We start from the raw sequence: 57671 nt of genomic DNA, 5'->3' as shown, positions 1-57671 counted from the left end.
GGCGCGACGAAGCGTTGTGAGCCGGCGGTCACGCAAAATTCGCCTGCTGCGCCGTCGATGCGATCCACCTGCATCCCGCCGTAAAATCGCGCCCCCTTGGCCTGGGCCGAGGTGTGCAGCGCGCGCAGCAGTTTCAGCGGATTGACATGACCGTCCTGGGGCGTGTAGCTGGCGCCCACCACGGACGGGCCGATCAGCGGCAGGCGTGCCTTGACGTCGGCGGCGTCGAGCATCTGAAAGGGATAGTCGCCGAGGGCGTCCTGCAGGGTTTGCAGGCGCGATTGCCGCTCGATGAGCTCTTCGTCGCTGAAACACATATGGAAGCCACCGGGCTGACGGAGCTGCACGTCCACCCCGCTGTCGGCCATCAGCGCCCGGGCGAAGTCCGGCCAGCGGGTCGCTGACGACTGCGTCCAGCGTGAATAGTCCGGGAGGTCGTGGCCCTTGCCCTGGACCCAGACCAGCCCGAAATTGCCCCGTGAGGCGCGAAACGCATCGTCGCCCTGGTCCAGTACCACGGTGTCGGCACCGCTGCGGGCCAGGCCGTAAGCAACCGCCGTCCCCACCAGCCCGCCGCCGATGACGATCACCTCCGCCTGAATGACGCTCTGTGTGCCTTGGCTCATTTGCCTTCTCCAATCAACACCCGGTCCAGTCCGACCATTCGGTCCAATATCAGCATCAGCAGCAACGTGCCGACGATCAGCACCGTCGACACCGCCGTGATCAGGGGATCGATGGTCTGGGAAATCTGGTTGTACATCGCCACCGGCAGCGTTGTGGTGCCCGGCGTTGCGACGAATACGGTCATGGTCAGCTCGTCGAAGCTCTGGATGAACGCGAGCATCCAGCCGCCGACCACGCCGGTGCGAATCCGCGGCAGCACGACCCGGTAGAACGCTGTCCAGCGACTGGCGCCCAGGGACAGTGCGGCGTGCTCTATGTCTCGCTCAAGGCCGATGGTCGAGGCCAGGGTCAGGCGCAATGCGTAGGGCAATACGACGATCACGTGGGTCAGGGTCAGCGCCCAGAACGAGCCGCCGATCTGCGCCAGGGAAAAGAAACGCAGGAAGGCGATGCCGAGCACCACCGACGGAATCATCAGCGGGGACAGCAGAAACCCGGTCACCGCGCCCCGGCCGGGAAAGTCATAGCGACTGATGGCCAGTGCCGCCGGTATCGCCAGCAGCGCGGCGATGGTCGCCGACGCCAGTCCGAGCTTGATCGACAATGTGAAGGCATCGAGCATTTCCTGGTTGTCCGCCAGTGCCCGGAACCAGCGCAGTGACAGGCCTTCGGTGGGCAGCGACAGGTAGCCCTTGCTGGTGAACGCCATGGCCATCACCACCACCAGCGGCGCGACGATGAACGTGACAAACAGGGCATGGAACAGCATCGAGAAAAATCCGTTCTTGTGCATGGTCGGCTACTCGAAGACTTGCTTGAACCGGCGCTCGGCCAGTTTGCTGCAACCCAGAATGATGATCAGATTGGCCAGCAGCAGAAGCATCGCGATGGCCGCGCCGAGGGGCCAGTTGAGGGTGCCCAGGAACTCGTCGTACGCCGCCGTCGCCACCACTTTCAGGCGTCGGCCGCCGATGATCGCCGGGGTGGCGAAGGCCGACGCGGCCAGGGCGAAGACGATGATCGAGCCGGACAGCACGCCGGGCATGATCTGCGGCAGGATGATCCGGCGGAACACCGTCAGGCGGGACGCGCCCAGGGACAGGCCCGCCCACTCGACCTGCAGGTCCAGCCGTTGCAGGGTCGCCCAGACCGCAATGACCATGAACGGCACCAGCACATGGGTCAGCGCAATGACCACGCCGAGCTGGGTAAACAGCATTTTTACCGGTTGATCGGTGATGCCCAGCGCTTGCAGGGCATCGTTGATCAGGCCGTTGTTGCCCAGCAGAATCGCCCAGCCCAGGGTCCGCACCACCACGGAAATCAGCAGCGGCCCCAACACCACCAGCAGGAACAGCGAACGCCAGCGTGGTGCCATGCGCGCAATGATGATGGTTTCCGGAATGCCCAGCAGCACGCACAACACCGTGACCGCGAGGGCCATGCCGCCGGTGCGCAGGAAAATCTCGTGGAAGTAATCGTCCTTGAACACCTCCAGGTAGTTGCCAAGGCTGTAGCTCGGCACCACGCCGTCAGTGTCGCTGAACAGGTTCAATGACAGCACGGCGGTCAACAGCAAGGGCGCCAGCAACAGCGCGATGAACACCAGCAACGCCGGCCCGCTCAGCAGCCACGGCGCCACGCCTACCCGCTCGGCGTCATACCTGGCCATGGGTGACCTCCCGATCCAGCAAGCGCAGGTCGTCATCCGACCAGTCCAGCCCGACTTCACTGCCCTCCTCCGGCGGCGGCGTGCCGAGATTGGGCAAGGTCATGTGCACCAGCCCCAGGCGGCTTTCCACCGCCATCAACCACAGATTGCCGAGGAACACCCGCAGCCTGACGCGCCCGGGAAACCGCCCGCTGCCCAGGGCCACCAGACGGATTTTTTCCGGGCGGATGTAGACGTTGACGTCATTGCCCAGCGCGCGGTCTTCGTGGGGCACATGCATCAGCGTGTCGTGGACCTGCACGTGGCAGCAGCGATCGTTGCGCAATTGCACGGCGCCGGCGAAAGCATTGGTCTTGCCGAGGAATGCCGAAGCGAACGGTGAATGCGGCCGCTCGTAGGCTTCGAAGGGCGTGTCGATCTGTACGATGCGGCCCTTCTGCATCACCGCAATGCGGTCGCTCATGGTCATCGCTTCGACCTGATCGTGGGTCACCAGAATGGTGGTGATGCCCAGCTCGCGCTGAATGGCCCGCAATTCGATGTGCATCTCTTCGCGCAGCTTGGCGTCAAGGTTGGACATCGGCTCGTCGAGGAGCAGCAGGTTCGGACGGATCGCCAGGGCGCGGGCAATCGCCACCCGCTGGCGCTGACCGCCCGACAGGGCTTTCGGGTAACGCTCACCGAGGCCGGCGAGGCGCACCAGATCCAGCGCTTCATCGACGCGCTTGCCGCGCTCGGCTTTGGGCACGCCGCGCATTTCCAGGCCGAAACTGATGTTCTGCGCCACGGTCATGTGTGGAAACAGCGCATAGCTCTGAAAGACGATGCCCAGCCCGCGCTGCTCGGGTCGCACGTGGGTGATGTCGCGGCCGTCGAGGACGATGCGGCCTTCGGTGGGCTGCACGAAGCCTGCGATGGATTGCAGTGTGGTGGTCTTGCCGCACCCGGACGGGCCGAGCAAGGCGATGAACTCGCCGTGCCTGACCTCCAGGTTCAAACCGTCAATGGCCCTGAACGTGCCGTAAGTCTTGACGATGCCTTCGAGGGTGAGAAATGCCATGGGCGTGCCACGCAGGCGGACCTGCGTCTCCAGAAGGGTGCTCGGGAAGATCGGCGCGTGCGTCGATCAGCGACTGTCGATCAGCGAAAAGAATCGGTGACGCTAGCGCTCGACGGTGCGGTTCCAGCGCGTGGTCCACTCGCTGCGCTGCTGGTTGATGGTTTCCCAATCGACCTTGATCAGCGCGTTGACCTTCTCCGGCCCGTACGGCATGCGCGCGGCGACGTCGTCCGGCAGCTTGACGGTCTGGTTCACCGGCGCGAAGCCGTTCTCCCGCGCCTGGATTTCCTGCACTTCAGGTGACAGCACGTACTGAATGAACGCCTGGGCCAGTTCGGATTGCGCGTTCGGGGTCACGCTGCACGCGGCGACCTGCAAGGCTATGCCGCCTTCCTTCGGGTAGATGAACTTGAGCGGAAAGCCGGTGCCCTGCAACGCCACGGCCCGACCGCTGCCGTACACCGCCATGACGATGTCGCCGTTCTGCATCATGCCGTCCATCTCGCCCGGCGCCGAGACCCACGCCAGCACGTTGGGGCCGATTTCGTCCTTCAGCGCCTTGAAGCCGGGGTCGATGTTTTTCTCGCCGCCGCCCCTCAGTCGGGCCATTTCCACCAGCGTGTGCAGCCCGTAGGTATTGGTGACCGGCGGCATGCCGAGCAATTGCTTGAAGCGAGGGTCAGTGAGGTTTTCCCAGGAATCCGGCGCCGCCCAGCCGCGCTTCTTGAAGGCCTCTTCGTTGTAGCCGATGCCGGTGGCCACCACGCCGATCCCCGTGGCTTCAGGGCTCAGTCGCGCCAGCGGATAGAGGTCCTTGTAGATCGGCGCGTCGCTGAGCTTTTCGCACAAACCCATCTGCAGCGCCTGATACATCGGGCCGTCGTCCATCATCGCCACGTTGATCTGCTGACGGCCCTTCTGCGCCTGCAGCTTGGCCAGGGTCTCGGTGGAGTTGCCGGCGACGTAGACGACTTTGACGTTGTGTTGTTTTTCGAAGGCGGGAATGACGCGGTTCTTGTACATCTGCTCGGTGGAGCCGCCGACGCCGGCGACGTACAGCGTGGTCTCGGCGAAGACGGGTGTGCTGCCAACGGCGGCAAGCGTCAGGGCCATGGCCACAGCGCTGCGATGGAGGGGACGAAACGGTCGTGCGGCTGAGGGAAGGTCAAGGCTATTCACAGACTATCTCCGAAGTGCGTGGGGCAGATCGAACAATGCGTCAGTTGCTTCGGGCTGAACCGAAGCCGTGCATGCAGCGTGCATGCTCCCGGCGACTCCAGCGCGGGGTGGCGCATCTTCATGTGCGCTATGGGTGGCTGGTTCGAGTATTGCGACGGGGTGTCCATATGGTCAAATACGGATATACGCCTTAGTTATTCATATTTGATATGGAGTGCGCCATGAATTTGAGACAGATCGAAGCCTTCAGAAGCGTCATGCGTCTGGGTTCCATGACGGCGGCGGCAGAGGTGCTGTTTACCTCGCAGCCGAACATCAGCCGGTTGATTGCCCAACTGGAACTCAGCACCGGGCTGACCCTGTTCAAGCGCGCTGGCGTCAGGTTGATTCCGACTCAGGAGGGTCAGGCGTTTTTCCAGGAGGTCGAGCGCGCCTACGTCGGGCTGGACAGCCTCAAACTGTCGGCCAAGAACATCCGCAATCTGGGCACGGGCCGCTTGCGGGTGGCGGCAGTGCCTTCCACTGGGCTGAGCATGATTCCCCGGGTGCTGAAGGCGTTCACCGAGACGCGACCGGAGCTGACCGTGTCCCTGCACGTGAACTCCTCGCCCACCGTTGAGCAGTGGGTGAAGTCGCAGTTCTGTGATGTCGGCATTGTGGTGCACCCTGGCGATGTCGACAGTCAGCAGATCGAGCTGCTCAGTGAAGTGGCGGCGGTGTGCGTGCTGCCGGCGGCCCATCCCCTGACAAGCCGTCCGGAGATCACCTTCACTGACCTGGAAGGCGAAACCTTTGTTTCCCTGTGCCACGGCGACGGCACCCGGGCGTTGGTGGACGGCCTGTTCGAGCAGGCGGGCGTGGAACGGGTCATGACCGTGGAGGCGCAGTACAGCGCGATCAATTGCGAGATGGTTGCACTGGGCATGGGCATCACCCTCGCCCACCCGCTGGTGGCCCGGGATTATCGCCACCGGGACATCGTCATCCGCCCGTTTGTGCCGCAGATCCTCTTCCCCACCTACGTCATGTGGGCACCGGCCCAGGTGCGAACGAAATTGTCCGAAGAGTTCGTTGAAACGCTGAAAGCGTTCTACCGGAGCATCGTTTTTTAGGAGCGCGCCGCGGCAGCGCCCCCCTTCAGACACCGATCGACTGCAGGAGCGTGGCTTGTCCCGCGATCTGGCGCGCAGCGACAGCATTCCAGGCGCCGCATTCCGTCAGGCGAAGCGGGTGCAAAGGTTTCACGACCGGTCCCCGGCCGATCGCCGGACAAGCCACGCTCCTACAATGGTTTGGGGTGTGTCAGATAGCCATTCAGGTTTGAGACATCGCGTTCGTCGGCAAGCCAGCGCCTGCACGTATGGGTACGCTGATCGCTCCAGGTAGTGCGACGATCCCCTGTAGGAGCGCGCTTGCCCGCGAACGCGGTGTGTCAGGCGACATCTTCATAGCTGGTCCACCGCATTCGCGGGCAAGCGCGCTCCTACAGTGTTTGGCGGTGTGTCAGATAGCCATTCAGGTTTGAGACATCGCGTTCGTCGGCAAGCCAGCGGCTACAGAGTTTGGCGGTGTGCCAGTTAACAAATCCATCGTCGGTCCAGTGGATTCCCGCGCAATCGCGCCCCTGCATCCGTACAAAAAAGGCCGTGACGCACGACGGCGTCACGGCCTTTTTCACACGTCAGCCCATCAATCCAGACGGAACGCGATCACGCTGTCACCCAATGTGGTGCCGAGCGAGCCATGCCCGCCAGCGGAGATGACGACGTACTGCTTGCCGTCGCTGCCCAGGTAGGTCGAAGGCGTCGCCTGGCCGCCCGCCGGCAGTTCCTTCTCCCAGAGCACGTCACCGGTGTTGATGTCGTACGCGCGGATGAAGTTGTCTGCCGTGGCGCCATGGAACACCACGCCGCCCGCCGTCACCAATGGACCGCCGTGGGCAACCATGCCCATCGGGAAGCCGATCGGAAAGCGTCCCGGCAGGAAGCTGGTCTTGAGGTTTTGGGTGGTGCCGGTGCGGCGCATCCACTCGGTCTTGCCCGTGGTCAGGTCGACGCCGACCATGCGGCCCCACGGTGGCGCAATGCACGGCACGCCCAGCGCCGAGGCGAACTGCTTGATGCGAATCGCGTAGTCGCCCTTGAAGTTCTCGTTCCAGTACGGCGTGCCGTCCTGGGTGAACAGCCGCTTCTCGGCGGTTTCCGGGGTGCGCTTGATCAGGTGGTAGGTGTAAGCGAGACGTACCGGCGCGGCGATAAGGATCTGTCGGTCCGGATCAACCGCCACCGAGCCCCAGTTGAACGCCCCGATGTTGCCCGGGAAGATCAACGAGCCCTGCTCGGTGCTCGGCGTCCACGGATTACCGTCGTAGCGCAGCGTGTTGTAGGTCGTGCGGCAGGACATCTGGTCGAACGGCGTCAGGCCCCACATCGACTTTTCGCTCAGGGGTTCCGGGATGAAGTTGATCTTCGACACCGGTTGAGTCGGCGCGAAATGCTCGCCCGGCACGCCACCCTGGGTCGACACCTTGACCTGATCGGCCGGGACAATCGGCTCGCCGGTCAGCCGGTTCAGCACAAAAATGTTGCCCACTTTGGTCGGCAGGATCAGCGCCGGTTGCGTGTTGCCCTCTTTGCCCACCTCCATCAGGGTCGGCTGCGACGGGTTATCCCGATCCCAGAGGTCGTTGTTCGAGGACTGGAACTTCCATTTGAACGCGCCAGTGTTCAGGTCCAGCGCCACCAGCGTGTCACGGAATTTTTCCGTGTTGCTGTTCGGGTCGCGGTTGATGCCGAGCTCGTCTGGCGAGGCGTTGCCGAACGGCACAAACACCAGGCCGTTCTTCATGTCGGCGCTCAGGGTGCCCCACGCCACGGGTGTGTCCTGCGGATAGGTCTGATCGGGCGCGATGGGCTGGGTCATGTCCGGGTTGGCGGGGTCGAAATTCCACACCAGCGTGCCGGTCACGACGTTGTAGGCGCGGATCACACCCGATGGGTTGCCGTCGTTGTAGCCGTTGTCCATCACCGAACCGCCCACGATGACCAGATCACCGGCAATCAGCGGTGCGGCCGTCTGCATCAACGCGTGGGGACGGATCTCACCCATGTTGGGGCTGAGATCGACCACCCCGTTGTTGCCGAAATCGCTGCACAGCTTGCCGGTGTCGGCGTCCAGGGCCACCAGCTTTGCGTCCGTCGTGGCGGTGATGATGCGCTTGGCGCACTGGATCGGCGATGCAGCGGCGGCAGCGGTGGCGGCGGTGGCGGCGGTGGCGGCCGGCGCGTAGTAGCTGACGCCACGGCAGGTCTGATGCTGCTGCAGGTAAGAGCGGTTTTTCTCCGGTTCCCACTTCCAGTCCAGCTTGCCGGTTTCAGGGTTCAGCGCATGCACTTCGTTGTGCGCGGTGCAGACATACACCCGGTTGTTGACCTTCAGCGGCGTCGCTTCGAAGGTGTATTCGCCGGCGTCTTTTGCGGCATCGCGCAGATCGCCGGTGTGGTATTCCCACGCCACGGTCAGCTTCTTCACGTTACCGGCGTTGATCTGGTCGAGGCTGGAGAAACGCTGACCGTTGTTCGTGCCGCCGTAGGCCACCCAGTCATTGCCGGCTTCACCTGTGCTGCGCGTCGCAACCGGGTTGTCGATCTTGCCCGCCACCGGGTACGGGTCGTAGAACATCACCGCCAGCACGATCAGGATCATCACGCCCACGGTGCCACCCAGAAACGGGTGGAAGCGGCGCGTGTCGCTCGGGTTCTGCGCCTTGTAAAGCGGACGCACCACCCACGGCAGCGCCAGCCAGAGACCCAGCAGCGCGAACAGGTCGCCGCGCGGGATCCACTGCCATTTGTCGAAGCCGACCTCGTAGACGATCCAGATCAGAATCCCCCACATCAGCAGCGCATACAGCGTCAGCGCCGACTGCTTTTTCAGGATCAGCAGCACCGCCGAGGCCAATACCCCGAGGGCGACAATCGAGTACGCCGCCGAGCCGCCGACGGCCACCAGTTGCGCACCCATATACAACAGGGCAATGGCAAAAATCGCCATCACCGCCCCAGTCACTCTCAAGATCATCGTTGGTTTTCCGTGTTGGGGCCGGTGATGGCTCCGTGTGGGAAGTGGGCGAAAGCGGGAGGTCCGAGCCGCCCGTTCGCAAGCGTCCCCGCCATATTAGCGCCCACACCCCGCGCCCCGGAAAACTTTGTTACCGCTGCGCAGGGGTCTAGCGCAGGGCTTGTGGCGTGCTGGCGCCGTTCAACAACTGCATCTGTTGACGATAATCGTCGGTGACCTGGCGTGCCTGACTGCTGCTGTTGATGACCCGCGGCGTGATCAGCACCAGCAACTCGGTGCGATCCTTTGACTTGCTGCGATTGCCGAACAGCCAGCCCAGTCCGGGCACCCGGCCCAGATACGGGACGGCGCTGACGCTCTCGCTGTTGTCCTGCTTGATCAGCCCGCCGAGCAACACGGTCTGCCCGCTTTGCGCAGCCACCTGGGTCGACACCGAGCGCGTCGAGATGCGCGGGTTGCCGTTCACCGTCACGGTGTCGTCGGCATCGCTGACCTGCTGCTGAATGTCCATGTACACCAGACCGCCCGGGTTGATGCGCGGCACGACGTTGAGGATCACACCGGTCTGCAAGTACTCGACGCTGCTGAGGGTGGTGTCCGAGGTGCCGGTGTTGACCGTGGTCTGGCTGATGGGGATGTTGTCGCCGACCTGAATCTGCGCGTTTTCGTTGTTCATCACCACCAGCGACGGCGCCGACAGCACCTGGGTGCGGCCGTTGGTTTCCAGCGCGTGAATCGCCACTTGCAGGTTGGTGCTGACGAAGGAATAGAACAGCGAATCGGTCGCGCCCAGCCCGGCACCGCCTCCCCCCAGCGCACCCTGACTGCCGGCGGTGTTGGCAACGGTGGTGCTGGTGGAATTGCCGGCCAGGCGTCCGAGGTACCACTGGACCCCCTGATCCAGCTCGCCGGTCAGCTTGACCTCGAGAATCCGCGTCTCGATCTGCACTTGCAGCGGCGCGTTGTCCAGACGTTTGATCGCCGCCTCGATCTCTTTCCACTGCGCAGGACGGGTGCGCACCAGCAACTGGTTGCTGCTTTTCTGCGCCGAGATGCGGGTGGTCGAGTCCAGGCCCTTCTGCCCACTGCCCGAGGCGGCAGTGCCCGAGGTCGAGCTGTCGTCGGAACCGCTGTCGCTGCCGGTGTCCGCGTCTTGCTCCTGTTCGTCGTCCGAGGTCGCCGTGTTCTGAGTACCGCTTTGGGACATGCCGCCTTGGCCGCTACTGTTCAGACCCGTAGCGGAACTCATCCCCGTGCCCGAGCCGAGACCGCTCGATGTGCCGCCAGACGTGCCCCCGGTCAACGACGACATCGAGCGCGTGCGCAAACCCGGCGCCACCTTCGCAGCGCTTTCTTCCTTTACCGCGCCCGTGCCGTAGATCTGCTTGAGGTATTTCGCCAGGTCAGTGGCCTTCATGTTGCGCACGTCGTACACGTACAGCTGCGGCTCGTTGCCGCCGCCCTCGTCGATGGTGCGAATCCAGGTGCCCACTTCGTTGAGGTACTCGGGCTGGGACGAGAACGCCACCACTGAGTTGGTCCGCTCGATCGGCAGAAAACGCACCATCCCGGCCAACGGCATGCCGCTGTCCGGCCCGAACAGCTTTTGCAGCTCCGGCATCAACTCGCTCACCGAGGCCCGCTGCAGGCCGAACACGCCCACCGACATGCCCTTGAGCCAGTCGACATCGAAAGTGTCGATGGTCTGCTGATAGTTCGCCAGCTCTTCAGTGGTCCCCGCCAGGCTCAACACGTTGCGCGCCGGGTCCACCAGCAGGAACGCGTTCTCCCGGGCAAACGGCTTGAGCAGCTTCTGCATCTCGGTGGCCGAGATATAGCGCAGCGGGAACAAACGCGCGGACAGCCCGGCAGACGGCTGGGCCACGGCCATTTCCGGCACCAGCTTGCCGGCAATGGCCTGGCTGGCCGGGAGGATGACGTAGCGATTGCCCTGACGGATCATCGCGTTGTCGGTCCACGACAGCAGGGTCTCCAGAATCGACAGCGCCTGCTGCGGGTTGACCGGCCGGGACGTGGAGAAACTGACTTCGCCCTTCACCCCTTGGGCGATGGTGTAGCTCTCGTGAAGCATGTCGCCGAGGATGCTGTTGACCACCGCTTCGATGGGCTGGTTGGCAAAGTTGAAGACGATGTCGCCTTCCGCCGCCCGGGGCGTGGCGGCGCCTGAGGGCTGTGGATTCACAAAACGCTGGGTGCCCCTGATGATCTGCCGGGTACCGGTAGTCACCGTCGAGCTTTCCGCAGGATTGGCTTGAGCCTGAACCGGCATCTGCTCGCTGCGTGGGTCGATCGGCCGACGTTGGCTTCCGGTTCCGTCCAGTGCCTCCCGCAACATGCCATTGTCCGGTTCAAGGGTCGTCGGCGCGGTCGCGCAGCCACTCAAGGCCACGGCGGCGGCCAGACACAGCAAAGGCGAGCGCAGCGTCGCGACTGGTTTGGTGCTGCGGGCACGGCGCAGGGAAGGATTACGGGGCAGGTTCATGAAGGTCTTCACGGGAAAGAGAAAGCGGTGGTGGGGTCGACGGCGCAGGCAGTCGCAGGCGCCGGACAGTCAGTATTTCGTTGCGCTCGCCGAGGCCAAACGTGGCACTGGTCGGGCTGATCGCGCGCAGGTTCCAGCCATTGGGCAACTGCCCGTTGAGGCGAACTTTCAGCGCCGGGCCGGTGGCGGGTTTGATCAATGCCAGCTGCACCGTGCCGTCGAGCAGCACCCCGGTCAGGGTCAGCCCGCTCAGGCTGGACGCTGCCTGAGTGGCGGACGGTTGCAGATCCGGGCGGCGGTCGACGCTGAACAGCGGGGTCTGCCAGGCGTTGGCGAGGCTAGGCAATTCCACGCGCGACAACGCCGGCGTTTTTGCCGCGACGGCCGGGCGATGATTCGGTGCGGCAGGCAGCCAGTCCGGCGACTGCCAAGTGCCGTTGAGCACCAGAGCAATCAGCACCAGCAGGACAAGGGCGACGGCCATCAGCGCGCGCTCGACCGTGATCGGGGAACGCATCATGGGGCGGCCTGGGCTGAGTCGGGTTGATCGGCAGCTGCCTTGGCCGCAACCGGCTGCAAATAGCCGCGAATCAGCAGTTGCACCGCCAGCCGCCCTGCCCCGCCTTTAGCCGGCGCACTGCTGACGCGGCGCACGCTCAAGTGGTCGATGAACAGCAAGGGACGCTGATATTCCAGCCCCTGCAACACCGCCATCAGTGGCTCGACGGCGCATTCCAGGGTGACGCTGACCTTGACCTGCCGGAACGGCTCGCTGCCCTCCTGCTCCGGGGTGATCGGCATGCGTTGGGTCAGCGTGCAGCCGGCGCCATTCGCGCCTTGGGCAGTGATGACGTCAGCGACGTGCTGCATGAGATCGGCAGCCACTGCGCTCGGGTCTTCGCCGGTCAACAGGCTGCCGCTGCTGGCCGGGTCCTGCCCGGCGGTTTCCAGCGCTGCGTTCAGGCTGTCACGCTGTTGCAGCAGGCCGGCGTAGCGCTGCTGTCGGGACCTGAGCTGCTCGGTCTCTTCGCCCATCTCCCGCAGCGGGCCGGCGAACCAGCTGTCGATAAACAGCCAGTAGCCCGCGCCCATCAGCAACGCGAGGACGATCAATGCAGCGCCGCGACGTTCACGGGGTGTCAGCGCTCGGGTCGTCCGCTCACCGGCCTTCAGCTCACGGGCCCTCCGTTCACAGGGCATGGGCATCCGGCTCATCGGCGGTCTCCTGATGCAGGCGGGCGTGCAGGGAAAATCGCTCTTTGCCGCTGCCGGCGTCGGGCTGGATGACGCCCTGAAACTGCGGGTTTTCCAGGCTGCGGCAGTCTTTCAAACGGTTGATCAGGGCACTGGCGCGCACGCTCTGCCCGGAGAACGACACCTCGCCAGCGTCGATTTCCAGCTGCTCCAGCCAGGTGTCGTCGGGCAAACAAGCGGTCAACTCACTCATCAGCGCAGCCATGGTCAGATGCGCGGCCTTGTGCCGGGTCAGGTAATCGGCGGCGCCCAAAGTGTTGGTCAATTGCTGACGCAGCTGTTGAACCTGCGCAACCTCACCTTTCTGCGACTGCACCGTGGCGCGCATGTCTTCGAGCCGCTGCCGGCGATCGTGCAGCCACAGGCCCATCAGCGTGACGAGCAGCACGACGCATGACCCGACAAGCACCCGACGTCGGTCAACGCCCGCGCGCGACTTCAATGGACGCGCGGGTTCGGGCAGCAGATCGATCCCCAACGGCGTGCCGTCCTCCGCGCAGACGTCCACGGATTGCGGCGTCAGGCCATGGGCGGCGCACTCCCCCAGAATCGCATTTATGCGCTCGCGGAGTATGGCGATCAGGGTGATCTGCAATCCGCCCGCGCTGCGTCCGTCCTGGCGCACGACATAGAGCAATTGATCGCGGGGATACGGCGTGTACTTGTCCAGCTCATAGCCGACCACGGCGGTGAGGTCCCGGGCTGCCGCTGTCGGCAATTGCAGTCGATGGATCATCACCACAGGGGTCGGCAGCATCAGCACATGGCGGGCGCCGGCCTGCACGTCGGGGCCGGGCATCGCGATCGGCCAACGATGGGTCTGCTGCGGTACCTGGGCCCTGAAGCGATGACGCAAACGCGCCGGCACGCAACCGCACAATTCCGCCCGCCAGAGCTGCCAGAACCCTTGCGCCGTGCTGCCCCGCCAGCGCCGTTGCACGGTCCCCAGATACGCCTGAAGCGGCGCAAGGACTGAAAGGAGTGACTTCATTCTTGCCAACGCAGCACCCGATACGGTTGAGCGTTACCCTCCGACGGAGACAGTAGAACGGTGGTCTGAAGCCGGGCGACAACGCCATCCGGCAGTTGCGCCTGACTGTCGATGCTCAGCACGGAGCCAGGGTCGGTGCCCGTGGCTGTCTGTTGCGGCAGGTTCAAGGCGCTGCGCAGCAACGGCGAGGCGAATGCCGCGTCCGGCCGCGACAGCCCGCTCCACAGCGTCACTTCCGGCGCCATGTGCTGGTAAAGGCGTTGCGTCATGCCTGACACCTGGCGCAGTTCTTCGATGACCCGCAACGGCGCCGCGCTGCCGTCTCGGCGCGCCTGCAAGGCCTGCCCCAGACGCGTCGCCTCGTCACGATCGGCGCCACAGGCCTGGGCCACGCGGGTGATGTCCTCGTGGCTGGCCGCATTCAAATCCAGCTTGCCGCGCTCGCTGCTGACGCTGACCACCATTCGTGCGTCGTCGAAGGCCAGCGGCACGGCGCGACCGTCGGCGACCCAGCGCGGGCGGTGATTCACGTCCAGCAATGCCTGCAACGCCAGGTTCATCCCGGCCTGGGCCGCCAGCAGCGCCTGGGTGTGCTGCCGCTGCCATAACGCCTGGCGGGTTTCCAACTGCACCCAGCCGGCCAGGCCGCCCAGTAACAGGCTCAGCGTCGCCACTGCCCAGAGCACCAGCAACAAGGCCACGCCGCGCTGCCGATTCATTGCGTGCCTCCCGACGACGCAGCACCGGCAGACCCGCCCGACAGATCAAGGCGCAAGGCGATGATTTCGCTCGGCCAGGTCACCGGGCCTTCCATCTGCACTTCGACGCGCACGGCGCGGGGCAAACGGTTGGGCCACGGCCACTCAGCCAGCCAGCCGGTCGCCTCACCTGTTGGCGTCACGCCGCGATAGCTCAAGGACACGCCCTTCACGTCGTGAAGCAAGACCTGCGGCTCACCCCACGCGCGCAATACGTTGTCTTGGACCTGGGCGAAAGCGATCTGCAAGCGACGGTCCGCTGCCGGGCCGGAGACTTCCAGGGTGTGCAACTGAATGCCGCCACCCAGGTTGCCCGGCAAGGTCGCCGCAAACTGCACGCGCTGCGCCGAGCCGACGAACAGCCCGGCGCCGGAATGGTCGTTTTCCGCCATATCCAGCGGCAGCGCCTGGCTGATGGCCTGGTGCAAAAATCCCTGGGCCGCCCGCCGTTCGTCCAGGCGCGAGGTGTAGCGATCGGCCTTGACCACCGCGCGGTTGGCACCGACCAGTGCGCCGCCGACCAAGGTCAGCAGTACGGCCAGCAGGCTCAGCACAATCATGATTTCCAGCAGGGTGAAGCCACGTTGGGGTCTGTTCACTGGGCGCCCGCCTTCGCCGGACTGACCAGTCGCAGCGTGCTGAAACGTGCCTGACGCCGCCCTTCGCTGACGGTCAGGTCCACCCGCAACAGGCGCGGCTGTCCGGCGCGGGTGGGCAATGCCGAGACGCCCATCGCCCACTGAATGCCGTCGTCCATGACGCCGCTGCTTTGGCCCGGCTGCAACACGCCAACAGCCTGATCGTCGAAAACCGAACGCGCCGCCTGGCTGAGCCGGTCCGCGCGATCGACCTGCTGCAACGACCGCGCGCTCTGTCCGAACGCCATCAGCAATACGCCACTGCACAGGGCCATGACCACCAGCGCGGCGAGCATTTCCAGCAGCGTGAAACCGGCTTGAACGTTGCGGGCCTTCATGGCAAAGCACGGCTCTTGACGCTGCCGGTCAGCCAGCCAACGTCAATGCGCCAACGCCGATCGCCCTGGAACACCAGCAGATTGCCGCCGCTGGAACTGCCATCCGGGTAGAACGCGAACGCTGCGCCCCCGCCCTCCCCTAGATCCGCGGCCGTGTTCAGCTGCACGCCGACCTCGGCGGGCCATTGTTGCGGCCGTTTGCCGGGGGCCTTGAAGGTGCGGCGGTCGAGAGTAAATGAAGTCTCGCGGGTCTGGCCGCTGATGATCGCCGCGCTGCGGGTCGTTCGAAGGGCCTGAACCATTTGCCCAAGCAACTGGCGATCCGCGGCCTGCTGCAAACCCTTGTGCAAGCCGAAGCCGACCATGCCGATGCCGATGCTCATCAAGACGATGACCACCAGCATCTCCAGCAGGGTAAAACCACGGCTTGGCCCAGGCGCGTTCATGCTCGCCGGTTACTCCCAGTTGCCCAGGTCAGCGTTGTAGCCTTCGCCGCCGGGCTGGCCGTCCTGGCCGTAAAAAATCAGGTCGAACGCGCCGTGCTGACCCGGGAAGCGATAGCCGAAGGCGTGACCGAACGGGTCCTTGAGGTCCGACGGCTTGGCGTACGGCCCGGCCCAACCTGAAGCGTTGGCCGGCCTTTCGACCAGTTGCTGCAGGGTCTTGGGCGGCGAACCCAGGTCCAGGCCGTAGCTTTCGATCTTCATGCTCAGGCTCGCCAACTGCGCCTTGCCAGCGCCGTACTTGCCCTTGTCGACGTTGCCGCCGACCTGGCGCACGACAATGGTCGCAACGATGCCCAGCAGCACGATGACCGCAAGCATCTCCAGCAGGGTGAAGCCGCGCTGGCGGCGGGTTGCAGCGGTGAACGGCGTGCGGCGCATCGGTCTGGTTCTCTGATTGAAAGGATTCGGGTTTCAAATATTGCTGGTCAGGCTCATCAGCGGCAGCATGATGGCCAGCATGATCACCGCCACCAGCACCGCCATGACCACGGTCAGGGTCGGCACCAGCGCCGCGAGCATGCGGTCGATGCCGCGTTTGGCCTCGACGTCGAACACGTCGGCCACCTTCAGCAACATGGTGTCCAGTTCGCCGGCCTGTTCGCCGACTTCGATCATTTGCAGGGCCAGGTCCGGCAGCAACGGTTGCTCGCCGAAGGCGCTGGCCAGCGTGCCGCCGCCTTTTACGGATTCACTGGCCTGCTCGACCTGCTGCTGCAACGCCCGGTTGCTGCACACTTGCCGGGCGATCACCAGCGCCTGCAACAGCGCCACACCGTTGCTCAGCAATGTGCCGAGGGTGCGCGCCAGCCGTGCGGCTTCGATGCGCTGAAGCAAGGGGCCAATCACCCCCATGCGCAACAGGCGCCGGTCACGTCGCAAGCGCCGTTGTGGGTCGCGGGAGCGCAGGGCGATGACCCAGACCAGCGCAATGCTGCCGGCCAGTAGCATCAGCCCGTCGTCACTGAGGAACTGCCCGAGCCAGAGAATCGCCTGGGTGATAAAAGGAATCGGCACGCCGAGGTCGCGGAAGATCGGCACGAATTGCGGCACGACATAAGCCAGCAGCAGCGCCAGTGAACCGAGCACACCGACCACCAGAAACGCCGGGTAGATCAGCGCGTTGATCACCTCGCCGCGCAGCAGCTGGCTGCGTTCCAGGTATTCGCTGAGCTGACGCAGGGTGTTTTCCAGGGCGCCGCCGGCTTCGCCTGCGCGGACCATGCTGATGTACAGCGGCGAAAACTGCCGGCCCTCTTCTTCCAGCGCCACGGACAGCGGCTTGCCGGCCTTGACCTGTTCGCGAATGCGCTCGATCAGCGCGCGGGTCTGAATCTGGTTCCGGGACCGGCCGGGTTGGCGCAGCAGAATGGTCAACGCGCGTTCGAGGGGCTGGCCGGCACCGAGCAGCGTCGCTAGTTGCTGGGTAAAGCTCATCAACGCGGCGCCGCTCAAGGTCCCGCGACCCAGAGCCTGACGCAGGCCACCCAGGCTCGACGGGTCGACCTGCAAGACCATCAAGCCGCGCTTGTGCAACAGAGCGATGGCCGTGTCGCGGTCGGCGGCGTCCAGCAGGCCATTGTGCTCAGCGCCCTGGGCGTCCAGCGCGCGGTATTTGAACGGGCTCATGTCATTCGCCTCGGGTCACGCGCAGGACTTCTTCCAGCGAAGTAATCCCCGCCACCGCCTGTCGCAGGCCTTCTTCATGCAGGGTGCGCAATCCGGCGCGCCGCGCGGCGTGCTCCAGCGTCGAGGCATCGGCGCGGCTCATCAGCAGGCTGCGCAGTTCTTCGTTCATCACCAGCAGTTCAGTGATTGCACTGCGACCGCGATAACCGCCGCCTGGCGCATCGCTGCGCGGCCTGTAAAGAAGAATCGGACGCTCGTCGGTGAAGCGCTCCAGCTCATGTTCGTCGATCAGCGCCTGGGGTGCTTCAAAGGCTTCGCGTGTGAGCGGATCCAGGCGGCGCACCAGGCGCTGGGCGAGAATGCCGTTGACCGTCGAGGCGATGAGGTAGCTCTCGACCCCCATGTCCAGCAAGCGCGTGATACTCGCCGCCGCGCTGTTGGTGTGCAGCGTCGACAGCACGAGGTGCCCGGTGAGCGAAGACTGAATGGCGATGCGGCAGGTTTCCAGATCGCGCATTTCACCGATCATGATCACGTCCGGGTCCTGTCGCACGATCGACCGCAGCGCCCCGGCGAAATCCAGGCCGATGGCCGGCTTGACCTGAATCTGGTTGATCCCTTCGAGCTGATATTCCACCGGGTCTTCGACGGTGATTATCTTGCGCTCGGCCGTGTTGAGCCGCGACAGCGCGGTGTACAGCGTGGTGGTTTTGCCGGAGCCGGTCGGCCCGGTCACCAGCAGAATGCCGTGGGGCCGCTCGAGCACCGCCAAAAAGGCATCGAGGCGTTCGCCGTCGAAACCCAGGCTGGGGAAATCGAAGTTGATGGTCTGTCGGTCGAGCAGGCGCATCACCACCGATTCGCCAAAACTCGTGGGGACGGTGCTCACCCGCAGGTCCAGCTCCTTGCCCTGAATACGCAGCATGATCCGGCCATCCTGGGGCAGGCGCCGTTCAGCGATGTCGAGGCGCGCCATGATTTTCAGCCGGGAGATCACCGCGGCTGACGAGCTGGACGGCGGCGCTTCGGCTTCGTGCAGCACGCCGTCGATGCGATAACGCACTTTCAACTGGCTCTCGAAGGGCTCGATGTGAATGTCCGAGGCCCGTTGCTCGACGGCGCGCTGCAGGATCAGGTTGACCAGCCGAATCACTGGCGCTTCCGAAGCCAGGTCCTTCAAATGCTCAATGTCTTCGGGCGAGCCGTTGTTGTCGTCAAGAGATTCGATCAGCGTGCCGATGGCGCTGCGGCCCTGGCCGTAATAGCGCTCGATCAGGGTGTCGACGTCATTGCGCGAACCGATCGACAGCCACACCGGCGCCTGACAGCAATAGGCAATGGCTTCGAAGGCGTAGCGCTCGCAGGGGTTGGCCGAGGCCACGTGTAAACCGTCCTCGCGCCACGCCAGCGGTACGACCTGGAAATGCCGCATGAAGCGCTCGGTCAGTGCCGGCAAGGGATCAAGCATGTCGGCCGCCGCGTCGAGCGTCAGGAGTGGCGTCTGCAGCAGCGCCGCCCAGGCCCGGGCCATCTCGGTTTCCGAGACCAGCCCCAGCCGGGTCAGTAACCCCAGCAACCCGGCGCCCTCGGATTCGGCCATCAAGCGCCGTGCCCGCTCCAGATCAGCAGCCTTCAACCCGGCGTTCGCGGACAGCCATGCGCAGACCTGCTCGGCGTCCGGAATGTGCAACTGTCTGGCGTCAAGCGGGTTCAAGGGCATGGTGATCAAAGGTCTGGTTGGATAACAGCGTGTGGCGTGCTGATTAACTGACAAATAACCAGGACTGCTTATTTGCGGCCACGCGTTATAAGCCGCGGACCATTTATCCAGCGGCTGTCATTGAGTGAAGATTTGCTGTGGGTGCTATCAGGGAGTTATCAACTCCCCCGTCGAATGCTATTAACCGCCAAAGTTGCCGAATAGAGAGATCGACAACTAAGGCGGCTATGCAGTCGTCTGATTGTTCGAGGATTACTCAGCGCGGACAGAGCTTACCAGCAAGCTAAACCTAATAGCAATTAGGTTTTCGACATCGCAATAATAGAGTCGTATAACAGCCTTTACGAGCAATAGTTGATCGTATAAGTCATATTTACTGGTCATAAATTGCGATTAAGACTGATTTTTCGTTTGGCTTCTAGCGGTGCTCTGTCTTTCAGAACCCTGACGAAGGGGCCTTTCTCAGCACCGCTCGTCTAATTAAAAAATAGTCTTGCAAACGCTGAACTAATCAGTAGATTCCCCGGACTTAACGTTCGTCCTGTTCCCATCCGGACGGGTTTGCGCGTTCACTTATTTTCCACACCCCATCAATCGAGAAACAATCGATGAATAGACCCATGCTGTCTGTTTGCAGCGTCGTGCTTTTCGGCGCCTGCAGTTTTGCTGCTGTTGCGGCGGACTCTACGAACAATCAAACAACGAACTCGGCAGAAACACTTCGCGTGCAGGTTGAAAAACAGCGCGACCAGTTGTCCGGTGTCGACAAGATTGCCGTGCCGACCGCCCAGACCTCTTCCGCCATGCTCGACGCGCCGGTCGATACCGGTGATGCGCCTGTTCTGGTGCAGAAGCCATGACCGACCCACGCACCCCGCCGTCCGGCCACCGTCAGCGACCAGTGAGCGCATTCCCGATGTCAGCCTTCAAACACACCCTGGCCTTGAGCCTGTTGTCCCTTGGCGTGCTGCAAGCCAACCTGGCACTGGCGGCGGTCACGCCTGCCACCGGCGACGCCGTCGAAGCCCGTGTCAGTTCGATCCTCGACAACATGAATCAGTCCGAGAAGATCAACTTCACCCGCGTCAACGACGGCCACATGATCCCCTCGCTGCTCAAGTGGGGCATCAAGGGCACCACCGCTTATGACTCGTCCATGGGCGTGCACGTCAACAACGCCACATTCGGTGCGCAGTACCCATCCCAATCGGCACTCGCCGCGACCTGGAGCATCAACCGCGCCAAGGAATTCGGCCTGGCGATCGCCTACGAGACGCGGATTTCGGGCGGCCAGCAAATGCTCTCGCCTGGCGTCAACCTGTACCGCACGCCGTACAACGGGCGCTCGGCGGAATACGCCAGCGGCGAAGATCCGTTCATCGGCGCCGTGCTGGCTCCGGCTGTGGTCAACGCCATTCAGGCCCAAGGCATTCAGGCGAGCGGCAAGCACTACCTGGCCAATGAACAGGAAGCCAACCGTCAGGCAGTCAACGTGGTGGTCGACGAGCGCACCCTGCGCGAGCTGTACCTGCCGGGCTTCGAGTCGATGGTGAAGAACGCCAACGTCGCGTCGATCATGTGCGGCTTCAACAAAGTCAACGGCGATTACGCCTGTGAAAACCATCACTTGATCACTGACGTGCTCAAGGGTGAATGGGGCTATCAGGGCATCGTGATCAGTGACTTCAACGCGATCCACAACGCGTTCAAAGGGGCGTGGGCCGGCACCGACATCGACATGCCGTCGGGCCTGCAATTTACCGAAGCCAACCTGATGCCGTATGTGTGGAGCGGCCAATTGAGCCAGAACGTCATTGACGACAAGGTCAAGCGTAACCTGCGCGCGATCGTCAGCTATGACTTCCAGGAAAACCTCAACACCGCCAAAACCCTGGACCACCCCGAGTACGGCCAGCGTGCTTCGCTGAACACGGCGCGTGAGTCGATCGTGCTTCTGCGCAACGAAAACACGGCAGCCGGCAAACCGCTGCTGCCTCTGGCACGCGACGCGAAGATCGCGGTCATCGGTGACTGGGCCTATCAGGCACCGGGTTCGCCGTTCGGCACCGCGAACTCGCCGCCCAACAGCTACGTCACCGAGCTGAGCGGTCTGCAGCAACTGGCGTCCAGCAGCACCAACGTCACGTACCTGCCCGAACTGAGCCTGAACCCAAAGGCCTCGGCCTGGTATCAGCCTGCCGTCGGCAGCAATAACGTGAACAACGCCGGCGTGAAGGCAGAGTACTTCTCCAACACCAGCTTCTCCGGAAGCCCGGTCGTGACCCGCGTTGAACCCGGCGTGAACCTCAACTGGACCACCGGCACCAACGAAACCAATGCCGGCACCACCTCGGTCTCCGGCTTCAGCCCGACCGTCGGCGCGTTCTCGGCGCGGTACACGGCGACCATCAAACCAACCGTCTCCGGCGCGCAGGTGTTCAAGGTCCGTGCGGATGGCCCTTACAAACTCTGGGTCAACGACGAACTGGTCCTGCAGAGCGACGGCAAGCCGTATGCCGCAGACGTGGTCAACGCGTTGACCACGTCGGGCAAAACCGCGGCACTGGTGGCCGGCAAGTCCTACAGCGTCAAGCTTGAGTATCAGCGCGTTCAGGGCAACTTCATCCCGGCACTGGGTGGCATCACCGGCGTGCAGATGAGCTGGGCAGCCTTGCGTCCACCGAAGGACCTGTCCAAATACGATGCGGTCGTCATCGCGACAGGCTCCAACTATGAGCACGAAGGTGAAGGTGCGGACCACGGCTTCGAGCTGCCTGACCAACAAGCGGAGTTGATCAGCTACGTCACCAAAGCCAACCCCAACACCATCGTGGTCATGCACGGCGGCGGTTCGGCGGACATGCAGCCGTGGGCGAACAAGGTCGGCGCATCGCTGCAAGCCTGGTTCCCGGGTCAGCAAGGCGGCCAGGCCCTGGCCGAGATTCTGTTCGGCAAGGTCAACCCGTCGGGCAAGCTGCCGATCACCATCGACAAGAAGATCGAGGACAACCCGAGCTACGTGTCGTACCCGGATCCGGCTGCCTACCGTGGCGACAACGCGCTGACCGAAATGACCTACAGCGAAGGCCTGTACATGGGTTATCGCGGTTATGACAAGAAGCACGCCAAGCCGCTGTATCCGTTCGGTTACGGCCTGTCGTACACCACGTTCGATTACAGCGACCTGAAGCTGTCGACCAACGTCATGGCGCCGGGCAGCACCGTCGATGTCACCTTCAAAGTGACCAACACCGGTGACAAGGCCGGTTTCGAAGTGGCTCAGCTGTACGTTCACCCGAACAACCCGGCGGTTGATCGTCCCGAGAAAGAGCTGAAGGGCTTCACCAAGGTTTACCTGCAACCGGGTGAAAGCAAGACGGTGAGCATCCCGATCGACTCGCGCTCCCTGGCGTACTACGTCGAGAAGACCGACAGCTGGGACGTGGACGCCGGCAAGTTCAAGATCCTCGTAGGGCCTGATTCCGAAGACCTGCCGCTGGATCGCACCTTGATCACGCTGTTCCCGGAACACCTGACCACCCGCGACAGCAACCCGCTGCCGCTGCCACTGCGCAAGGCAGTGCAGGTCAGCGCTTCGCAAACCTACTGAGTGGGTAACCCGGTCGGGTTCTGATCGGGGTTTACACAGTCACTTCAAGCTCAGGGACGAGCTTGAAGGTCGGCTTTCAAACGGCGCAAATAGCCCTCGAACACGGCCATCACGTCCACATCTTCCGGGGCCCTGAGCCACTGAATCTGCAGACCATCCATGACCGAAAAGATCTCCTGAGCGAGTGCCTTCACGTCGATGTCCGGCCGCACCTCCCCCGCTTCGATCAATGCCTGCAGATGCCCCCGTGCATGTTCGTGGGTGATATGAAAGCGCGTCTTGTACCAGTCGAAGGCCGGATGGGCCTCGGACAGACTTTCCGTATTGAGGACCATTGCCGCCTGGCACTCGGCAGCGTCCTGCACGCTGAAGCTCATGCTCATCCGCACGAACTTGATGAACCCCTCCAGCGTCATCTCCATGGTCAGTTCACTGAACCGCGACACCACCCGCTGATCGCGCCGCTCCAGCAGCGCATTGAGCAGCGCTTCCTTGTTCGGAAAGTGATGCAGCAGGCCAACCGTGGTGATGCCGGCCAGTTGCGCGACATCCTTCATCGACGCACTGGAGTAACCGTTGCGGGCAAAGATCAGCGTCGCTGCATCAAGCAAGGCAGCACGACGCATTTCTCCCTTGGGCGCACGGCGCCTTTTTGGCGGGGCCACCTCGGGCGAGTCATTCCCTGATTCGTCGTCTGTCATAACACCTTGTCTCGTTGATTCGCATAAAGCCTGACCGTGCGCGGCAGTGGCCTGCTCATGCCACAGCCTGGACGTCGCCCCGGCGCCGGAAAAACCGCCTCGCCGTCAGGGACGCGATTGTAATCGATGTCACGGCAATCAATGCGTTACCGGTGAGCATGGCCGGGAACGCACCGGCCGCACCGAACAGATGAATTCCGCCGAGCACGAACGGCACGGTCCCCAGCGTTGCCCGTAGCCAGGCGAACAGCGCCACCAGCCAGGGCCGGCCCAGGGTGACGAACATCGAGATGGCCACGAAATCCAGCCCGATCAGCGCCCACAGCCCGCCGCCGACATGGCAGAACGCAAGAAAGATCGCGCGCCCGGTGCCTTCAAGCTCATAAGTGTCGGCCAGCGGAGTGGCCACCAACAGCAGCACCGCCCAGACCAGCAGGCCATAGACGATTACCAGCTTGCGGCTGAAAACGATGGCCGATGCGACGCGGGCGTGGCGATGGGCGCCGATGTTTTGCCCCAGCACCGGCGCGAGGGCGCTGGGCAGGGAGAAGAACACGCAGTAAGCGAACTGCATGACGCGATCCATCACGGACATGGCCGCCAGCGCCGACGTGCCGTAGGCGCCGATCGACGAGACCAGATAGGTCAGGCCCACCGGCGTCGCCAGATTGCCGACCATGGCGGGCAAGCCGACCTGCATGACCTTGCGTGTGTGCAGGCGCAGCAATCGCCAGCGGACGGAAAACGGCATCGCCAGCCGCGCCCGCAGCCAGTAAATGCCCAGGCCCAGGGACACCAGCGCCGACAGCGCATAGGAAATCCCCGCACCCTCAAGGCCCAGGCCAAAGCCGAAAATGAACAGCGGATCGGCCAGCGCCAGGGTGGCCGCGCCCGACAGTACGACCCACAGGGCGCGGCGACTGTCGCCGGCGGTTCGCAGGATCTGCGCCGACATCTGCATGGCCGACTGCAGCACGCTGAATGGCAACGTTAGCCAGATGAATATCCGCGCGGCTTCGTAGGTGCTGGCGTCCGCGCCGAGCCAACGGGTCAGCGGCACCAGCAGCCCCAGTTGCAACGCCGCCGCAGCGCCTGACGCGATCACCACCATTAACATCAAGTGCGTGACCAGCCGCGAAGATGCCTTCGAGGCGCGATGGCCGATCCGCTCGGACAGCACCGTTGCGGCGGCAATGATCAGCCCGCTGGAGACGGCACTGTTGAGGAAGATCAGCACTTTCGCCACCCCCGTCGCAGCGAGCAGCAACGGATCGTGAAGCATCGAGACGTAGAGCAGCGTGAAGATGTCCACCAGAAACACCGCCAGCAGGCTCAACGCACTGGTGCTCGACATCACCAACACGTGCCGGGCCACCGAGCCTTCGGTGAAAACAGCGCGCGGGTGAGTCATGATCACTCCAGAAATAAACAGTGGCCGGGTGCGGCAGCGGGTGTGATGGATGGAAGCGGCGCTGCCGTGACAGCGCGCGCACTTTATACGGTTGTGTCCGCCGCCGCCGTCTTTCTCGCGGCCAGTAGCGCGTGGAAGTCCGAGGTGGTCAGCGGGTGACTGAGGAAATAGCCCTGCCCCTCCTCGCACTGCACTGATTTGAGCAACTGCAGATGCTCGGCGGTTTCGATGCCCTCGGCCGTGACCGTGAGTGACAGCGCCCGCCCCAGCCCGACGATGGCCTGCACGATGGAGCGATCGCCTTCGCTTTCGCTGAGGCGTGTCAGGAAGCTGCGGTCGATCTTCAATCCGTCGAAAGGGAAGGTGCGCAGGTAACTCAACGACGAATACCCGGTGCCGAAGTCGTCCATAGCGATGCGCACCCCCAGTTGTTTCAGCGTCAGCATGATATCCAGCGCGCCTACGGCATCTTCGATCACCACGCCTTCGGTGATCTCCAGTTCCACCCGCGACGGCTCGATCCCGGTGGCCTTGAGGGCGGACTGAATGCGCGCCGGCAGGTTGCCGCGCTTGAATTCGGCAGGCGACAGGTTGATGGAAATGAACAGCTGTTTCGGCCAGCGTGCGGCTTCACTGCACGCCTGGTTCATGACCCAGTCGCTGAGGGGGATGATCAGCCCGCTTTCTTCGGCGATGGGAATGAAGGTGTCCGGGGGAATCAGGCCGCGCTGGGGATGCTGCCAACGCACCAGCGCCTCGGCGCCGACCATTTGGCCGTCGGACAAACGAAAGCGCGGCTGGAAATGCAGGCGCAGTTCGTTGTGTTTGATCGCATAGCGCAGGTCGCTCTCCAGCCGCCGGCGCTCGATGATTTTGGCGTTCATGTCGCCTGCGTAAAACCGCCAGGTGCCGCGGCCGCTGGCCTTGGCCTCGTACAGCGCAATGTCCGCGTAGCGCAGCAGTTCGGCGGCCTCGCGCGCATCGGTGGGCGCCATGGCGATGCCGATGCTGGCGCTGACGAATATTTCCTGATCGTCAATCTGCACCGGGCGCTCGATGGACTCGATCAGGCGCCGGCACAACGCCTCGACTTCGTCCTGGTTGCGGGTGTCGCTGAGGATCAGCACGAATTCGTCGCCGCCGACCCGCGCGACCAGGTCGCCATGGCGCACGCAATCGGACAGACGACTGGATACGTCATTGAGTACGCGGTCGCCGGCGGCGTGGCCCAGCAGGTCATTCACCGGCTTGAAGCGGTCCAGATCGATGCTCAGCATCACCAGCGGCTGGTCGAGGGTGGGCAGCGCTTTCAGTTTGCCATCCAGAAACTCCTGCAACCGCACCCGGTTGGGCAGCCCGGTCAGGGCGTCGTGCTGGGAGAGAAACTCGATGCGCCGACGGGCTTCCACTTCTTCGGTGACATCGGTGGCCGTGCCACGGAATCCGCCCGCCGCCATCGACCGCGCCGAGAGGCGACTGATGCGCTCGCGACCGCAGGTTTCCAGGTAACGGCACTGAATGGTGATGTCGGGGCGACGGTTGGGGATCGCCAGCCACTGGGACACCTGGCCGAGCTCGGTCTGCAGCAGATCGTCCATCAAGGCGCCGATCCACTGCCCGCGGTCCAGACCGGTGACGATTTCGAAGCGGTCAGAGAGGTAGGTAAAACGCCCTTCGCTGTCGATTTCCCAGACCCAGTCCGAACTGGCTTCCACCACATCACGAAAGCGCGCCTCGCTGATGGCCAATGCACTTTCGCTGTTCTGCAGGGACGCGTAACTGTCATCGAGTGAGCGCGCGGCGGCGGTGGCGCGACGCAGGATGGCCCAGGTCATCAGGCACACCAGCACGGCGGCCAGACCAATCAGCGGCAGGCCGAGGGTCAGCAAGCGCAGGCCGGGTTTGGGTGGCGTCCAGTGCAAGGCCCCGGCAGCACCGCCTTCGCCCAACGGAAAGATCGATACCTGATGGCGCTCGTCGGGCGTGGCGACGTGCAGACCATCGACGCCGTACTCCTTGCCCAGCAAGGCCAGTTTGGCGTCGTCGAGCACGTCGACGAAGATCAGCACCGAGGGCACGCGGCCATCCGGGGTGACACTTGGATCGGTGCCTGGGGTGATGGCGGCGGCGGCAACCAACGCGGGTGTGCCGTTCAAGTCAATGAATGCGGTGACCGGGGTTTCGGTCTCGGCGCCGTCCCGAGCCTTGGCCAGCAGCAGGTCCCTGGCCTGTCCTAGCCAAGGTGTGGCATCGACCTTTTCCAGTTGCCCTTCGATGACGGCGTACACCGTGCGGCCGGTGTCATCGATGACAAACACGCCTTGAAACCCGAAATCGGTGAACAACGTCGATCCGATGTTCTGGCGGACGAACGCCCAGTCCGGGTCGACTTCCAAATGGAGGTAGCGGTAGGCATCGCCCCAGAACGCGTAGTCCCTGGCCGTGACGGTCAGGGTTTTCTGCAAGGAGGTCAGCGCTTTCTCGGTGTAGAACGCGCTTTCGATCTCTTCGTTGCGGTCCAGGTCATGGGCGAGGAACGCCAGCAAGTAAGCGGCCAGGAGAAACACGCCTGCCAGCAGGAACACGAACTTGAACAGCGAGCCCCGGGCCAGGGCGACCGTCGAGGAGCTGGCGGGTGTGATGACGTCGGGGATGGGCTGATTTGACATGGCTTTCCGCAAGCTGAAGACCGGTGGGTCGCTTACGTCTCTATCGGCGGCGCTGTTGCAATGTTGAGCTGCACCTGAGCACGCAGGCTGTCGTTGTCTTCGTTCAACACAGCCACGCGCTGATTGGCTTGCGTCAGTTGCTCATGGGCCAGTGCCACCGCTTTCGCCAGGGACTTGCTTTCCGCTTTTACAGCCGCCAGCTGCTCTTGCAGTTGCTCGCGGGCGCCATCGGCTTTCGCGGTGTACATCTGGGCGGTGCGAAGTTCCGAGGCGAGGCGCTGCGCCTGGTCTTGCTGATCTGCCAACGCCCGGGCCTGTTGACGCATCTCGCCGAGCAGGCGCTCGTTGTCGCGGTTTAGCCGTGTTGATTCATCCTGCTTGATCACCAGCGTCTCTTGAAGTTTTCGCTGCTCGAGCTGGATCTGCTGAAGCTGGGCTTCGTGGCGACGCTGATCCTGCTCGCGCTGCTCCTTGATGGCCTCACGGTAATGCTCCAGTGCCGCGCGGGCGTGCACATGCTTTTCTTCGAGGGACTGGATTTGCAGGTCTTTGTCCTGCACGCGCCGCTCAAGGTCCTGGCACTGCTGGCTCAGACCGGCATTGCGCGTCAGTTCCGACTGCCAGGAGGAGTGGGTGGTTTGCAGTCGGGCGCTCTGTTCGGTGAGCGCGGCGTGCTGGGATTCGCACTGATGCCGGGCTGATTTCAGCTCCGACTCAAGGGCTTCCAGCCGGGCTTCTGCCGCTTCTCGCTGGCGATCGAAGTCAGCTTGCGCCTGGGCGACGACCGCTGCGCCCTCCTCCGTCAGTCGATCAAGCAAACCCTCAACCAATGCTTTGAGCTCTTCACCCATGCGCGCCCGAGACGACGTTTCGGCCGGCGCCTGGGCGTCCAGCTCTTTCAGATAGCGGGCGATGGTGGTTTTCGAGCCCGTATTGCCCAGTTCCACGCGCACGGCGTCGATGCTCGGGTAAGCGCCCTTGCTCAACAACGCTTTTCGGGCGCGCTCTACCACCGCCTTATTGATGCCTCCGCGTGCCATGCCGTCTCCTACGATTTCGTACCGTGTTACGTAACACGTTATTACAGGGTACGATACCAGCTAAAATGTTATGTGGAAATGTTTCTACCAGCAGCCGATAATAGTGCTTTATCGCTTTTCAGCCGGCTGAGCGGCGATCAAAGCCCACAAATCGCCCGTGTCACGCCGATTGAGGTATGTATGGAGAAGGCAGATCGGTACCTGTCAGCAGGCACCCGCGCCAACACGCGCCGCAGCTATCGGGCGGCGATCGAGCATTTCGAAGTGGTCTGGGGCGGTTACTTGCCCACGACGGGCGACGGTATCGTGCGCTACCTCGCCGAGTACGCTGACAAGCACGCCATCAGTACACTGAAGCAGCGTCTGGCAGCTCTGGCCCAGTGGCATGTCACCCAGGGGTTCCCGGACCCGACCAAAACGCCCACCGTGCGGCAACTGCTCAAGGGCATTCGCGTCGTCCACCCGGCGCAGGCTAAACAGGCGGCGCCGTTGCTCCTGCGTCATCTGGAGCAAGCGGTGGCATGGCTGGAGAACGAAGCCAATGCCGCCTGGCAGCGCGGCGACCACAAGACACTGATGCGTCACCGACGCTCGATCGCTCTGGTGCTGATCGGCTTCTGGCGCGGGTTCCGGGGCGACGAGCTGGCCAGACTGGACATCGGCAACACCCAGGCCCAGGCCGGCGAAGGCATCAGCTTTTATCTGCCGTACACCAAAGGCGATCGCCAGCATGAGGGCACCACGTTTCGCACGCCGGCGCTGAAGACGCTCTGCCCCGTTAATGCCTACATCAACTGGATCACCGTGGCCGGCCTGACCCACGGACCGGTGTTTCGCCGGATAGACCGCTGGGGCAACCTGTCCATGGAGGCCATCAACGCCCACAGCCTGGTGCCGATGTTGCGACGCATCTTTAAAGACGCCGGGTTGCCTGATGACCTGTACAGCAGCCACTCGATGCGCCGGGGATTTGCAACGTGGGCGTCCGGCAACGGTTGGGATATTAAAAGTCTGATGAATTACGTCGGCTGGAAAGACATTAAATCGGCGCTGCGTTATGTAGACCCGACCACCTCGTTTGGTGGCCTGGCATTGAAACCTGCGTTGAACCCGGCCATACAGCCTGCAGCGCTGACCGACACCTGACCGCCGCGCAAGTTTTAAAGCGGCCGGCGTCGTATGCACGGATCGCCTTGCACGCAAGGCAGAAAAGTTTGCTGTTAGTACTGGCATCCATGCACCCACTCGCACTACAGTGTCCGCGGTTACACCAGTAATCACCGTGCGCTCCAATGTTCGCCAGTGCTAACGCCGCACGTCAGTATCAACAAACCGAAACATGGAGTTCCAATGTCTAAACTTGCCGAATACCGCCAACTCGAACGTCACCTTGCCGATCAGCTCGCTGCCCTTGAGGCTATGAAAGGCGATAAAGGCCTGGAACAGGAAATCGAATTCGAAGGCAAATTGCGTACGCTGCTGGGCGAATACAATAAGAGCCTTAAAGATATTATTTCGATTCTGGATCACCCTACCGGATCCAAACAGGGCAAGAACGCCAGCGCCCCCGAGAAGACCACTCGCAAAGCCCGCGCCGTCAAAGTCTACAAAAACCCGCACACCGGTGAAGTCGTTGAAACCAAAGGCGGCAATCACAAAACCTTGAAAGAATGGAAAGCCGAACACGGTTCCGACACTGTCGAATCCTGGGTTTCCTGATCGGCCAGGCAATGGGGACAGGGCATTAAGTGCCGCCCCATTGTTATCACCCGATGCATGCGCCCTTTGCGCTGCATCGGTGATTCGATCGATACCTCCGAGCAGGGTTGCAACGGCCCGCCCCACATTTCAGTCTCTTAAAAGCCCTACCGCCATACGTCAGCCCGGCATTTTTTCAGGGCTTCGCTTCTACTTGTCTGTCGGAGTCATCCCATGAAGAACATCGTTGCCGGCGTGCTGAATGTTTCATACCGCGACGTCGGCCCGGACGACGGCCCTGTTGTTCTATTACTTCACGGATTTCCCTATGACATCCACGCCTATGACGACGTGGCGGCGCGACTTGTTCAGGCTGGCTGCAGATGCATCGTGCCTTACCTGAGGGGATACGGCCCTACCCGCTTTATAGATTCAGCCACGCCCCGCTCGGGCGAACAGGCAGCACTGGGCGCGGATCTGCTGGCACTGCTGGACGCCTTGAATATTCCTCACGCCATTCTCGCCGGTTACGACTGGGGCGGACGCGCCGCGTGTGTGGTGGCTGCGCTTTGGCCGGAGCGAGTGACCGGGCTGGTCAGTTGCGACCCTGGCTACAACATTCAGGACATCGCTGCTGCCAATACGCCGGCTTCGCCGGAAACAGAGCGACGCCTGTGGTATCAGTATTACCTTCACGGGGAGCGCGGGCGCGCGGGCCTTGCGGCCAATCGGGGTGAGTTTTGCCGTTTGCTCTGGAAGCTCTGGTCGCCGACATGGCCATTTGCCGAGTCCACGTTCGCTGACACGGCCCAGGCGTTCGAGAATCCTGACTTCGTCGACGTGGTCACGCACTCGTACCGCCATCGCTACGGGCTGGTGGCGGGCGACCCCGACTATGCGGTTATCCAGGAGCGGCTTGCGCAGAAGCCGTCGATTACAGTACCGACGGTCATTCTGGCGGGAGCAGACGATGGCGTCTCATCAAAACGCGATGGCAGCACGGCAGTGCGCGGCTTTGCAGGGAAGGTACGGCGGCAGGTGATAGAGGGCGTGGGTCACAACGTGCCGCAAGAAGCTCCGGCAGAGTTTGCCGACGCGATAATAAGCCTCCTCTACAACCACTAAATACAACTCACCCCGCTCCTGATAATCCAGGTTATTCAGGATTGCTCGGCGTTGCTCAGTTCAACGGCCGACTTCGCCGCTTCAACTTCATCTTCAAAGTACAGTACAGCGCCCTCATCGTTTTTGACGCGAAAGAGGACGGTGGTACCCGACTGCCGATGTTCGAGGGGGATGTCTTCACCTTCCAGTCTGACGACGGCCACGGCCATTATGATTCTCCTGCGGACAGTACTGACAAAGAGCGGAGCCACCGAGGTTGAAATCTGCTTAATCTGTTGTCAGCTGCAATATTCAAGGGGATGGTTCATTACGCACGGTATTCAGCGTAGAAACCGGGTGGCGTGTGGCGACGTGGAGCGCTGAATATTTGCGCACTTTGCAAAGTGACAGGCAGAGGGCGGTATTCAAGATCGATGAGGCGAACTCCGTTGACCTGGGGTTGCCCGCAAGGCAAGGCGCCAAAGGCGCTGGCCAGCACAACCTGCTCGGGGTCGAACAGCACAATGGTTTCCGCGCTGACGGCGTCCATGTACAGCGAATAGGGGCATGACACGTCGGGACACACTTGATGACGAAGTTCGTTCAATGCCCGCAGGCGGCGATAGACAACGGTGCCTTCGCCCAACGATTTGCTGTACCAGGTATTCATTGCACTGCCCATCTCGTAAGCGTTATCAGTATCGACCCGAGGCTGAATCGATTCGTTCAACAGTAATGAACGATGGATCGGGATAACCTTACCGGCGGGCTTATTGGCGGGCTTGAAACAGAGCGCGAATTTTGTCGATGACGTTGTCGATATCAAAGGGCTTCTCGATCACTTCATCAAAAAGATCCGGCCGCTCCTCCCCCATATAGGCTTGCGCGCCACTCATGAGCATGATGGGCGTCGACATGTGCACCTCCCGAGACTTGACCGTCTCGGCGAGCTCCAGACCGGTCATGCCGGGCATCATGAAGTCGGTGATGATCAGGTCGGGGCGCTCGCGGTCCAGAATCTCAAGCGCCTTGCGTCCACTCCCGGCCACGACCGTCTGGAATCCCTCATCCTCCAGTGCGAAGCTGAGGATATCGGCAATCAGGTATTCATCATCGATGATCAGAATGGTCGGCATCAGTGGGTCACTTCCCACGATGTCGCGAAGGTCGGCCGGCTGATCAGGCAACTCACTGGCTCTGGCCACCTCCACGTTGCGAATCGCATATCTCAGACCTTCTTCATGGTGATTCCAGCGTTGCTCATCACGACTTCAAGTGGCGAGGGATCATAGGCGTTGTCTCTGATCTTCAGAATCGAAACCTGCCGTTGAAGTTCAGTCCGATGCTGTACGAACTGGACGAGCAGCAGGTTATCCACCACGCCGGAGACTTCCGGTGCCGGAATGCTCTCGCGCTCGTCGAATAACCGATGCGCCTCCCATGCCGCCATCACCGTAACGCCCCGGGCGCGAAGTTCGCCGAGCAAGGTGTCGAAGACGTCCAGGACCCGGCTCTGATCAGCGGCCGCGCGGCTCAGCGCGTTGAGGCTGTCGATGAACACACGCTTGATCTGCAGCCGCTCGACCCTGTCGAGCAAGTCGTAACAGACCCGGTCAATCAGACCTGCCGAGGCCGGTGTCCAGGCGATGTGCAACGCGCCCGACGCCTGCAGCCCCGCGAAGTCTTTTCCGAGAGAGCGCGCTTTGGCCGTGGCCCGTTGCGGTGACTCATGAAAGCCGAAGTACAGCCCGGGCTCCTGCGCCGTGCAGCCGCTCAGAAACTGAATGCCCAGCGAGGTCTTCCCGGCGCCTGAAGGGCCCATGATCAAGGTCACCGACGACCGGACAAGACCGCCACCGATGTGCGCGTCCAGCCCGTCAATGCCACTGCTCAACATGGCGTCGGGTTGTTCGGGCATGGCACCGGTGCGGGTCAGCATGCATTCCAGTCGCGGGTAGATGGAAATGCCCTGGTCGTTGATCTCGAACTCGTGGGCGCCCGGGATTGCGCCGCTGCCCCGGGTCTTGCGCATCTTGATCCGGCGCACCGTGCGCGAGCCAACCATGTCTTCGCCCATCTCGATAACGCCATCGACCATGGTGTGCTCGGGACTGCCGTCGTCGAGTTGCGAACTGGTGAGGAACAGCACCGTGCAGCCAGCGAAGGCGGCATGACCCTGCAGCTCGGAGATGAACTGTTTGGTGTCCAGAGGGGATTCTGCCCTGGAGCGGGCATTCAGCAGCCCATCCAGTATCAGCAGGCTGGAATGCTGGCGGCTGATCTCGCGGCGCAGCAACTTCACGACTTCGTCCAGACCGTCGTTCTCAAGGGTGTCGAACGCACTGACAAACTGGATGCTCTTGCCCACCGCCCCGCGATCAAAGAAGCTCAGGGTCGAGAGGAAATGAAACAGACGGTCGTGAGGTTCGGCGAGCAATGTTGCGAACAGCACGCGACCGTTTTGGCGGACGTGGTTGAACCCCAGCTGGTTGGCGAGGATCGTCTTGCCCGACCCTGGCCGTCCTTGAATGATGTATGACGCTCCCGCAACAAGGCCTCCTTTGAGCAGTGCGTCGAAGCCCTTGATCCCGCTTTCAAGGCGTTTTAGCTGATTCAAATCTGCTCCCTCTCCTGATGTGCATCAGGCCTGAAAATACGCATTGCTCACGCGCGAAGGCCAATACATTGGCGGGTAATCGCGGATCAGTCCAGCGCCTCGCAACGTTGCGGATTTCGGGCCGTGTCACCGCTGTACAGGGATCCAATTCCGCCCCCTGCGCAGAGGCAAAAAAAAGCCCGCTTTCGCGGGCAAAATCGATGAGGCAGTAGCGTGGTGAAACGATCCGGCGCCGCTGGAGCGTGCGTGAGCCCGCCTGCTGGTCCCGCAAATCTTAATGAAGTCTATCGACTCCTTTTACCGATTTGGGCAAGAGTCCGGCTTTGAATTGCTGAACAAACAACGCTGTTCTAAAACCACGCCCCAGCGTAGCCGCTTCTGCTTCGAAGCGCGTCAGACATGAAGTGAAGTCAAGCGGAGCGTCGTGGTTGAACAACTCGCTGGCTTCATCAAGGGTCGAATCTTCCAATAACCTGCTCATTAAAAATCTCCATGCCGTACGGGGTATCGGTCACACGGTCGGCAGAGCCAGCCACATACCGGCCCTGCCCGTATGGGCTTACTCAGCTTTGCCCTGAGCCAGACCTGACCCAAGGTCGGCACCGGTCATAGGGTCGGCTTCCAGATCAGACTTTAGCCGCTCTTTCATCATGGTCAACGTCACCGAATCGTCTTCGCTCAACGTGACCGAAGCGGTACCGTCACCGCCATCCACCGCCGGCTTTGGATTTTCGACGTAGTCGAAATCAGCGTCGCTGTTCCACGGCCCGCGCACATTCGGCTCGCCGTTGGACATGCTGAAGTAAGTCCGGGAGAACTCGGGCATGCCTGGCAACTTGCCTTGGGGGAAGTTCGGCTGAATCGAATGCAGCGCTTTCTCGAAGGAAATCTGATGCGCGATTTCACGGGTCATCAGGAAGCCCAGCGCGTCCTTGATGCCCGGATCGGTGGTCACGTTCATCAGCCGCTCATAGACGATCTTGGCCCGTGCTTCGGCTGCGATGTTTGAGCGGAAGTCCGCCGTCGGCTCACCGATGGTGTCGATGTAGGCTGCAGTCCATGGCACGCCAGCAGAGTTGACCAGCGGTGCACCACCGCCGTACAGCAGGCTGGTGATGTGCGAATCGTTGCCGGCACCGTTGATGTCACGGTACAGCTCGCCTTCGGCTTGCACGCCTTCGGCCAGTTTGCCTTTGGCGCCCTTGTTGAGCATCACGATGATCGAGCCGATGATCTCGAGGTGGCTCAATTCCTCGGTAGCGATGTCCAGCAACAGATCCTTGCGACCTGGATCTTCTTCAGCCAACGCTTGAGTGAAATACCGAGTGGCCGCAGCCAGCTCGCCCTGGGCGCCACCGAACTGCTCAAGGAGCAGATTGGCCAGACCCGGATTAGGCTCTGCGACGCGAACCGTGTATTGAAGACGTTTATTGTGCAGGAACATAGTGTTACTCCCTTCTCAGGCTAATTTGATATCAGGATTGTTAACAACAAGTTCAGCTTTCTTAGTGCGGCGATCGGTCAACTAAGCAGAACGCACAGAGATAAAGAGAGATCGATGAACCTGTAATTCAGGAAAGCGAACCTGGACCCGACCAATGGTTTAGCGCTGGAAGTTTAATAAGGGTGAAGCGTGTCCCGACAGGCGGTCTGGTGTGTCATCCGAAGTCGAACGAAGTCAGCTTCTCGACCGTAAGCTATCTGAATGGAGAGTTCTCAGGACTTGGATCGACGGCATTGCGCCGTCGATTGTCACGACGAGATTCCGCGGGCCATTAGCGGGCCGGCGCAGGTGTCATCAACGTATGACGGCGCCCTTCGGCCCGCTGGCGATAAGGGCCGCACCACACGCGGTCTTCATACCGTCCAGGGCAACCGGGATGCCGTCCACGCTGTAGGTGCCGCTGCCCTCGGCGATGGGGAAAACACCTTTGCATAGAGGGCAACTGACGTTGTGCCCTACTCCGGCGATGGGCTTGCCGTTGAGGTCGGTGTGCGGGAAGGCCTGAAGTACGACGCCGCCGTGGGTGGTGAGGTCGCCTAGGCGGATGATGTCTTTCATAGTTGTAGAAGCTCTCGGTTAATTTGATTGAGTAATTATCTGTCTACGTTGATTGGTTATAAGCTGCTCGGCACTGCCCACTGTTTCGAAGTGCCCCTGACTGTAGGAGCCGGCTTGCTGGCGAATACGTTGTATTAGCCAACGCGATCGTGGCGGCGTTTGACGGTGTGGACGATTTAACTCGCAAGCGGCGCCCTTGGAACGTTGACAATCGAATTACCAACTTCCATGAGGAATGCCGTGTTGGTCTATCCAGGTTTGCGCTTCTGGATTTGGAGCTCTTTAGTAAAGCCCTTTATCGTTCAGATAAGGGCCGCGAGGTTCGATGTCGCCCTGAAAGCGGCCGATTTCCTGGAAGTCTAAACACGCTTCTCCCACCCAAACGATCAGGACCCCGCCGGGCGCCTGTTTCCCGTAAACCTCTTCATTTCTTTGCTTCCGCGAGATTGTCGGCCCCATTGCGGTGTAGCGAGACTTCGAAGGCGTAGTACCCTTCAATTGTTTCGGGACGGCCGTCTCCGTCGTGAGTAATGCGTGGGCATTTAGCTGACCGATACATCACACGCATGACCTCTGGCTCTAGCTCATCAGGCGGTTTGATAGTGATCGTGACTTTTTCCCCATCTCGCTGAGGGGAGATGCTGAAGTCCTTCGCGCAGCCGCTGAGGAATGTGAGCAATACAAAGCATGAAACCGAAGTCTTTAAAAATGACTTAACATAATTCATGGAGTATTTCTCACTACAGACGGTCGGGCAGCTGGCGGCTTCACTTCTTCGCCTCCTCTTCCAAGCGAATTTTCTGCATCTTTTCAAAACTAGGCTTATTTCGCCGCTCGGATTCCACCGTGCCGTCCGGGTAATAGAATTTTGGGAATTCACCAGCAATGGGTTTTTTAGGCGCTAAAGATTTAACCACGTAGCTTCGATGAAGCACTGGCTCGAAATAAATATCTCGCGCCTCCACCGCATTATAGGTGAGGTAGCTTCCACCCCTGCCGGAGAGGCGCACTCTCTGGACATAACCGCCTATAAAGCTCTCGCTCACCCAGGGATAATAGTTTTCAACAATACGCAAATCGGCCCCCGTCACGTTTATCGTGCTAGACACTCGCCGCTGCGGATTGTTGTGATCGAAAACGATCACTACTCCACCGCCCGAACCTGGTATTACTTTCTCCCCAAAAGGGGTAGGCATCCGGTATTTGACGCCGAAATCGGCGTTACTTAGACGCCACTGGCACGGACCGCCTCCGTCGACAAATAACTCTGTTCCGTACAGATCCCCCTCGCGCTTCTGTAGTGGGACTTCAAAACCATTATGTCCGTCCACTCTCTCCGGCCGACCGTCCCCATCATATGTAACACGCTGACAAACGGCAGATCTGTACATGACACGCATGGATCTCAATTCAAGATCTTCGGGCAACTTAATAGTCAGTGAAACTTTCTCACCATATGGCGCCGGCGACAGTCGATAGTCCTGAGCACAGCCACCTAATAATGTCACCGTTGCCAAAAGCAGTAGCGGACTTCTCGAGCCGGACATCGTAATCTTCATTTCCATACCACATCTTTTTCTAATGCGTCCAGACGCAACAACGCTTCAACGCCACCCTCGGCTTTCTGCGTCTCCGTTAAAGCCGATTCAGATTTCTGATGCATCGAAAGAAGCCAGGTATTGCGCCTGTGTTCGTGTTCGGGTGAGGAATTGTTGTACTTATCCATCTGTTGCTCGAAACGCTTGATCCCTTTCTGCGCGGCAAGCGGTGGCACACGATTAGGGTTGATCGCCGCTATCAGGCGATGAGTGATATGCGTCATGTACTCACCCATCATGTGGTTACCGATACCCAGCAGCCCCCCGGGTTTCAGGTTTTTATGAGGTTGGAAGAAGCGCGCTCGGTCCCCAGGCGTTAGGTAACGCATTAGATCTCGCTGCGATTGTTCGGCCTGATCATTTTCTGCGCTGCTTAAACTGGGCACCACGTAAAGGTTTGGCCGCTCCGGGAGTCGGGTTTTTATGGTGTTGTAGTAAGGCGCGCCGAGCCCATCCTTGCTGCGGTATGCAGGGTAAGAAGAGCCTCGGTTCTGCGTGTGCTGCTCTACGCGGTAAAACATGGCAAGTTCGCCGTGATGGCCGTATGGATCGCCGAACTTGATCACATTGGTCGCGAGGGTCTGGCCCATCGACCATGCGAAACCCAACGTAGTGCCTAACGGGCCGTATAGGTTGTAGAGGTGGTTATCGAGGTCAGCCTCAGGTGGCACACTGGGAATGGTGTCAGTGTCATTAACGTGACGGAAATGACGAATTTCGCTCAACCCCTTTAAAGCACTGAGCGTAAAAGTTCGAGGCATTCCGTACGTGTATAGAAGCGGGTTGTGTGCCTTGAGCGAAGCTGCGTGAATCAATCCCAGCGCACCCCCGAGGCTATGCCCACAGATATAGAGTTTTCTGTCCCCAATGTTTTCAGGAAGATCCTCCGTCAAGTGCTCGGAATAACAGCTTGTCGCAGCCTTGAAGGCTGTTTGAAATCCCAAATGCACCCGACCTTCAAGCGCCATCTCTAAGCAGGGTACCGATGGCGCACAGCTAGCTTTCAGCTCAGGCAGGACAGGACGGAAGGTAAGATCTGTAGCAAGGTCAGGGGCATGAATGCGGTCAAAGTCCGTTCCCCGCCAAGCTATCAGCATCTGAGTAGAGTTCCTGACGTAGAAAAGCTGAGTATCACCTTTCGGAATGTCAACTTTGGCAGTGTCCAAAACGTCGCAGCGCTCATACCTATTATCGAACGGTACGTCAGTCACCAGACAGGGCCAATTTTTCCCCCCGTCCCAAACTCTGGGAGTTCTCGACAGATCAAGACACTGCTCGGCAAAAAAATACTCAGGCGAGCCGAATAAAGCCTTCGGACGGTTGCTGTACGACAAGATACTCATCAGCCCCAGGTTGTAGGCATTCGCCAAGCTGTACGCCTGCTCATGGTGCAAAACCAACGACCAGGCACGCAGCGGGCAAACTTCCAATACATGCCGACAGTTCAGCGCTTCGTAAGGTGCGGTAAACCCTGAAAACTCAGCGTCCGGAAAATGATAAGCCGGTGGTGGATCCAGCTCTGGCCATGGCGGATTGAACGCCGGCAGCTCATCACACAATTGCCCTATTCGCAGGTAGTGATAGGCATGCCCCTGCTCAATCGCCTGTTTTTCCACCGGCGAAAATCCGGGACGCTGCTTTCCGTACAGAGGTTTGCTGTCACTGGCACCTGGCCGCTCGGGCTCCGGGCGCACCGCCCGCAACCGCCGCTGTTGCAGGACTTCAGCCAACGGCGCCGCCGGCATCAGCAGTGTTACGTCGAGCGGGTGAAGGTCTTCAAGTCGAATGACACCCTGGGCATCGGTGCTCCCCGAGTACTCAGCAACGCAGCCATCCCGCACTGCCTGATTCGTCGCCCGCCATGGCAGATTAGCCAGCGGCTCGCCGCGCTCGTCCACCAGTTGAAATTCAACCCAATGGTTTTTTTGCGGGCCGATAGCCACAGGCTTGTAGGTGCAAAAAATGTCCGTCTGGTGCTGTCTGTCTTTCATGCCGGGTCCTTCCTGATTGAAGATTTGATGCGGTGATAAATTGTCGCGGCCCATTGCGTGGCGGCAGGCGCAGTGTCGTTAGCCGTTGCGATGCAGATCGCAAATCATCCGGGCGATGGGGCCCCTGAGCGGTGGTCACTGCTCATCGGGCTTGTCATTGGGAAGCTCGATCACCACGTTCCCCGGCAATAACGTGTGAACCGGGATGGTCCTGCCGTCCTTGTCTGTCACGCCGGGGAACCGCTCGCCCTCCTGCGTGGTAATCAGGTAAGGGGCGAAGGGGGCGTAAAGCTTGTGGCGGCTGTGATCGAAGAAAGGCGGCAATACGGTGAGCATGAATGAGCGTCCCTGGCAGGAGAAAGCGCCCCTGACCGGTCTGCCGAAAACCGGATCAATTCGTCCATGAGAGAGGGCTGAAGCGGGCGAAGATGAGGCATTTCAAAGTGTGACTCCAGAGGGGGAGACACGAAGGAGACGGTTCCAGCGGCATTTACGGACTAATCCTACAAGCTCAAAATCGGCATCAAACTCAACCCGCCAATCTCTGGCACAATCCCCCTTTTTTTCGACCAGGACAGGCCAGACCATGGATCTGAACAACGTTTTTCAGCGCTTGAACACCGGCAGCAAAAAGTGGAGCCAGTACCCGGAGGACGTGCTGCCGATGTGGGTGGCGGACATGGATTTCCCGGTGGCCGCGCCCATTGTGCAGGCGCTGAAGAACCGTCTGGAGCATCCGCTGTTGGGCTATTCCGTGCCCCAGCAGGCGTTGCGTGAGACCTTGGTCAAGCATCTCGCCGAGCGCTACGACTGGCAGATCGAAGCGCAGGATCTGGTGTTTCTCCCCGGGGTCGAGCCTGGCGTGAACATGGCGCTCCACGCGCTGGTGTCGCCGTCCAGTGCGGTGCTGGTGCAGACGCCCAACTACTCGCCGCTCCTGCATGCGCCGGCCAACTGGAAGCTGCCGCGCATCGATCTGCCCTTCCACGCCAACGCCCAGGGCGAATACCCCACCGACGTCGCGGCGCTGGAACGGGCGCTGCCCGACCACGGCGCGCTATTGCTGAGCAACCCCCACAACCCGCTGGGCAAGGTCTTCGAACGGGGCGAACTGCTCGCCATCGGTGAGGCCTGTGTGCGGCGCAATGCGCTGATCATTTCCGATGAAATCCACGCCGACCTGCTGTTCGACGGTCGCCAGCACACGCCGATCGCTTCTCTGAGCCCGGAGATCGCGGCGCGCAGCGTGACGCTGATGTCGGCGAGCAAGGCCTGGAACATCGCCGGGCTGAAAACAGCCTTCGCCGTGGTGCAGAACACCGAGCTGCGCCAGCGTTTCAATGCCGGGCGACTGGGGTTGGTGGACAGTGTCAACGCGCTTGGGCTGGAGGCCACCGAAGTGGCCTATCGCGAGGGCGCCCCTTGGCTGGAACAGGTCGTCGCGTATCTGCAGGACAACCGCGATTACTTGGCCAAGGCCCTCAAAATCCGCTTCCCGGGGATCACGATGCACCTGCCACAGAGCACGTATCTGGCGTGGCTGGATTGCTCGGGTCTGGGACTCAAAAATCCGCAGCAGTTCTTCCTCGAACACGCCAAGATCGCGCTCAGCGACGGAATGGAATTCGGCGACGACTGCGGCCAGTTCGTGCGCCTGAACTTCGGCTGCCCGCGGCCGATGCTGGAAGAAGGCCTGGCGCGTATGGAACGCAGCCTGCGCGACGCCTGACGCCTTCCCGGCTAAAGCCGGTCCTACATGGCCGTGCTCAGAAGTACTTCAGCCAGGCGATGTCCCGGCGGCGCGCCTTCAGCGCCGCGAACCAGCTCACCGCCGGCAACAGCACCACAGTGAGTACCGCGGCGCAGCCCCACAGGCCCAGTACCGAGGTGAAGCCGAAGTACTGGCCCTGGGTGGTGCCCCAGATCGCGACCGCGCCAACGTACAGCAACTTCAGCACGTACAGATGCAGCAGATAGAAAAACATCGGCGCTGCACCAAACGTCACCAGCGGTCGCAACCATGCCCTTCCCTGCTGTCGCTCAAGCCATGCCAGTACCAGCAGGCCGACGCCCAGGGTCAGGCTGATGAACAGCAACGACGGCGGGTATTTGGTCACGTTCAAGACGCTCATCAGCGTCTGCGCCGTGGTGTCACCCTCCATCCACGGCTTCTCGCCATAACCGTTAATGCCGCGCAGCGCGAGAAACAACGTCAGTGCGCCAAACCCCCAGGCAAGCAGGTTGATCTCGCGCTTTTCTGCGTTTGTGTCGCGGCCAAACCACGGCCCGGCGGCGTAACCCACAGCAATCACGCCGATCCACGGCAGCAGCGGGTACGAGGTGCGCAAGCGCAAACTGTCGCCGACCTCGATCCAGCCCCGGTCATGGAGAATCGCCCACGGAATGTGCATCGCCGAGCCCACGGCAAAGTGCACGTCATCCAGCAGGTTATGCCCGGCAATGATCGCCATCCCCAGCGCCGCCAGCATACCGCGCGGCAATACCACCATGGCCGACAGCGCAATCATGCTCAGCCCGATCGCCCAGATGACCTGCAGGTAAATCACCGTCGGCGGAAGCTGCAACGTCCAGGCGAAATTCACCAGCGTCAGCTCCAGCGCGATCAACACCAGCCCGCGCTTGAACAGAAACCCCGCCACCGCGCCCTTGCCCGCATGCCGTTCGCCGTACAGCCAGGCCGAAAGCCCGGTGAGAAACACGAACAACGGCGCGCAGAAATGCGCCAGGGTGCGGCTGATGAACAGGTCTACACTGGTGTGAGCGACGTCCATCGGGTCGCTGACCTGATGGTGCAGAAAGAAGGTCTCGCGCACGTGATCCAGCAGCATGAAGATGATGATCAGCCCACGCAGGGCATCGATCGATTGCAGGCGGCCGGGATGGGCGATGGCCGTAGCGGGAGATTGCAGAGGGATAGACAGGGTTTGCATACGCGGTGGACTCTCGAAGCGCGATAACCGACAGGCCCTTCAGCGGCCTGCAAAACGGGTTATAACATAACACTTCAGCGCACCCGGCGCGCAACCAAAATCACGCGCAGGCCTTGCCTTGGGCGAAGGACAGCCCCCGGTCACCGAACAAAGGCACCCTGCCCCGTCCGGCGAATCAGATGCCGATTAGATCAATAGCCCAGCGACAACCCGGTGCTGCGCCGTGGGTCGTTGGCGCCGTAGAAACGGTTGTTACCCACGGGTTTGCCGCCCAGCGACGGCGCGCCGACGAGGATGGCGGCCAAGTGGTTGGCGTCCTGGGGACCGGCAAACTCATGGCCCCAGCTTTCGAGGATCTTCTGGGTGTCCGGGCTGACCGCGAAGGCCTCCAGGTTGGTGGTTTCCGGCATCCACTGTTGGTGGAAGCGTGGCGCATCGACCGCCTCCTGAATGTTCATGCCGTAGTCGATGACGTTGAGCATGGTCAGCAAGGTCGCGGTGATGATGCGGCTGCCGCCCGGGGTGCCAACCACCATCACGGTCTTGCCGTCTCTGGTAACGATGGTCGGGCTCATCGATGACAACGGCGACTTGCCCGGCGCGATGGCGTTGGCTTCGCCCTGAATCAGGCCGTACATGTTCGGCACGCCGACCTTGGAGGTGAAGTCGTCCATCTCGTCGTTGAGGATCACGCCGGTGCTGCTCGCCATCACGCCTGCGCCGAACCAGTCGTTAAGCGTGTAGGTGACGGACACCGCGTTGCCCCATTTGTCGACGATGGAATAGTGCGTGGTGTTGTTGCCTTCGTGGGGCGCGACGCCGGGTTTGATGTTCTGGGAGATCCCGGCTTTTTGCGGTTCGATGGCGGCGCGCAGCTTGGCGGCGTAGTCGCGGTCGAGCAGATGGCTGATGGGGTTTTTGACGAAATCCGGGTCGCCGAGGTAGCTGTTGCGGTCGACGTAGGCGTGACGCATGGCCTCTATCTGATAATGCAGCCCCTGGGCGGAGTGATAACCCAGTTCCTGCATCGGGTAGCCTTCGAGGATGTTCATGATCTCGCAGATGACCACGCCGCCGGAGCTCGGTGGCGGCGCCGACACCACGTGGTAGCCGCGGTAATCACACTCGATCGGCGCCAGTTCGCGGGTCGCGTATTTGTCCAGATCCGCCTGGGTGATGATGCCCTTCCCCGCCTGGCTGGAATCGACGATGGCCTTGGCCACCCAGCCCTTGTAGAAACCGTCGCTGCCTTTGGCGGAGATCTCCTTGAGGGTTTTGGCGAGGTCTTTCTGCACGAGGGTGTCGCCGACTTGCAGCGGTTGGCCCTTGTTCAGAAAGATCGTGCCCAGGTCCTTGGCGTCGGCTTTGAATTCGTCGGTGGCGGTGCCGAGCAGGTCGACATCCCCTTGCTCCAGCGCGAAGCCGTTTTCAGCGAGTTTGATCGCTGGCGCAATGACGTCGGCGCGCTTTTTGGTGCCGTATTTGCTGAGCGCCATTTCCATCCCGGACACCGTGCCGGGCACGCCGACGGCCAGGTGACCCTTGGAACTCAGGTCCGGCACGACGTTGCCGTCCTTGTCCAAGTACATGTTGGCGCTGGCCGCCAGCGGGGCTTTCTCGCGGAAGTCGAGGAAGGTCTTGCGCCCGTCCGCCAGTTGAATGGTCATGAAACCGCCTCCGCCGAGGTTGCCGGCGGCGGGATAGACCACCGCCAGCGCGTAGCCCACGGCAACGGCCGCATCCACCGCGTTGCCGCCGGATTTGAGCACGTCGACACCCACGTGGGTGGCCAGATGCTGCGCGGTGACGACCATGCCGTTTTCGGCGGCGGCCGGGGCCACGGAAGCGGCGTGAGCACAGGACAGGCCAAGGATAAGCGCCGTCGCAACGAGCGACTGGGCAAAGGGTTCGAACTTCATGGGCGGTTTCTCTTTTTCTTGTGACGGAAGACAGCGTGGGCAGAGGGTGCCCCGCACAAAACTAGCGCATGGGGGGAAAGTTGCCAGTAATTGCCGAGGAATCCAGGCCTGAGGAATGGCACGCTCGGTGTGTTCGCCCTTCATCCGTCAGGAGCTCCGTTGCTGGCGAATACGGTGTGTCAATTAACGCATGAGCAACTGACTCACCACGTTCGCCAGCAAGCCGGCGCCTGGAGAAGGCGCGGTGTGTCAGGCGGAAACAGATCGAATGTGAGACCGTCTTCGCGGGCAAGCGCGCTCCTACAGTCATAGCCGATTCAGCAGTGGGAGCCGATTCAGCCTCCAACTGGCTCAGCCGGGGCTACTCAGAACCACCGATCGTTACGCTTGCGGCCCTTGGTCAGGGACGGGAGGATCAGGCCCAGCAGCAGGCCAGCGCCGGCGATGCTCCCGCCGTAGACCATGTAACGCATCAACACCTGATTGTTCTCGTCACCCAGTTTCGCCTGGGTGGTGCGCAAGTCCGACTGGGCGCTGGCCAACTGCGCGTTCAGATCCTTGGTTCGGGCTTCGAGCTCGTCGACCAGTTTCTTGCGCGACTCCAGGGTTTCCTGCATGCCCTGAACCTTGGTTTTCCAGTCATCGTCGATGGTCTTCAGTTGCGCGCTGAGGTCGGCAGCTTTTTGCGTCAGTTGCGGCAAGCGCTCGGCCTGACCCGGCACTTCCTGCAGGTCAGCGGTGGGAATCCACACGTTGTCGCCGGCGCTGCCGCGCACTTGGCTGTAGTCGCCCTGGGTGTTGATCAGCTCGACTTTCTGCCCGGATTTCAGCGTGCCCACGATGCGATAGCCGTCGGTGGGGCCGCTGCGTACGTAGGTGCTGAGGGTGTCACTGACCCAGCGGTCTTTGCTCTGTGTTTCGGCGAGCGCCAATGGGCTGGCAACGGCAGCGGTCAATAACGTGGTCAGCAGGCCGGCGTTGAGCAAGCGGCGTCGAACGCCCGGCACAGGGGTAAAGCGAAGGGAGGCATTGGAGGGAGAGATAGGCATGGATAATCTTCGACAAATTGAAAAGAAGGCCGATGGACGGGCCGCATGCAAGGGAATAACGCCTGATCGGGACAGCGACGAACAACGGGCTGTAACGGCTGGAAAAGGCATCTGGCGCGGGCGGAATTCAGCCGCACGCCCATGGTTGTGCCCCGGGCGTACTGCGCGCGCAGTGGTCAACAGACCATTCAAAAGGTGTCAGGTTCAGTGGCGAGGGATGACATTCGTCCGGGAAGCGTCCCACAGCGCTTGTAGGAAGGCCTGAAATGAATGTGGGAGCGAGTCTGCCAGCGAATGCCCCTATCCGCTGACAGAGCCGGCGGATAAAGACGATTCGCGAGCAAGCTCGCTCCCACAAGGTTCACAACAGTCTGGCGGGGGGAATCACCCCTCCTGTTGCAATTGCTCCACCGTCGGCTTGAGGATCACCACGCCCAACGGCGGCAGGTTCAAGGACAGCGAGAACGCCTGGCCATGACTCTTGAGGTCGTCAGTGCGCACACCGCCGCCATTACCAAAGTTGGAACCGGCGTAGATATCGGCGTCGCTGTTGAACAGCTCGGCCCACTTGCCACTGAACGGCACGCCGACACGATAGGCTTCACGGGGCACTGGCGTGAGGTTGGCGACCACCAGCAACGGCTCGCCCTCTTTGCTCCAGCGCAGGTACGCATAAACGCTGTTGCCGGCGTCGTCGCCGATGACCCACTGGAAACCCTGTGGCTGGCAGTCCTGCTCGTGCAGCGCCTTTTCCGTGCGATACAGCCGGTTGAGATCGCTGACCAGCGTGTGCACGCCCTTGTGGTCGGCGTACTGGAGGAAATGCCAGTCCAGTTCGGTGTCGTGGTTCCATTCGCGCCACTGGCCGAACTCGCAGCCCATGAACAGCAGCTTCTTGCCCGGGTGCGTCCACATGAACGACAAGTACGCGCGCAGGTTGGCAAATTTCTGCCAGCGGTCGCCGGGCATCTTGTCGATCAAAGAATGTTTGCCGTGCACCACTTCATCGTGGGAAATCGGCAGCACGAATCGTTCGGACCACGCGTAGACCAAACCAAAACTCAGCTGAGAATGGTGGTGCTGGCGATGGACCGGGTCCTGCTCAATGTACTTGAGCGTGTCGTGCATCCAGCCCATGTTCCATTTGTAGGAGAAGCCCAGACCGCCCTGTTGGGTCGGCTGGGAAACGCCCGGCCACGAGGTCGATTCCTCGGCGATGACCAGCGCGCCCGGCGCTTCGATCGCCACCACGTCATTGAGGTGACGCAGGAAGTCGATGGCCTCCAGGTTTTCGCGGCCGCCGTAACGGTTCGGCACCCATTCGCCGGCGTTGCGGGAATAGTCGCGATACAACATGGAAGCCACCGCGTCCACGCGCAACGCATCGACGTGGAAGTGCTTCAGCCAATGCAACCCGGACGCGATCATGAAGCCATGAACTTCGGTGCGGCCCAGGTTGTAGATCAGCGTGTTCCAGTCTTGATGGAAACCTTCATGGGGGTTGGCGTATTCGTACAGTGCAGTCCCGTCGAACTGGGCCAGACCGTGTGCATCGGTCGGGAAGTGCGCAGGCACCCAGTCAAGAATCACGCCGATGTCGTTGCGGTGGCAGGCATCGACAAAAGCGGCGAAGTCCTCGGGTTTGCCGTAACGCGCACTCGGCGCGAACTGCGACAGTACCTGATACCCCCACGACCCGCCGAATGGGTGTTCCATGATCGGCATCAGTTCGATGTGGGTGAAGCCCGTTTCCTTGATGTAAGGGATCAGATGATCGGCCAACTCGCGCCAGTTGTACGGACGGTCGGGCTCGTCATCGCCACCGTGATGCCACTTCCACGAGCCGGCGTGCAGTTCGTAGATCGACAGCGGCTGGTGGATGTCGTGCTTGTCGCCCCGGGACTGCATCCAGTCATTGTCCTGCCAGTCAAAGGCAAGCGGCGCAGCGACTTTGGACGCCGTAGCAGGCGGCAGTTGGGTCGCCAAGGCCATCGGGTCGGCTTTCAGCGGCAGCACACCGTGCTGACCGAGGATCTCGTACTTGTAAGCCTCGCCCGGGCCGATGCGCGGGATGAAGATTTCCCACACACCCGTCGGGTGACGCAGGCGCATCGGGTGACGACGGCCGTCCCAGCTGTTGAAGTCGCCGACGACCGAGACGCGGCGGGCGTTGGGTGCCCACACCGAGAAGCGCACGCCGTCGACGCCGTCGACGTTTTTCACCTGTGCGCCCAACGCGCTGCTCAGGTCGCGGTGGTTGCCCTCGGCGAACAGGTACAAGTCCATCTCGCCCAGCTGCTCGCCGAAGCTATACGGGTCTTCGGTGATTTGCTCACCCGTGGCCCAGGAGATTTTCAGCAGATAGGGTTCGCGCACCGCAAAGTGCCCGGCAAAGAACCCCGGCTTATCGGTCATGCTCAGCTCGCCGAGGTCACGCTCGCCGTCGCGGGAGAGCACGCGCACCGCCAGCGCATTGGGCAGATAGGCACGGATCACCTGGCCTTCAGCGCCATCGCTGTGGGGACCGAGCATCGAGAACGGGTCGCGGTGCTCCGCACGGATCAACGCGTCCAGATCGACAGCGCTGGGCAATATTGCGTGATTGCCGTTACCGAATGGGTCAGAGGCACTCATTTTGATTCTCCATCAGACAGGTCTAGAAGCCCGCGCAAGCCTTGAAGCGGAACCGACAACCATGTCGGCCGATTCTCGGCCTCGTAGGCCACTTCATAAGCGGCTTTTTCCAGGGTAAACAGCGCCAGCGCGGCCGCTTCACCTTTGGCATCTTTCCAGTCGTGACCCACTTCGACGGTGGCCTTGCGATAGCCGTCGAGGAAGGCTTCCCGCGCCTGCAGCAAATACGTCTCGGCCACTTGCTGGCGCGCCGTTTCGGCCTGCACCGAGGTGTCAGCACTTTGCGCGTTGCGCATGGCCATCGCCGCAGCGTAGTCGAATGAGCGCAGCACGCCGCTGACATCCTTGAACGGGCTGTATTTGGCGCGACGTTCCTGCAGCGGACGCGCCGGCTCGCCCTCGAAGTCGATCAGGTAGGCATCGCCCTTCACCACCAGCATCTGGCCAAGGTGCAAGTCGCCGTGCACGCGCATTCTCAGGCCGCCGACCGATTGCCTGGCCAGGGTTTTGACCTGGGCCAGCAGCGCCTTGCGTTTGCCCAGCAGTTCAGTGATGAGCTGCTGATCCTGGGCTTCCAGGGAGTCGCGATGCTGTTCAAGCAGCTGCAACGCGCGCTCGATCTGCGCCGAGACGCTCTTGGCCGAGGCCTCGCTGTCCTTAACGCTGGTCACTTCGGTCTTGAAGTCCGGGTTGTCCGTCGGCGCACCGAGGATCACGTGCATCTCGCCCAGACGCTGGCCGAGCAGGCCGGCAAAGTCTTTCAGTTCGATTAGCGCATTGGCTTGCTGCTCCAGCGCCGACTGACCGTGGGCCATGTGGTCCCGCACGGCGCGTTCGAGGTTGTTCTGGGTCCATTCCCACGCATCGCCCTGATTGCTCAGGTAACCCTGGGCGATCATCAGCAGGTTCTTCTCGCCCTGCCCGTCGACGCGCACCACCGAGCCAAGCAACGGCGAAATGTGCGGGTAGCCGGCTTCGGTCAGGTACGCGCCCATTTCCAGCTCGGGGTGAGTACCTGCCGCGACACGACGAATCATTTTCAGCACCAGCTTCTTGCCGACCACCACCGAGCTGTTGGACTGTTCCGCCGAGAGGTAACGCACCTCTGCATCTTCGTTCAGGCCCAGCGGCGCCAGTTGCGAGGTGCTCTGGAATTGCAGCTCGCCGTCCGGCGTCGCCAGCACGGTGTTGTCCTGCATGCCTTTGATGACGTTGCGAATGAACGGCTCGAGGGTAAACGCATCGGTAATCAAGCCGACCTGACGGCCGCGACGCACGCGGGACAGGGCGAGCTGTTGCGGCAAGGCGCTGCTGATGTCGTCTTCCGGCAACAGGCCAAACGGCAACTGGTAGCGCACCGTTTCGCCACCAGAGGTGACTTCGATTTCGCTCAGCAACGCCGGCCGCACCGTGGAGCCGAAGCGCACGGCGTAGGCAATGTGAATGCTGTCGATGGCCGTGCCCTTGCCGGCGAACCAGCGGCGTTTCGGCAAATAGACCGACAGCGACTGCTGCTCCATGGTCTGGCGCAGGGGTTCTTCGAGCAATTCTTCCAGGCGCTGCTTGAGCACCAGGGTCGGGAAGTCCGGCATGCTTTGGGCCGGTTCAACGTGCCAGCTGGGCATTTGATTCTCCGCGGCCAGCAAGAACCAGTAGAAGCCATACGGCGGCAACGTCAGCAGGTAATTGAGCTGGCCAATAGGTGGAAAGGCGCTGCCACCGAGCATCTCGACCGGAACGGTCCCGGCGTACGGCGCCAGTTCAAGCTCGGCGGCCTGGGAGGCAGCCGAGACGTTGGCGACGCAGAGGATGATTTCGGTCTTGCCGTCCGGGCCGGTGTACTCGCGGGTATAGGCCAGGATGCGGCGGTTGCTCGGCGAGAGCATTTTCAGGGTGCCGCGGCCAAAGGCTTTCTGCTGTCTGCGCACGGCGAGCATGCGCCGGGTCCAGTTCAGCAGCGAATGCGGGTCGTGATCCTGCGCTTCGACGTTGACCGATTGATACCCGTACAGCGGGTCCATGATCGGCGGCAGCACCAGGCTCGCCGGGTTGGCGCGGGAAAAGCCGCCGTTACGGTCGATCGACCACTGCATCGGCGTGCGCACACCGTCGCGGTCGCCGAGGTAGATGTTGTCGCCCATGCCGATTTCGTCGCCGTAATACAGGGTCGGCGTGCCGGGCATGGACAGCAGCATGCTGTTCAACAATTCAACGCGGCGGCGGTCACGCTCCAGCAGCGGCGCCAGGCGACGACGAATGCCGAGGTTGATCCGCGCGCGACGGTCCGAGGCGTAGTAATTCCACAGGTAATCGCGCTCGCGGTCGGTGACCATTTCCAGCGTCAGTTCATCGTGGTTGCGCAGGAAAATCGCCCACTGGCAGTTCTCCGGGATTTCCGGGGTCTGGCGCAGGATGTCGGTGATCGGGAAACGGTCTTCCTGGGCCACTGCCATGTACATGCGCGGCATCAGCGGAAAGTGGAACGCCATGTGGCATTCGTCGCCGTCCTTGCCCTTGCGATCGCCGAAGTACAACTGGGTGTCTTCCGGCCACTGGTTAGCTTCAGCCAGCAGCATGCGGTCGGGGTAGTTGGCGTCGATCTCGGCGCGAATCTGCTTAAGAACCTGATGGGTCTCTGGCAGGTTTTCGTTGTTCGTGCCGTCGCGCTCGATCAGGTAAGGAATCGCGTCCAGACGCAGGCCGTCGATGCCCATGTCCAGCCAATAGCGCATCACCTCGATCACCGCTTTCATGACCTGCGGATTGTCAAAGTTCAGGTCCGGCTGGTGGGAATAGAAACGGTGCCAGAAGTACTGCTCGGCCACCGGATCCCAGGTCCAGTTGGACTTCTCGGTGTCGAGAAAGATGATCCGGGTGCCGTCGTATTTCTGCGGGTCATCCGACCAGACGTAGAAATCCCGGGCCTTGGAGCCTTTCTTGGCATGCCGCGCGCGCTGGAACCACGCGTGCTGGTCCGAAGTGTGGTTGATGACCAGCTCGGTGATCACCCGCAAGCCGCGGTTGTGCGCCTCGGCAATGAACTTCTTGGCATCGGCCATGGTGCCGTAGTCGCTGTGCACGCCACGGTACTCGGAAATGTCATAACCATCGTCGCGGCGTGGCGACGGGTAGAACGGCAGCAACCAGATGGTGTTGACGCCCAGTTGGGCAATGTAATCAAGCTTGGCGATCAGGCCGGGAAAATCACCGATGCCATCGTCGTTGGAATCAAAAAACGACTTCACGTGGACCTGGTAAATCACCGCATCCTTGTACCAGAGCGGGTCTTCGATAAAGGCAGCGTTGCGGGGTTTCTTTGCCATGACCACATCCTTTGAATTATTGGTTTGTGGCTTTGATGCGCCAGATGCCGAAAGGCTGATAGGCCGGGTCCAGACGCATGAACTGGTACTTGCCGTACCAGGTCCATGAATGCCCGGTCATCAAATCTTCGCCCAGGGTGGCGGCGTCGTCCGACAGGCCCATTTCCCACAGCGGCAGTTCGAACGTCGCTTCCTGCGCGTTGCGCGGATCAAGGTTCACGGCAACCAGAATGAAGTTGCTGCCATCTGCCGTACGCTTGCCGAAGTACAGGATGTTGTCGTTGTACGCGGTGTAAATTTTCAGGCCCAGGTGGGTCTGCAGCGCCGGGTTCTGACGACGGATGCGGTTGAGCTGGGCGATCTCGGCAATGATGTTACCGGGCGCCGTGAAGTCGCGAGGACGGATCTCGTACTTCTCCGAATCCAGGTATTCCTCTTTGCCCGGCACTGGCGCCGCTTCGCACAGTTCGAAGCCCGAGTACATGCCCCACAAGCCCGAACCCATGGTCGCCAGCGCGGCGCGGATCAGGAAGCCCGGACGACCCGAGTCATGCAGGAACGGCGGGTTGATGTCCGGCGTGTTGACGAAGAAGTTCGGCCGGTAACATTCACGCCACGGCGACTCGTTGAGCTGGGTGAAATACTCGCTCAGCTCGGCCTTGGTGTTGCGCCAGGTGAAGTAGGTGTAGCTCTGGGAATAACCGACCTTGCCCAGACGCGCCATCATCGCCGGCTTAGTGAATGCCTCGGCCAGGAACATGACTTCCGGATGCTGGCTGCGCACATCCGCGATCATCCACTGCCAGAACGGCAGCGGCTTGGTGTGCGGGTTGTCGACGCGGAAGATCTTCACGCCCTCCTTCACCCAGCCGAGGATCACGTCACGCAGCTCGGTCCACAGGCTCGGAATGGCATCCGGCGCATAAAAATCGACGTTGACGATGTCCTGGTATTTCTTCGGTGGATTTTCCGCGTAACGGATGGTGCCGTCCGGACGCCACGAGAACCAGCCCGGGTGTTCCTTGAGCCACAGGTGGTCCTGGGAGCACTGGATGGCGAAGTCCAGCGCGATTTCCAGACCATGCTCAGCCGCAGCGGTAACCAGTTCACGGAAGTCTTCGCGGGTGCCGAGCTGAGGGTGAATGGCGTCATGGCCCCCTTCGGCGCTGCCGATGGCGTAGGGGCTGCCCACGTCATCCGGCCCAGCGGTGAGGGAATTGTTCGGGCCTTTGCGATGGGCGCGACCAATCGGGTGGATCGGCGGGAAGTACAGCACGTCGAAGCCCATGTCGCGGATCATCGGCAGGCGCGTGTGAACGTCCTTAAACGTGCCGTGGCGCTTTTTGTCGTCGGTGATCGAGCGTGGAAACAGCTCGTACCAGCTGGCGAACTGAGCGAGCTCACGCTCGACGTCCAGCGGGAACTCAAGGCTGCGGCTAAGGAACGCGTGATTGTCGGCCTTGGCCATGATGGCGGCGGTTTCGCTGTTCAGCAGCAATGCGACTTTGTCCTCGTTGTCCCCGGCCTCGCCGAAGCGCTTGATCAGGCTGTCGAGCTGGCCGCGCACTTCCAGTTTGCTGCGCTCGGCGGCGTGCACCAGGTGCAGGCGCCCTTCTTCCAGCTCCAGATCGATGGTCACACCGGCGGCGTATTTCTTTTCCAGCTCGTAGCGGTAGCTGCCGAACTGATCGATCCAGGCTTCAAGACGGTAGATGTAGCGGGTGAAGGTCGGCGGGGTGAACTCGCCGATCCAGCTGTCGTTGCCCAACTCGCGCATGGGCACGGACTGCCATTGGTCTTCATCAACGGCACGGTAGACAATGCGCACCGCCATCTTGTCGTGGCCGTCTGCGTAGATTTTGCTGGTGACCGTAACCGGCTGACCCACAATGGCCTTGGCGGCCAGCTGACCGTTATCGATCACCGGCAGGGTGTCCTCGATCACGATCCGCGGCAGCTGCAAGGCTTGGGTCAGGGGGATAGGGTGGATAGAGTGGAGAACATCGTTGGCCAGGGAATCCGGGCCGTACGGCTGATCAGCAGTATCATTCATCGAGCATCACTCCTCACGCCCAGGGACGCCCACCGTGGGGCGCCCATTGCTTCAGCGTCTTTGTCCATAACATAAGAGAGAGCCACGGGATCAACGCATCCGGACGTGGCAGCATAGGTTCCGAACGCCAGCCTCAGGCAAAAGTTCAAACAGCTTGCATGACGTTTGATCAAGTCACCGCGCGGATAATGGCAGGCCATGGCCTGCGGCGTAACGCGGTGTCCAGGCGGATTGAGTGAATCATTGTCACGGCGCTGCGGTCGAAACAGTCGCGTGATGGCGAGTGTGATGCAACGTCACCTGACACGCCCCTCTCGACGAACCCAAGGAAGCGAAAACCATGAGCATTCCCGTTCCCGCAGAAACGCCCGATCCGAACATAGACGATCCCGAATTGCCGGTGCCCAGGCCCGAGGAGCCACCTTCCCCGCTCATGCCGCCTGTGATCGAGCCGCCAGTGGGGGATCCGCCGAGCAGTGAGCCGCCAGCGATACTGGATGATAAGTTTCCAGAGTGATTGATCCACTCTTCCCGGCTGAAGCCGGTCCCACTGACCCGACGCGTATTGTAGGACCGGCTTCAGCCGGGAAGCTTTTGGACGGCATGCCGCGAGGTTGAGGGTGAGCTTATAGGCCTCTTCCCGGCTAAATCCGGTCCTACAATTTAACCGTATGCGTCCAGCGAGAGCGGGACCAATCCCAATGACGCAACGCGGTTTTGTGGGACCGGCTTCAGCCGGGAAGGCGTCAGCAGCGGCACCCTCAATACCCCTGAATAACCGCCGGTTTACGGCTCCTGCGCATCGCCACCCGTGCTGCGGGCCGGGTCCTTGGCACGTTCTTCCGCCGATTCAAAGCGCCTCACAATCCGCGGCATCAGACTGAAAATGCCCAGCGCCAGCAAGGTACTCAGCACCGCCGTCATCTCCCTGCCCATCCCCGCAGCGATACCAATGGCCGCCGTCATCCACAAACCCGCGGCCGTGGTCAGGCCTTTCACCTGAGTGGCATTGAGCGCGTCACCCTTGAGGATGGTCCCGGCGCCGAGAAAGCCGATCCCCGCCACAATGCCCTGCACCACCCGACTCAATGCAGCGTCGTCGGCACCGGCCATGCGCGGTACCAGCACAAACAGCGCAGCGCCCATGCACACCAGCATGTGCGTTCGAACCCCGGCCGCTTTGCCCTTGTGTTCCCGCTCGAACCCCAGAATGCCGCCCAGCAGCGCCGCGATGACCAGGCGTATGGTCACGCGGGTGATCTGCCCGGCATCCGTGATATCGGAGAACTCGGCCTGCAGTGTGTCCACGACTTCTTCCCACCAGGCATTCATCAGTGCATTCCCCTCAATGTGCGTCAGTGCGGTATGGACCGCACCGGGGGCCGAGAGTGCGAGAGACCCGCATCGACAATCAGCGGCTGATCCGGTTGTTCGCTGCCAATCTGCATCTGTACTAATCCCCAGGCTGCGGGCATATTCCGACCCTGCAGCCGGACCCTTCTGCCTTTCTTACCGCCGGCCGGCACCCCATGGCTGCTGTACCCCGCAAGCCATTCACCGCGAGTCCACCATGAAGCGTTATGAAAAGTTTGCCGATGACATTGCCGAACTGATTCGCACCGGGGTGCTGGCTGCGGGCCAGCGTGTGCCGTCCGTGCGCTATGCCAGCCAGACCCACGGCATCAGCCCCTCCACCGTATTCCAGGCGTACTACTTGCTGGAACGTCGAGGCCTGATCCGCGCGCGCCCGCGTTCCGGCTACTTCGTCAACGACAGCATCCGCCTGCAAGGCCTGAGTGACGACGGAACAGCCCGGGATGCGGGTCCCGCCCCCCAACTGAGCGAATCCACCGAAGTCGACGTCAGCGACCTGGTGTTCTCGGTGCTGGAATCGATCAAGGACCCGAACATCGTGTCATTCGGCTCCGCGTTCCCCAGCGCCGGGCTGTTCCCCTTGCAGCGCCTGGCCCGCTCCCTCGCCAGTGCCACCCGCGACATGGACCCGCGTATGGTGGTCAGCGACCTGTCGCCTGGCAATCCGGCCCTGCGCCGGCAAATTGCGCTGCGCTACATGGTCGCCGGGCAGATGTTGCCCATGGACGAACTGCTGATCACCAACGGTGCCCTTGAAGCCTTGAATCTGTGCCTGCAAGCGGTGACCGAGCCCGGCGATCTGGTGGCCATTGAGGCGCCGGCGTTTTACGCCTGCCTGCAGGTGCTTGAACGGCTCAAGCTCAAGGCGGTGGAAATCCCGGTGCACCCGCAACAGGGCATTGACCTGGCGGTGCTTGAACAGGCGCTTGAGCGATACCCGATCAAGGCCTGCTGGAGCATGACCAGTTTCCAGAACCCCACCGGCGCAACGGTGCCTGAGGCGCGCAAACGGGAACTGGTGGAGTTGCTGCGCAAGCATGAGGTGCCGCTGATCGAGGATGACGTGTACGCCGAGCTGTATTACGGCCAGCACGCGCCGAAACCGGCGAAGGCGTTCGACACCGAGGGCCTGGTCCTGCACTGCGGCTCGTTCGCCAAAAGCCTCGCGCCGGGTTATCGGGTGGGCTGGGTCGCTGCCGGGCGCTATGCGCAGAAGGTTGAGCGGCTGAAAATCATGACCTCGCTGTGCGCCTCGATGCCCGCCCAGGCCGCCATCGCCGATTACCTGCAACACGGCGGTTATGACCGACACCTGCGCAAGCTGCGCCACAGCCTGGAAGATCAGCAGCGCGCCATGCTCGGCGCCATCGCTCGGTATTTCCCCGCGCAGACCCGCGTCAGCCAGCCTACCGGCGGGTACTTTCTCTGGGTTGAACTGCCGGAACAGATCGACTCGCTGAAAGTGTTCCATGCGGCCCTCGCCCAGGGCATCAGCATCGCGCCCGGGCCGATGTTCTCACCGACGCGACGCTTCAAGCCCTTCATCCGCCTGAACTACGGCAGCCCCTGGGGTGAAACGTCTGAACGGGCGATGGAGACGCTGGGGAAGATCATTCGGTCGATGATGGCTGGTTAGGACATCGACATAAGGATCGCGACAGGATCAGGGCAGGAACGTGGTGGCGCCGCGGTGATGGTTTTTGATTCTGGCCGAAGGCCGTAGGAGCGCGCTTGCCCGCGAAGGCGTCAGTACGGACCCGAGAAAAGTGGCGGATGTACCTGCTCTTTCGCGGGCAAGCGCGCTCCTACAGGGGATTGCGTTTCAGCAGGGAGGTCGCGTGCAGTCAGCAAGGTCCCGCGACAATCGCAAGACCTCCCCACCTCGCAGCATCAGCGGTATCGCTATCGCCCGCCGCCCAGATCAATGAACGAACCCGTCGAATACGACGCCTTGTCGGACAGCAGCCAAAGAATCGCTTCCGCCACCTCATCGGCCAGTCCGCCACGGCCCATGGGAATGGTCGGTTCCAGCTTGCTGACGCGATGGGGGTCGCCGCTCAGGGCGTGGAATTCGGTGAAGATGTAACCGGGGCGCACGGCGTTGACCCGCACGCCCTCACCCGCCACTTCCTTGGCCAGTCCGACCGTGAAGGTGTCCAGTGCGCCCTTGGACGCCGCATAGTCGACGTACTCGCCGGGTGATCCGAGCCGGGCGGCGACCGACGACACATTGACGATGCTGCCGCCGCGCCCACCGTGGCGGGGCAACATGCGCAGCAGTGCGTGCTTGCTGCACAGCATCGGCCCGACGACGTTACTCATCATGATTTTCAGCAGCCGAAACTCGGACATCGTGTCCAGCCGCGAGGCCTCGCCCACCGTGCCGGCGTTGTTGACCAGCGCGGTGATCCGTCCCATCTCGGCATCGATCCGGGCAAAAAGCCGAATGATTTCGTCTTCGTTGCTGACGTCAGCCTGCACCGCAATGGCATGCCCGCCCGTTTCGCGAATCTGCCCGCACAGCCGCTCCGCCGAAGCGTGATCGGAGAGATAGTTGATGCACACGCGATAACCCTGCGCTGCGGCCAGAACCGCCGTGGCGGCCCCGATACCCCGGGAGCCGCCGGTGATGAGGAGATTTTTATCCATAAATGTTCCCGGTCGATCAATGCGTGAAGGTGGAGTGGGCATACCTGTTCAATCCGTGATCTCGCTGACACGACGCCGCGCGGCTTCGATGTCAGCCATGAACCGCTCGGCCGGCAGCGGATAACCCAGCAGGTAACCCTGCAACGAGTCGCAGCCCAGTCGTGTCAGGAAACTTCGCTGGCTGGCGGTCTCGACACCTTCGGCGACAATGCGCAGGTTCAGCGCCTGGCCCAGCGCCACGATGGCCGAGACAATGGCCGCGTCGT

At 61.8% G+C, this 57671-nt stretch carries 49 protein-coding genes (2 of these 49 only partly in view); 8 read left to right on the top strand and 41 right to left on the bottom strand.

Annotation, left to right across the window (positions count from 1 at the left end):
- The 5 genes from EC919_RS15035 to EC919_RS15015 all read right to left on the bottom strand — a co-directional run.
- Positions 1-626 carry the 5' portion of an NAD(P)/FAD-dependent oxidoreductase gene (locus EC919_RS15035; protein ID WP_133775193.1) on the bottom strand. Its footprint begins 517 nt before the window's first position, so only the first 626 of its 1143 coding nucleotides appear in the window; the start codon lies at positions 624-626; the stop codon falls past the left edge of the window.
- Positions 623-1420, bottom strand: a complete 798-nt coding sequence (locus EC919_RS15030; RefSeq protein WP_133775191.1) for an ABC transporter permease — start codon at positions 1418-1420, stop codon at positions 623-625. Before EC919_RS15030 ends, EC919_RS15035 begins: the two co-directional genes overlap by 4 nt.
- A 6-nt stretch (positions 1421-1426) precedes the next feature.
- Positions 1427-2299: an ABC transporter permease gene (locus tag EC919_RS15025; RefSeq protein WP_133775189.1), complete on the bottom strand. Its 873-nt coding sequence runs from the start codon at positions 2297-2299 to the stop codon at positions 1427-1429.
- A complete protein-coding gene (locus tag EC919_RS15020; RefSeq protein WP_133775187.1) occupies positions 2286-3359 on the bottom strand; it encodes an ABC transporter ATP-binding protein in 1074 nt (357 codons plus the stop codon). The genes EC919_RS15025 and EC919_RS15020 overlap by 14 nt, the downstream gene beginning before the upstream one ends.
- Before the next feature lie 102 nt (positions 3360-3461).
- Entirely contained in the window at positions 3462-4472 is a 1011-nt protein-coding gene (locus EC919_RS15015; protein WP_133775185.1) for an ABC transporter substrate-binding protein, read from the bottom strand.
- Between the two features lie 287 nt (positions 4473-4759).
- Between EC919_RS15015 and EC919_RS15010 the strand changes: the two genes are divergently transcribed.
- Positions 4760-5650, top strand: coding sequence for a LysR substrate-binding domain-containing protein (locus EC919_RS15010; RefSeq protein WP_133775183.1), 891 nt, complete (start codon positions 4760-4762; stop codon positions 5648-5650).
- Between the two features lie 577 nt (positions 5651-6227).
- Here EC919_RS15010 and EC919_RS15005 read toward each other — a convergent pair.
- From EC919_RS15005 to gspE, 12 genes are all read right to left on the bottom strand, one after another.
- Complete coding sequence (locus EC919_RS15005; RefSeq protein WP_133775181.1) at positions 6228-8618, bottom strand: membrane-bound PQQ-dependent dehydrogenase, glucose/quinate/shikimate family; 2391 nt, start codon at positions 8616-8618, stop codon at positions 6228-6230.
- Between the two features lie 148 nt (positions 8619-8766).
- Positions 8767-11121, bottom strand: coding sequence for a type II secretion system secretin GspD (gene gspD / locus EC919_RS15000; protein ID WP_133775179.1), 2355 nt, complete (start codon positions 11119-11121; stop codon positions 8767-8769).
- Positions 11105-11641: a general secretion pathway protein GspN gene (locus EC919_RS14995; protein WP_133775176.1), complete on the bottom strand. Its 537-nt coding sequence runs from the start codon at positions 11639-11641 to the stop codon at positions 11105-11107. Before EC919_RS14995 ends, gspD begins: the two co-directional genes overlap by 17 nt.
- The gene (gspM, locus tag EC919_RS14990; protein WP_432213824.1) at positions 11638-12327 is read right to left on the bottom strand and encodes a type II secretion system protein GspM; all 690 of its coding nucleotides are present in this window, start codon (positions 12325-12327) and stop codon (positions 11638-11640) included. Before gspM ends, EC919_RS14995 begins: the two co-directional genes overlap by 4 nt.
- Entirely contained in the window at positions 12311-13366 is a 1056-nt protein-coding gene (locus EC919_RS14985) for a PilN domain-containing protein (RefSeq protein WP_133775174.1), read from the bottom strand. Before EC919_RS14985 ends, gspM begins: the two co-directional genes overlap by 17 nt.
- Positions 13363-14085, bottom strand: coding sequence for a general secretion pathway protein GspK (locus tag EC919_RS14980; protein ID WP_133775172.1), 723 nt, complete (start codon positions 14083-14085; stop codon positions 13363-13365). Before EC919_RS14980 ends, EC919_RS14985 begins: the two co-directional genes overlap by 4 nt.
- On the bottom strand, positions 14082-14723 hold the full coding sequence (locus EC919_RS14975; RefSeq protein WP_133775170.1) for a prepilin-type N-terminal cleavage/methylation domain-containing protein: 642 nt from the start codon (positions 14721-14723) through the stop codon (positions 14082-14084). Before EC919_RS14975 ends, EC919_RS14980 begins: the two co-directional genes overlap by 4 nt.
- The gene (locus tag EC919_RS14970) at positions 14720-15100 is read right to left on the bottom strand and encodes a type II secretion system protein (protein ID WP_133775168.1); all 381 of its coding nucleotides are present in this window, start codon (positions 15098-15100) and stop codon (positions 14720-14722) included. Before EC919_RS14970 ends, EC919_RS14975 begins: the two co-directional genes overlap by 4 nt.
- The gene (locus tag EC919_RS14965; RefSeq protein WP_133775166.1) at positions 15097-15546 is read right to left on the bottom strand and encodes a prepilin-type N-terminal cleavage/methylation domain-containing protein; all 450 of its coding nucleotides are present in this window, start codon (positions 15544-15546) and stop codon (positions 15097-15099) included. Before EC919_RS14965 ends, EC919_RS14970 begins: the two co-directional genes overlap by 4 nt.
- 9 nt (positions 15547-15555) lie before the next feature.
- Positions 15556-15984 carry a type II secretion system major pseudopilin GspG gene (gene gspG, locus EC919_RS14960; protein WP_133775164.1) on the bottom strand — a complete coding sequence of 143 codons (429 nt, stop codon included), beginning with the start codon at positions 15982-15984 and terminating at the stop codon, positions 15556-15558.
- 33 nt (positions 15985-16017) lie between these two features.
- Positions 16018-17232: a type II secretion system inner membrane protein GspF gene (gene gspF, locus EC919_RS14955; RefSeq protein ID WP_133775162.1), complete on the bottom strand. Its 1215-nt coding sequence runs from the start codon at positions 17230-17232 to the stop codon at positions 16018-16020.
- 1 nt (position 17233) lies between these two features.
- Complete coding sequence (gene gspE / locus EC919_RS14950) at positions 17234-18952, bottom strand: type II secretion system ATPase GspE (RefSeq protein WP_133775160.1); 1719 nt, start codon at positions 18950-18952, stop codon at positions 17234-17236.
- 620 nt (positions 18953-19572) lie between these two features.
- Here gspE and EC919_RS14945 point away from each other — a divergent pair.
- Both EC919_RS14945 and EC919_RS14940 read left to right on the top strand, forming a co-directional pair.
- Positions 19573-19812 (top strand): hypothetical protein, encoded by a 240-nt coding sequence (locus EC919_RS14945; protein WP_133775159.1) that lies wholly within the window; start codon positions 19573-19575, stop codon positions 19810-19812.
- Between the two features lie 56 nt (positions 19813-19868).
- On the top strand, positions 19869-22562 hold the full coding sequence (locus tag EC919_RS14940) for a beta-glucosidase (protein WP_133775413.1): 2694 nt from the start codon (positions 19869-19871) through the stop codon (positions 22560-22562).
- 50 nt (positions 22563-22612) lie between these two features.
- On the opposite strand, the gene EC919_RS14935 is transcribed toward EC919_RS14940, so the two are convergent.
- From EC919_RS14935 to EC919_RS14920, 4 genes are all read right to left on the bottom strand, one after another.
- Positions 22613-23263, bottom strand: a complete 651-nt coding sequence (locus EC919_RS14935; protein ID WP_133775157.1) for a TetR/AcrR family transcriptional regulator — start codon at positions 23261-23263, stop codon at positions 22613-22615.
- A gap of 55 nt (positions 23264-23318) precedes the next feature.
- Positions 23319-24674 (bottom strand): MATE family efflux transporter, encoded by a 1356-nt coding sequence (locus EC919_RS14930; RefSeq protein WP_133775155.1) that lies wholly within the window; start codon positions 24672-24674, stop codon positions 23319-23321.
- 83 nt (positions 24675-24757) lie between these two features.
- On the bottom strand, positions 24758-27343 hold the full coding sequence (locus EC919_RS14925; RefSeq protein WP_133775153.1) for a bifunctional diguanylate cyclase/phosphodiesterase: 2586 nt from the start codon (positions 27341-27343) through the stop codon (positions 24758-24760).
- A gap of 32 nt (positions 27344-27375) precedes the next feature.
- Positions 27376-28383, bottom strand: coding sequence for a DNA-binding protein (locus EC919_RS14920; protein WP_133775151.1), 1008 nt, complete (start codon positions 28381-28383; stop codon positions 27376-27378).
- A 180-nt stretch (positions 28384-28563) separates the two neighbouring features.
- On the opposite strand from EC919_RS14920, the gene EC919_RS14915 reads away from it, so the two are divergent.
- The 3 genes from EC919_RS14915 (at position 28564) to EC919_RS14905 (ending at position 31206) form a co-directional block, all read left to right on the top strand.
- Positions 28564-29529, top strand: a complete 966-nt coding sequence (locus EC919_RS14915) for a tyrosine-type recombinase/integrase (protein ID WP_166650553.1) — start codon at positions 28564-28566, stop codon at positions 29527-29529.
- Positions 29530-29733: 204 nt separating this feature from the next.
- Positions 29734-30102, top strand: a complete 369-nt coding sequence (locus EC919_RS14910) for a histone-like nucleoid-structuring protein, MvaT/MvaU family (RefSeq protein WP_065990779.1) — start codon at positions 29734-29736, stop codon at positions 30100-30102.
- A gap of 213 nt (positions 30103-30315) precedes the next feature.
- Complete coding sequence (locus EC919_RS14905; protein WP_133775147.1) at positions 30316-31206, top strand: alpha/beta fold hydrolase; 891 nt, start codon at positions 30316-30318, stop codon at positions 31204-31206.
- A 35-nt stretch (positions 31207-31241) separates the two neighbouring features.
- On the opposite strand, the gene EC919_RS27190 is transcribed toward EC919_RS14905, so the two are convergent.
- From EC919_RS27190 to EC919_RS14855, 11 genes are all read right to left on the bottom strand, one after another.
- Entirely contained in the window at positions 31242-31415 is a 174-nt protein-coding gene (locus tag EC919_RS27190; RefSeq protein WP_166650552.1) for a hypothetical protein, read from the bottom strand.
- A 98-nt stretch (positions 31416-31513) separates the two neighbouring features.
- Positions 31514-31855, bottom strand: coding sequence for a hypothetical protein (locus tag EC919_RS14900; protein ID WP_133775145.1), 342 nt, complete (start codon positions 31853-31855; stop codon positions 31514-31516).
- A 100-nt stretch (positions 31856-31955) separates the two neighbouring features.
- Positions 31956-32321: a response regulator gene (locus EC919_RS14895; protein WP_133775144.1), complete on the bottom strand. Its 366-nt coding sequence runs from the start codon at positions 32319-32321 to the stop codon at positions 31956-31958.
- Positions 32322-32413: 92 nt separating this feature from the next.
- Positions 32414-33802 carry an ATPase domain-containing protein gene (locus EC919_RS14890; protein WP_133775142.1) on the bottom strand — a complete coding sequence of 463 codons (1389 nt, stop codon included), beginning with the start codon at positions 33800-33802 and terminating at the stop codon, positions 32414-32416.
- Between the two features lie 274 nt (positions 33803-34076).
- Positions 34077-34283, bottom strand: a complete 207-nt coding sequence (locus tag EC919_RS14885) for a hypothetical protein (protein WP_133775140.1) — start codon at positions 34281-34283, stop codon at positions 34077-34079.
- A gap of 78 nt (positions 34284-34361) precedes the next feature.
- Positions 34362-35246 (bottom strand): manganese catalase family protein, encoded by an 885-nt coding sequence (locus EC919_RS14880; protein WP_133775138.1) that lies wholly within the window; start codon positions 35244-35246, stop codon positions 34362-34364.
- Positions 35247-35600: 354 nt separating this feature from the next.
- Entirely contained in the window at positions 35601-35864 is a 264-nt protein-coding gene (locus EC919_RS14875) for a PAAR domain-containing protein (protein ID WP_133775136.1), read from the bottom strand.
- A 424-nt stretch (positions 35865-36288) separates the two neighbouring features.
- A complete protein-coding gene (locus EC919_RS27185; protein WP_166650551.1) occupies positions 36289-36591 on the bottom strand; it encodes a hypothetical protein in 303 nt (100 codons plus the stop codon).
- Positions 36592-36631: 40 nt separating this feature from the next.
- Complete coding sequence (locus EC919_RS14865; RefSeq protein ID WP_133775134.1) at positions 36632-37429, bottom strand: hypothetical protein; 798 nt, start codon at positions 37427-37429, stop codon at positions 36632-36634.
- Positions 37420-39453, bottom strand: a complete 2034-nt coding sequence (locus tag EC919_RS14860; RefSeq protein WP_133775132.1) for a lipase family protein — start codon at positions 39451-39453, stop codon at positions 37420-37422. Before EC919_RS14860 ends, EC919_RS14865 begins: the two co-directional genes overlap by 10 nt.
- Positions 39454-39588: 135 nt before the next feature.
- Positions 39589-39789 carry a hypothetical protein gene (locus EC919_RS14855; RefSeq protein WP_133775130.1) on the bottom strand — a complete coding sequence of 67 codons (201 nt, stop codon included), beginning with the start codon at positions 39787-39789 and terminating at the stop codon, positions 39589-39591.
- A gap of 250 nt (positions 39790-40039) precedes the next feature.
- Between EC919_RS14855 and EC919_RS14850 the strand changes: the two genes are divergently transcribed.
- Positions 40040-41182 carry a MalY/PatB family protein gene (locus EC919_RS14850; RefSeq protein ID WP_133775128.1) on the top strand — a complete coding sequence of 381 codons (1143 nt, stop codon included), beginning with the start codon at positions 40040-40042 and terminating at the stop codon, positions 41180-41182.
- A 37-nt stretch (positions 41183-41219) separates the two neighbouring features.
- Here the strand turns inward: EC919_RS14850 and EC919_RS14845 are convergent, their stop codons facing one another.
- From EC919_RS14845 to EC919_RS14815, 7 genes are all read right to left on the bottom strand, one after another.
- Positions 41220-42404 carry a DUF1624 domain-containing protein gene (locus EC919_RS14845; protein WP_133775126.1) on the bottom strand — a complete coding sequence of 395 codons (1185 nt, stop codon included), beginning with the start codon at positions 42402-42404 and terminating at the stop codon, positions 41220-41222.
- Positions 42405-42595: 191 nt separating this feature from the next.
- Positions 42596-44323 (bottom strand): gamma-glutamyltransferase, encoded by a 1728-nt coding sequence (gene ggt, locus EC919_RS14840; protein WP_133775125.1) that lies wholly within the window; start codon positions 44321-44323, stop codon positions 42596-42598.
- Positions 44324-44688: 365 nt separating this feature from the next.
- A complete protein-coding gene (locus EC919_RS14835) occupies positions 44689-45372 on the bottom strand; it encodes a TIGR04211 family SH3 domain-containing protein (protein ID WP_133775123.1) in 684 nt (227 codons plus the stop codon).
- 384 nt (positions 45373-45756) lie between these two features.
- Positions 45757-48006 (bottom strand): 1,4-alpha-glucan branching protein GlgB, encoded by a 2250-nt coding sequence (gene glgB, locus EC919_RS14830; RefSeq protein ID WP_133775121.1) that lies wholly within the window; start codon positions 48004-48006, stop codon positions 45757-45759.
- Positions 48003-51329: a maltose alpha-D-glucosyltransferase gene (treS, locus tag EC919_RS14825; RefSeq protein WP_133775119.1), complete on the bottom strand. Its 3327-nt coding sequence runs from the start codon at positions 51327-51329 to the stop codon at positions 48003-48005. The genes glgB and treS overlap by 4 nt, the downstream gene beginning before the upstream one ends.
- 16 nt (positions 51330-51345) lie before the next feature.
- The gene (locus EC919_RS14820) at positions 51346-53382 is read right to left on the bottom strand and encodes an alpha-1,4-glucan--maltose-1-phosphate maltosyltransferase (protein ID WP_133775117.1); all 2037 of its coding nucleotides are present in this window, start codon (positions 53380-53382) and stop codon (positions 51346-51348) included.
- Between the two features lie 786 nt (positions 53383-54168).
- On the bottom strand, positions 54169-54714 hold the full coding sequence (locus tag EC919_RS14815) for an MgtC/SapB family protein (protein ID WP_133775115.1): 546 nt from the start codon (positions 54712-54714) through the stop codon (positions 54169-54171).
- Positions 54715-54952: 238 nt separating this feature from the next.
- Here EC919_RS14815 and mapR point away from each other — a divergent pair, with 238 nt between their 5' ends.
- Positions 54953-56392, top strand: a complete 1440-nt coding sequence (mapR, locus tag EC919_RS14810; protein ID WP_133775113.1) for a GntR family transcriptional regulator MpaR — start codon at positions 54953-54955, stop codon at positions 56390-56392.
- A 266-nt stretch (positions 56393-56658) separates the two neighbouring features.
- Here mapR and EC919_RS14805 read toward each other — a convergent pair whose 3' ends face one another.
- Together EC919_RS14805 and EC919_RS14800 are read right to left on the bottom strand one after the other, a co-directional pair.
- On the bottom strand, positions 56659-57405 hold the full coding sequence (locus tag EC919_RS14805) for an SDR family oxidoreductase (RefSeq protein WP_133775111.1): 747 nt from the start codon (positions 57403-57405) through the stop codon (positions 56659-56661).
- A 48-nt stretch (positions 57406-57453) separates the two neighbouring features.
- Positions 57454-57671, bottom strand: partial view of a putative bifunctional diguanylate cyclase/phosphodiesterase gene (locus EC919_RS14800; RefSeq protein ID WP_133775109.1) — the 3' end only. Its footprint extends 1873 nt past the window's final position; the window shows 218 of its 2091 coding nt (coding positions 1874-2091); the start codon falls outside the window, past its right edge — the gene reads right to left on this strand; the stop codon is at positions 57454-57456.

Source organism: Pseudomonas graminis, assembly GCF_004364335.1.
GTDB lineage: Bacteria > Pseudomonadota > Gammaproteobacteria > Pseudomonadales > Pseudomonadaceae > Aquipseudomonas > Aquipseudomonas graminis_D.
Note: the sequence above shows the minus strand (reverse complement) of the source record. Positions and strands in the feature narration are given on the sequence as shown.

Bases quoted from the DNA above. Each gene is read 5' to 3' on its own strand.
- EC919_RS15030 (WP_133775191.1), bottom strand. From the start codon at position 1,420: ATGCACAAGAACGGATTTTTCTCGATGCTGTTCCATGCCCTGTTTGTC.
- EC919_RS15025 (WP_133775189.1), bottom strand. From the start codon at position 2,299: ATGGCCAGGTATGACGCCGAGCGGGTAGGCGTGGCGCCGTGGCTGCTG.
- EC919_RS15020 (WP_133775187.1), bottom strand. From the start codon at position 3,359: ATGGCATTTCTCACCCTCGAAGGCATCGTCAAGACTTACGGCACGTTC.
- EC919_RS15015 (WP_133775185.1), bottom strand. From the start codon at position 4,472: ATGGCCCTGACGCTTGCCGCCGTTGGCAGCACACCCGTCTTCGCCGAG.
- EC919_RS15010 (WP_133775183.1), top strand. From the start codon at position 4,760: ATGAATTTGAGACAGATCGAAGCCTTCAGAAGCGTCATGCGTCTGGGT.
- EC919_RS15005 (WP_133775181.1), bottom strand. From the start codon at position 8,618: ATGATCTTGAGAGTGACTGGGGCGGTGATGGCGATTTTTGCCATTGCC.
- gspD (WP_133775179.1), bottom strand. From the start codon at position 11,121: ATGAACCTGCCCCGTAATCCTTCCCTGCGCCGTGCCCGCAGCACCAAA.
- EC919_RS14995 (WP_133775176.1), bottom strand. From the start codon at position 11,641: ATGATGCGTTCCCCGATCACGGTCGAGCGCGCGCTGATGGCCGTCGCC.
- gspM (WP_432213824.1), bottom strand. From the start codon at position 12,327: ATGCCCATGCCCTGTGAACGGAGGGCCCGTGAGCTGAAGGCCGGTGAG.
- EC919_RS14985 (WP_133775174.1), bottom strand. From the start codon at position 13,366: ATGAAGTCACTCCTTTCAGTCCTTGCGCCGCTTCAGGCGTATCTGGGG.
- EC919_RS14980 (WP_133775172.1), bottom strand. From the start codon at position 14,085: ATGAATCGGCAGCGCGGCGTGGCCTTGTTGCTGGTGCTCTGGGCAGTG.
- EC919_RS14970 (WP_133775168.1), bottom strand. From the start codon at position 15,100: ATGAAGGCCCGCAACGTTCAAGCCGGTTTCACGCTGCTGGAAATGCTC.
- EC919_RS14965 (WP_133775166.1), bottom strand. From the start codon at position 15,546: ATGAACGCGCCTGGGCCAAGCCGTGGTTTTACCCTGCTGGAGATGCTG.
- gspG (WP_133775164.1), bottom strand. From the start codon at position 15,984: ATGCGCCGCACGCCGTTCACCGCTGCAACCCGCCGCCAGCGCGGCTTC.
- gspF (WP_133775162.1), bottom strand. From the start codon at position 17,232: ATGAGCCCGTTCAAATACCGCGCGCTGGACGCCCAGGGCGCTGAGCAC.
- gspE (WP_133775160.1), bottom strand. From the start codon at position 18,952: ATGCCCTTGAACCCGCTTGACGCCAGACAGTTGCACATTCCGGACGCC.
- EC919_RS14945 (WP_133775159.1), top strand. From the start codon at position 19,573: ATGCTGTCTGTTTGCAGCGTCGTGCTTTTCGGCGCCTGCAGTTTTGCT.
- EC919_RS14940 (WP_133775413.1), top strand. From the start codon at position 19,869: ATGTCAGCCTTCAAACACACCCTGGCCTTGAGCCTGTTGTCCCTTGGC.
- EC919_RS14935 (WP_133775157.1), bottom strand. From the start codon at position 23,263: ATGACAGACGACGAATCAGGGAATGACTCGCCCGAGGTGGCCCCGCCA.
- EC919_RS14930 (WP_133775155.1), bottom strand. From the start codon at position 24,674: ATGACTCACCCGCGCGCTGTTTTCACCGAAGGCTCGGTGGCCCGGCAC.
- EC919_RS14925 (WP_133775153.1), bottom strand. From the start codon at position 27,343: ATGTCAAATCAGCCCATCCCCGACGTCATCACACCCGCCAGCTCCTCG.
- EC919_RS14920 (WP_133775151.1), bottom strand. From the start codon at position 28,383: ATGGCACGCGGAGGCATCAATAAGGCGGTGGTAGAGCGCGCCCGAAAA.
- EC919_RS14915 (WP_166650553.1), top strand. From the start codon at position 28,564: ATGGAGAAGGCAGATCGGTACCTGTCAGCAGGCACCCGCGCCAACACG.
- EC919_RS14910 (WP_065990779.1), top strand. From the start codon at position 29,734: ATGTCTAAACTTGCCGAATACCGCCAACTCGAACGTCACCTTGCCGAT.
- EC919_RS14905 (WP_133775147.1), top strand. From the start codon at position 30,316: ATGAAGAACATCGTTGCCGGCGTGCTGAATGTTTCATACCGCGACGTC.
- EC919_RS27190 (WP_166650552.1), bottom strand. From the start codon at position 31,415: ATGGCCGTGGCCGTCGTCAGACTGGAAGGTGAAGACATCCCCCTCGAA.
- EC919_RS14900 (WP_133775145.1), bottom strand. From the start codon at position 31,855: ATGAATACCTGGTACAGCAAATCGTTGGGCGAAGGCACCGTTGTCTAT.
- EC919_RS14895 (WP_133775144.1), bottom strand. From the start codon at position 32,321: ATGCCGACCATTCTGATCATCGATGATGAATACCTGATTGCCGATATC.
- EC919_RS14885 (WP_133775140.1), bottom strand. From the start codon at position 34,283: ATGAGCAGGTTATTGGAAGATTCGACCCTTGATGAAGCCAGCGAGTTG.
- EC919_RS14880 (WP_133775138.1), bottom strand. From the start codon at position 35,246: ATGTTCCTGCACAATAAACGTCTTCAATACACGGTTCGCGTCGCAGAG.
- EC919_RS14875 (WP_133775136.1), bottom strand. From the start codon at position 35,864: ATGAAAGACATCATCCGCCTAGGCGACCTCACCACCCACGGCGGCGTC.
- EC919_RS27185 (WP_166650551.1), bottom strand. From the start codon at position 36,591: ATGAATTATGTTAAGTCATTTTTAAAGACTTCGGTTTCATGCTTTGTA.
- EC919_RS14865 (WP_133775134.1), bottom strand. From the start codon at position 37,429: ATGGAAATGAAGATTACGATGTCCGGCTCGAGAAGTCCGCTACTGCTT.
- EC919_RS14860 (WP_133775132.1), bottom strand. From the start codon at position 39,453: ATGAAAGACAGACAGCACCAGACGGACATTTTTTGCACCTACAAGCCT.
- EC919_RS14855 (WP_133775130.1), bottom strand. From the start codon at position 39,789: ATGCTCACCGTATTGCCGCCTTTCTTCGATCACAGCCGCCACAAGCTT.
- EC919_RS14850 (WP_133775128.1), top strand. From the start codon at position 40,040: ATGGATCTGAACAACGTTTTTCAGCGCTTGAACACCGGCAGCAAAAAG.
- EC919_RS14845 (WP_133775126.1), bottom strand. From the start codon at position 42,404: ATGCAAACCCTGTCTATCCCTCTGCAATCTCCCGCTACGGCCATCGCC.
- ggt (WP_133775125.1), bottom strand. From the start codon at position 44,323: ATGAAGTTCGAACCCTTTGCCCAGTCGCTCGTTGCGACGGCGCTTATC.
- EC919_RS14835 (WP_133775123.1), bottom strand. From the start codon at position 45,372: ATGCCTATCTCTCCCTCCAATGCCTCCCTTCGCTTTACCCCTGTGCCG.
- glgB (WP_133775121.1), bottom strand. From the start codon at position 48,006: ATGAGTGCCTCTGACCCATTCGGTAACGGCAATCACGCAATATTGCCC.
- treS (WP_133775119.1), bottom strand. From the start codon at position 51,329: ATGGCAAAGAAACCCCGCAACGCTGCCTTTATCGAAGACCCGCTCTGG.
- EC919_RS14820 (WP_133775117.1), bottom strand. From the start codon at position 53,382: ATGAATGATACTGCTGATCAGCCGTACGGCCCGGATTCCCTGGCCAAC.
- EC919_RS14815 (WP_133775115.1), bottom strand. From the start codon at position 54,714: ATGAATGCCTGGTGGGAAGAAGTCGTGGACACACTGCAGGCCGAGTTC.
- mapR (WP_133775113.1), top strand. From the start codon at position 54,953: ATGAAGCGTTATGAAAAGTTTGCCGATGACATTGCCGAACTGATTCGC.
- EC919_RS14805 (WP_133775111.1), bottom strand. From the start codon at position 57,405: ATGGATAAAAATCTCCTCATCACCGGCGGCTCCCGGGGTATCGGGGCC.